The organism is Streptococcus gallolyticus subsp. gallolyticus DSM 16831 (assembly GCF_002000985.1).
GTDB lineage: Bacteria > Bacillota > Bacilli > Lactobacillales > Streptococcaceae > Streptococcus > Streptococcus gallolyticus.
On record NZ_CP018822.1, the window covers coordinates 2,326,181 to 2,383,573 of the forward strand.

Genomic DNA, 57,393 nt, shown 5'->3' on the forward strand with positions numbered 1-57,393 from the left:
ACCAAACTGAATATTGCGATTAAGTGGATGTTCAGCATCTTGTAAGCCATCATCGTTAATATAAGTCATGTTTGAATGAGCAAGGTCAGCTGAGCCACCAAGAAAATTAGGAAGAACCGCTGCTGCCGCATTAATTGCAGCTTGTGACGAGTGACGTGTTGCTTGTGAAAAGCCATCGTCAAAAGCAGGAAAATCTGCTTCTGTGAGCGTTGCTGGGTTCTCTCCTCTAATAATAGCTTCAACTTCTTTAGCTTCATTTGGATAGGCTGTTTTGTAGTCTGCGAGCATTTCTAACCATTTTTGATATGCTGCAACCCCACGCTTCTCTACATTTTCTTTAAAATCATCATAAACCTCTTCGGGAACGTCAAACGGTGGATACTCCCAGCCAAGATGACGTCGTGTGGCAGTTGTTTCTTCAGCACCGAGTGGAGCTCCGTGAACTGCATTGGTTCCACCTTTTGTTGGTGCACCGTAGCCAATCGTTGTTTTAATTTCAATCAAGCTTGGCTTGTTAGAAGCTTTTGCTTCTTCGATAGCAAGACTAATGGCATTGATATCTGTGCCGTCTTCAACAATAGCAGTATGCCAACCATAAGCATTGTAGCGTGCACGAACATTTTCAGTAAAAGCAGCATTTGTCTCACCATCTAGGCAAATATCATTTGAATCATAAAGAACAATCAACTTATTCAATTGCTGTTTAGCTGCGTAAGATGATGCTTCGCCAGACACTCCTTCCATAAAGTCACCGTCACCAGCGATAACATAAGTATAGTGATTGAAAATTGGAAAATCTGGTTTATTGTATTTTGCAGCTAAGAAACGTTCCGCCTGTGCTAGTCCGACAGCCATAGAAATCCCTTGACCTAGTGGCCCAGAGGTTGCATCCACACCATCAGTATGACCGTATTCGGGATGACCCGGCGTTTTTGACCCCCATTGACGAAAATGTTTCAAATCATCAATTGTAACGTCAAATCCTGACAAATGAAGAAGAGCATAAAGCAACATTGAACCATGCCCTGCTGATAAAATGAAGCGGTCGCGATTAATCCAGTTTGGAACAGCTGGATTGACATGTAAATGTTTAGTGTAAAGACTGTACGCCATTGGAGCAGCTCCCATAACGATTCCTGGATGACCTGATTTGGCTTTTTCAATGGCATCAATTCCTAAAAAACGAATAGCATTAACAGATAATTGTGACATAATATTTCTCCTTGTGAAATCATTCTGCTAACTTTTAGGATTATTCACCCTTAAAAATTTTCCAATCCTGCATAAACTGTGTTAACCCTGAATCCGTCAAAGGATGTTTGGTCATTTTATCAAAAACAGCATCTGGAATGGTAGCAATATGAGCACCTCGTTTCGCAACGTTCTCAACATGAACTGTATTACGAATGCTGGCTGCAATGATTTCCGTATCAAAGCCATAAAAATCAATGATTTCTCGCAAATCTGAAATCAATTGGTAAGCATCTGTGCCGATGTCTTCCAGACGTCCAACAAATGGACTGATAAAGGTTGCACCAGCTTTGATAGCCATAAGCCCTTGAGATACCGTAAAAATAAGAGTGACGTTGGTCTTAATGTTTTCTTTTGAAAGCACATTGACTGCTTTCAACCCTTCCATTGTCATCGGAATTTTGACCACAATATTGTCTGCCCATTTAGCAATATCACGCGCTTCAGTAATCATTTCTTCAGCTGTTACACCTGTGACTTCTGCCGATACGGGACCGTCAACAATCTGGCAAATTTCCTTGATAACCGTCTCAAAATCACGCCCTTCACGGGAAATAATCGTTGGATTGGTCGTGACACCATCCACGACACCTAGTTCATTAATCGTTTTAATCGCCGAAACATCGGCTGTATCTAAGAAAAATTTCATTATTTGTCTCCTTTTCATTTTTTTCTGATAAAATAAAGGGCTGATACCAACCCTTTATCCTACTAAAGTAAAGCTTTAAACTGGATATTTGAATCGTGCTCAAATGCATCATCAAAGCCACGTGGGTGGTGATATTCAATACGGTCTTTATCTTGTGGATAAACATATTTACCACCAACTTCCCAGATAAATGGGTGGAATTGATATTGTAGGCGTTCTTTGCGCATCTTCCAGAGAGCAAGGATTTCATCCGTTGAAGCCATAAAGTTTGACCAGATGTCATAATGCACTGGAATGATAACCTTGGCACGAAGATTTTCAGCCATCCGAAGAAGGTCAATTGAGGTCATCTTGTCTTGAATACCAATTGGGTTGTCCCCATAATTGTTAATCGCAACGTCAATGTCGAAATCCTTACCATGTTTTGCAAAATAATTTGAAAAATGTGAATCGGCACCATGATAAATCGTTCCACCTGGTGTTTCAAAAATGTAATTAACTGCCTTACGTGCCATTTCTTCATCTGTCACAGCAAGTCCTTTCAGACTATCATTATTTTCCTTAGCACCGTCAACAGGAAGCGTCACAAGACACGTACGGTCAAAAGATTCAACAGCGGTCACTTTAACATCTTTAAATTCAAAACTTTCTCCTGGTTTGATGATGATGATGCGTTCTTCTGGAACACCCCATTTTTTCCAAATTTCCCCACATTCATAAGGTCCCACAAATTTAACGTGGTCAAGTTTTGGATTGTTTACAATGGCAGCAGCGGTATTGATATCAATATGGTCACTATGGAAGTGAGAGACGAGGTAGTAATCCAATTCATTAATGGCAAATGGGTCAATAACCATTGGTTGCACGCGCAAGTTCGGTTGTAACTTACGAACCCCCGCCATATTTGCCATTTGATGTCCCCAAACCATATCTTTGACTTTCTTGGTTGATTTTCCTCGATTTGACCAGAGGTCCATAACAATATTTGCACCTCCTGGTGTCTTAATCCAAACACCACAATTACCTAACCACCACATAGCAAAATTATTTTCAGGAACGACTTCTTCTTCAATTTCTTCGTTGAGCCAAGTTCCCCATTCAGGAAAAGTATTTAAAATCCATGATTCACGTGTGATGTCTTTAACATTAGCCATTTTGCTTTCCTCCTATTTGTGTTGTTACGTTATTCATTTACAATAACAGTATAGTCTAGAAAGCGATTCCAAAAAAGACCAAGTATTACACGATGATGTGTTCATTTTTGGGCTGAAAGTTTTTAGCTATAGGGTTTTACTATTGATTTTCTAAAATATAATGATAAATATCCTTAGGAGAAAAAGTATCTAAGGCTTCATAAAAGTTTTCCTGACCTAACAGTTTTAACAACTGATTCATAGCCAGTAAATGGACACTACTTTTAGGTGCTGAAAGTAGCAAAATATATTTAACACTACTTTTATCTTTAAATATAAATGGATGTTTTAAGACAACCAAACTCATCCCCAAATTATTTCCACCAGTATCAGTAGCGTGTGGCATACAAAACAAGGAAGTTAATCTCATTATTACCCCTTTATGATAATCATCAATAAGTTTTTCCAAATATTGGTTTTGGATAATACCACTTTGGAGCAAAGGTTTAGCTGCTTTACGAATTCCTTCCTCATAATCTGAAATTTCCACATTGGTCTGAATAAATTTAATTTCTAAAAGGTCGGATAAATTGGGCTCTACAATTTTATTGCAGTCAATAATTCTTTTATCATTTGGTGTTAACAAATAAGTATAAAGCTCTTGTTCTAATTGCTTAGTATCCTTAATCTCAGTATTTTTATTGATGATAGTAACTAAGTCTGTGACCCTTGGTAAACGAACTTTATTAATTCCGAATTTACTATAGACTTTACGTAATAAATTATAGCGTTCCTCTGACGTCATGACTGGATTAACAACAAATACTTCCTTCGCTAAAGAAAATAGGTCTAAGTTTGATTCTGTTGAAAAAATCATATCAATTTTCGAAGGTTCAACAAGTAAACTGTTTTTATCATATGGGCCAAGGAAGCGAAAATCTGGGAATAAAAGTTTTAATTGTTGAAAGACAAGTGCAGAGCTTCCAATTCCATTTTGACAAACAACGGCTGCAACCAATTTACCATCATCTTTTATACCATAATCTTCAATAGCAACCGCGAAATGTAAAGTTAAATAGGCAATTTCTTCTTCTGGAATCGGAAAATCATAACAATCTTCTATCTCTTTTAAAGCTAATCCTACAATTTTAAAAAGGTTGGGATACTGTGATTTTATACGTGATGAAAATTGGTTCAAAATTGGTATTTTATAAATCATTCTATAATGAACCGCTCTAAAGTGACTGTATAAATTATTTTCAACTTCTTTCATGTTATAAAATTCAATCCCTGATAAAAGTTCAAAGCGTTTAATAACCTTATTAACAAGTTCCAATACGATCTTTCTATCAAAGGCATCTTCACCAATATGAACTGTGGTAAAAGTCAGTATCCATGAAGTTAGAAAGCCAATTGCCTCTTTGTTAGTATCTGGGAGAAATTGATTTAAGATATCCTTTGATAGTTTAAATTCCTTTGATATCTCCAAAGCTTTATATTTATAATTGTCATCATCAGACGAATTACTTTTTAAGCGATTAAGAAAGAGAGATAAAGTGTATACAATTTCTGTCAATTGCCTATCTGTAAATGTAAAATCATACTTTTTAGAAAAAGCAATAAAAGTTTCATAAATCTGTTTTAAAACATCTATAGATTCATTGAAAAAGAAATAGTCATAAAAGAATGTTCCAAAATCAGAAGCTAGATCTTCCAAAATATAATACATTGCTAGATAGCGAATTTGATTTTCATCTCCTGATAAATAATAGCCAACATTTCTATCATTTTTAATTTTAATATCGGATGGTTTTATTTTCTTTTGCAATCTCTTAATATCACTAATAACAGTTGATTTACTTACTTTTAGTGACACTAGAAAATCACTAATTGATAAATAATCGGATGGTTTATTAAAAATTAGAAAGAAGATATATTTGATTCGCTCGTCCGCATCTAACAAATAGTCAGTAAATAAAGTGTTGTTAATAAAACAATCAATAAAGAATTGCTTATTCTCTGAGGTTAAAATGATATTTTCTTTGAATATTGATAACGCAGCCTTATCGTTCTCTAGTAAAAAAGAGTTAATATGGTCCAATGCGTAAAGAATTTGTTTTTTAGAAAGAGCAGTCTTTGACATGAGTTTGGTTAGACTAATTTCTTCTTCATTAATTAAATAATTCATAATCTGAATTGATTTTTTATCTAGCATAACCGCCTCCGTCTGCATTTATTTCATAGCAGTTCTTTACTCTCATTAACTGCTTCTCTTAATGCTCTAGCATTTTGTTCAATTTCTTGTGCAGTTCCCTTAGATAATAAACTGCCAATTCCCATGCAGTCTACTCCTTGTTTTAACCACTCATTAACATTGTTTAGAGTCACCCCACCCGAGGATAAAATAGGAACATACGGCATTGGTGTCTTTATAGTTGAAATAATATTTGGTCCATACAAAGATGAGCTCGGAAAAGCTTTTACCATGGATGCTCCTGCTTCTAATGCCTCCACCACTTCAGTCATTGTCATACAGCCAGGCATATAAGCAATCTGATAGCGATTACAGATTTTGGCTACCTCTTCCTTAAAGGTAGGAGCAATGATAAATTCTGCACCATTAAAGATAGCCTCTCTAGCCGTTTCACTGTCTAATACCGTTCCAGCCCCTACCAGCAATCTATTGTTATACTTTTCCTTCAACTGCTGAATAATATCCCCAGCATTAAAATTAGTATAACTAATTTCCAAACAAGATACTCCTCCAGCTAAACAACTTTCTGCAATTTCCTTAGCACGTTCAAAAGTTGTCACACGGATGATTCCCATCAACTTTTCTTCATACAATCGATTAAGCACATCTATTTTTTTCATTTTATTTTTCCTTCAAAATTTTCATATTCTTGATAAGATTTTAATACCTTGTTGATTTCCTTTTTTTCATCTACTGTTAAAGTCAACTTAACTGGTGATAGAGAATCACCTACAGGAATACCAATTTGATTTAAAGTATATTTTAATACTGATGGTATAGTTGAATATTTCAATACCTTTCGATAGGCGTTTATACTTTCTTGTAATTTCTCGGCTTCTTTTAATTGATGGTTCAAAAAATGTTCATAAATCCCAACGTCTGTTTTTGTTAAGACATTTGATGTTGCTGCTACTGCACCATCTGCTCCTAATTGTAAAGCTGCTAAAATTCTTGAATCCGATCCAATTAAAACCGAAAAATCTTCCTGTCTCGTTAAATCAATATATTTAGCTAACTGTTCAAGATTGCCACTACTATCTTTTATACCAATAATATTTGGGTGTTTAGCCAAACGTCCTACCGTTTCAGGCTCTAAATTATTCCCTGTATTTTGAGGGATATTGTATAGAATAATGGGAAGTGAAACCGTATCTGATATTAATTTATAGTGGGCATACAATTCATCTTGCGAAAATGATAATAAATAAGGTGTGATGATTGAAATCGCTGATACGCCTACTTCTTCCATTCTTTGACTTAAAGTAATAACTTTCTTGGTTCCTATTGCCCCAGTTCCCACATAAATAGGAACTCTACCTGCGACAACTTCAACAACCATTTTGGCATAAGCCACTTTTTCATCATCACTTAGTCCAAAAAATTCTCCATTTGTTCCCAAAATAAATAGACCGCTAACTCCATTTTTAATCAGACGATTGACTAAACTCACTACTCCATCTCTTGACAATGAACCATCATCATTAAGTGGTGTCACCATTGCCGTAATAATACCTGTAATTCTCATATCATTTCCCTTCTAGTGACTTCCCAAGACTTCCCCCAGGGTGCCATAGATGGTATTGCTCCATATTCAAATGACTTTTTTCTTGAAGGACAATTGATACCGCTTGTAAAATTAATATTTCCGCAATGATTGAAGCACGAGGAGGTTTATTAAAACTATCCCCTTCCTCTTCAACACCTGCAAATAATGCAAAATCACTATTTTTAGCTAACCAAGAAGACTTATCACCTGTTACCGATACAATTTTAACGCCCAGCTTCTTTAACGCTTCAATAGTCCGCTGTAACTCCAATGTCTCTCCACTATTAGAAATAGCAATAACGACATCTCCCTTAACTACTTGACCTGCCGAACCATGGACAGATTCCGTAGCATCTAAAAAATATGCTGGCGTTCCTGTGGAAGATAACAAGGCTGAAATATATTGAGAGACATGACTAGGTTTACCAATGCCAGTAACGTGGACACGTCCTCCATTTTGTTTAGCGTCTAAAATCAATTCAGCTACTAAATTGATTTTTTCCTTATCAATACTTTTAATAAAATCATGTAATTCTGTGTCCAAAGTATTGATAAAATAATCTAATTGTAAGTTGTTCATAAAAACCTCCTAAATTTAGAGTGACCAACTTCTTGTAACATTACATGTTAAACAGATTCAATATCCAATCTAGTAAATTACCCACGACATTATAATCAATATTTGGGAAAGTTGACCCTTCGATTCCCAGACTTCCATAAAGCGGATATAGTAGAACTGGCAGAAAAGCTAACAATAATCCTTGAACAAATGAACCTGCAATCGCACCACGCCAACCTCCAGTTGAATTACCAAAGACAGCCGCTGTTCCTCCAGAGAAGAAACAAATATGAGCTGCTGGGATAATGACAACAGGGAAGTTAAAAGCGACCATAACAAGCACAGCCAACAATCCTGCTACATAAGATGAAATAAACCCAATAATAACTGCTGTTGGGGCAAATGGAAACACTGTTGGAACATCTAAGGCTGGACGTGAGTTTGGAATGAATTTTTCTGAGATAGAAACGAAAGCTGCTGTAATTTCAGCTAAGAACATACGTACACCTGTCATCAAGATAGACATCCCTGCTGTAAAGGTGAAAGCTTGAACAAAAGGAAAGACCAACCAATGAGTACTTCCTGCAAGTTCTTGGGTTGCTTTAGGTCCTGCCTTCAAAGCTGATACATAGAAAAGTACCAGCATTACCACAGCTACTCCCATTAAAAAGTCTCTAAAAATAGATAACCAACCTGGAAAGTTAAATCCTTCTGTTGTTTCATCCTCATGTTTATGGAACAATTTACCAATATAACCTGAAAGCGCGTAACCAATCATATTAAAATGACCGATAGCTGTAGTATCACTTCCTGTAATTTTCCTCATAAATGGTTGACATAATTGTGGTAGAGCTGCTGAACAAAAACCTAAAATAATACCTCCAGTAATAATTGCTGGTATATCACCAATTCCATGAGCTTTGAGAACAAGAGATAATACACAAGCAAAGAATAAACTGTGACCTGTTGTAAAGAAAATATTTTTAAAAGGTGTAATTCTTGCTATTACCAAGTTCATAACAAAACCTAAAATTAAAGTACAACTAGTCACAAATGCAAATTCACTTTGTGCTAATGCTGTTGCAGCCTCTGGTGAAGCAACAACTCCAACAATATTAAAGCCCTTTTGAAAAAGTGTATTAAAATTTTGTAAGGCACTAGTCATAATTGTTCCACCAGAACTAAAGACTAGAAAACCAATGACTGTTTTAAATGTACCTGTTAAAACTTCTGAACCTTTTTTCTTTTGAGCCAATAATCCAACCATAGCTACTAATCCCAATAAAATGGCTGGAGTACTTAAAAAACTAATCACAAAATCCATTTTTCCTTCTCCTAACTTTTAAAATGTTAGAACAATACATTTTCTAACTTTGTCTTTATTTCTTCCTTATCGACAACACTATTGATACCAACTATCTTTTGTGGGATATGTTTCTCAGCCAATTCTTCTGCAACATCAATTAGAGTAATGACAATATCACCTGTAAAACCTGGTAGACCGTCTAAAGACGAATGTTCTACCTCAAGTGGAAAGTTATTTTCTCTAACCACTTCTTCAACCTTAATTTTCAACATTAAACTTGAGCCTACCCCAGCTCGACATGCTACTAATGCTTTATGCATCATGACTTTCTCCTCCTTCAAATTCCTTTAATAAAGTAATGAAATCTTCTTTAGTACTAACTTTTTCTAATTGGTTAACAAAATCTTTATGACTTAGTAACGTTGCTAAATCTGATAACATTTCGATATGAGAATGCCCATCAGATGCACTTAAAGGAAACAGATATTTCACAGGGTCATTGGCTTTATTTCCTGAAAGTACTGGTCTTTTTAATTTTGTAAAACCTAATGCCGTTTTTAATGCTCCACTGTCACTTGGCGCATGTGGTAAAGCAACATTTTTAGTAATGACAATGTACGGTCCGATATCATGCGAAATTTCAATAATCTTTTCTACATAATCATTTGTAACAAAATGACAATGTACTAATGGATTAGTTGCTTGTCTAATAGCATCTTCAAAATTTTTAGCATTTACATCAATTAAAATCAAACGTTCATCAATTGTTTGTGATAACATGCTTTATCCCCCTTCCTCAAATGTTATATTAACAGAATGAAAACGCTTTATGAACCCCCGTTTTGGTTTAACTTTTGGATAAAAATAATACAAAAATTACACCCAACTAGGTAAACATCTTGAGAAAAATAAAAAAGCTGAGATAAAACCCAATTTTTTGCCTATGTAGTTATATATTTCAAGATGTAATGACTTGAACTTCAACAATCTATTTCCGACATCCAACGACAACAAAAAGCTCATTACATAAAAATGTAATAAGCTTCCATTTTCCTCAATTTAAGCTAGTGTCGATAAATTCTTGGCGAATGATTTTTTCGATTTGGTTTTTTAAGCCATAGCGTTCATTGCAATCTGGAACGTAAATTTTAAGCAGTTTGTCTAGCTGTTGGTCATAATGGCTTTCTTTTTGCCTTCCTTTTGTTCTTATGAAATGTAGCATTTTGATAATATCTTCATCCGTTAAAATGGGGTGAACAACCAACAATGGCAATGTTGTCTCAACGTTATCACTTGTTGAAATAACCATGTTTGATGTGATGATATCACTAACACTATAAAATTGTTCCAATGTGAAAATAGCATCTATTTCACAATTTTCCAGACATTTTTTACATTGGCTGACTAATAATTTCTGAATGCCCACTCCTTCATCACAAACTAATACAACATGATTTTTTTGACTATCGCTGACATCATGATTTTCTATCTCACCACCTAAATGAATGACAAAGTAAGCAATGTCATCGTCTGTCATTTGAATTAACCAAGCTTCTTCCAAAATATAAATACAAGATTTAGTCATATTAAAAAGTTGACCATATTTTATTTTAATATCTTCTGTTAAGGGATTTTCTGATAAAATACCGTAGGTTTTGCGATAAAGCAATGCTTTACAATGCGTCAACAGTTGATTTAACAAGTCATTAGGATGTCGAAAAGAAAGATGATACTTTGTTTGTAATGTGTTCAAAAAAAGTTGCAATGTCTCTCGCATATCATCATAGTCCGTACTTTCTAAATGAAGGTCCAATGTCTTTCGGAAAGAAAGTAACAACATGGCAATCAAACCAATCTCGATACTATCTAAAGATAGATTGAATTTTTCTCGTAAATTTTTAGCGATATTAATAGCCATTTGGTACTCTAAACGTTCCCAAGCTAGGCTAAAATCACGTCTTGCTCGTTCTTTTTCTTCAGCAGTAAAATCAATACTATGGTAACTCAACAAGAGATAGGGCAAAATTTTCACCATAAAATTTAAATCTTTGGGATTAAGTCTTTTGCCCAAGCGTTCTTCAATCGTTGACAATTCTGTATAAAGATAATCATTGATGTCATCAGAAAAATAGGGCATTACCTCTGGTAAATTGATAATACGTTTTCGAATAGTCGCAATAAATTTTTCATTATCCTTTGTGTAAACTCTGTAAAGCAGGCGATATAAAAACTGTATTTTAGACAAGGGGTGACATGCTAAATAGTAACCACGTGCTTTTGATACACAAAGCCTAATGTCATATTCTTCGTCTGATAATTTCTGGCGAATATCGTTCAAATCATTAAGAATAGTATTACGAGAGACATCTGTCAGTTTCATCAGTTTATCAATCGTTACTCTTTCCTTAGAAACTGCAATGTATAGTAAGCTTAATTCTAACCGTTCTTCCACACTCATCACATAAGAATAGCCGTCCAATTCTCCCATCATGATACGGCACGCTTGACGCTGTTCGTCATTGAGAAGGATTCCGATTCGTGGGTAAGGGATAATCTTCTCGATTTCCTCTGGCAAAGCATCATTGATTTTATCTAAATGATAATAAATTCTTCGACGCGACTGATTTAATACTTTAGAAATAGTCGTCACTGTCTCTGGCTCGGTCAAAGTCAGTAAGTAAGAAAGAAGATCATAACTTTTTTTATCTAACATAATAACTGTCTCCTCCACATCTATGTAAACCTATTGTATCACGAAGACTGTCAGCAATAGGATTTTTCAACATTACCTTTGAACGCTCTGTTTAATTCACATCAGCACATCACAATTCTTCCATAAATAATCAAACTAACAGATTGTTTACTTTTAAAATCAAGCTTTGTCTTTCTTGTAAAAGAAAAAGAAGGGACGCAAAAATTAGTCATTCAAACTAATCATTTCACGCCGTCACTTCTATTATGAATATTGGATAAAAACATTGGTTTAGTTTAGTGTGTCAGACTTTTCTGTCCGTAATAGGCATTTTTGCCATGTTTACGGAGATAATGTTTATCTTTGAGCGCTTGTGGCACTTCTTTGACATCTGGATTGATGCCTTCTGTGTAACGTGCCATACGAGCCGCCTCTTCAAGAACGACAGCGTTATAAACAGCTGCTTGTTCGTCCTTTCCCCAAGCAAATGGTCCATGATTACGAACAGTAACCCCTGCAACAGCCATTGGATCAAGGGAGCGTTTTTGGAATTCTTCAATAATCACTTTCCCAGTTTCTTTTTCATAAGCACCATTGATTTCTTCTGGAGTAAGGGCACGCGCACACGGAATAGCGCCATAAAATGTATCTGCATGTGTGGTCCCATAACAAGGAATATCTCGCCCTGCTTGCGCCCAAGCGACTCCTTCCGTTGAATGGGTATGAACAATCCCACCAACTTCTGCAAATGCTTTGTACAGCTCCACATGCGTTGGTAAATCAGATGACGGGTTCAAATCGCCCTCAACCACATTTCCCTCTAAGTCTGACACAACCATATTTTCTGGAGATAATTCTTCGTAGGGCACTCCTGAAGGTTTGATAACAATCAATCCTTTTTCACGGTCAATAGCTGACACATTTCCCCATGTAAATTTGACCAAACCATGCACTGGTAAATCCATATTAGCTTTATAAACACGTTGACGTAATTCAGGAACTAACATTAACGTAACCCCGCTTTCTCAATTTTTGGTAATAAAAAGTCTTTTGCGACTTGGATAGCTTGTTTTGTTTCCTCAACTGTCGCACAATTTTCCGACCACATTTCAATCAAAAATGGACCGTTATAGTTTGTTTTCTTGAGAATAGCAAACATAGCCTCCCAATCAACACAGCCGTCCCCAAATGGGACATCACGAAACTGCCCTTTGGAGTTTTCAGTGACAGCATAAGTATCTTTTAAATGCAAGGCAGCAATGGACTTATGACCATTGTAGAATTCACTCCAAAGGTCATTATGCCAAGCCGATACATTACCAGTATCTGGATAAACAAAAAGATAAGGCGAATCAATTTCCTTTTCCACAGCCAAGTATTTTTCAATAGAATTAATAAAAGGGTCATCCATAATTTCAATCGCCAGAATAACTTGAGCTTCTTCAGCCCAATCACAAGCTTTCCTGAGATTTTTAATAAAACGAGCGCGTGTTTCTGGGGATTTTTCTTCATAATAAACATCATACCCCGCCAATTGAATAGTACGGACACCAAGGTCTTGCGCTAATTCAATACATTTTTTCATCATTTCAAGCGATGTTGCTTCAGTTTTAGGGTCATTAGACCCAAGAGGATAACGGCGATGTCCCGAAAAGCAAATACTTGGAATCCGAATACCTGTTTCGTAAATAGCTTGAACAACGTCCAAACGCTCTTTTTTTGTCCAATCCAGACGTGCCAAACGGCTATCCGATTCATCTACCGACATTTCAACAAAATCAAAGCCGAGTTCTTTTGCAAACGCTAGACGTTCTCTCCATGTAAAATTCTTAGGAGTCGCCTTTTCATAAATACCAATTGGACGCGTCATAACCTACCCCCAAATACGTTTGATTTCATTTTTAAAATCACGCGCTGCCGCAGCTGGGTCTGCTGCTTCTGTAATACCGCGCCCTGCAATAAAAGTGAAGACATCTACACCAGCAAAGAGTTTGAGTGTGTCAACACTAAGACCGCCAGTCACAGATACACGAAAGCCCATATCAATAAGCTTTTTAACTTTATTCAAATCCTTTTCACCCCAAGTTTCACCAGCAAGGAGCGCATCACGCGATTGGTGATAAATAACTTGTGAAATCCCCGCATCAAGCCATTGTTGTGCTTGCTCGTAAGTCCAATCGCCATAAAGTTCAACTTGAATCTCACCACGTTCACCACGCACTTCTTCAATGGCCTTACGCGCAGCTTTCATGGTTGGAATGGTAGCACAGCAAATACAAGTCATCCAGTCTGCTCCGCGTACAGCATTATTTTTAGCGACTGTTCCACCAGCGTCTGCACATTTAGTATCCGCCACAATCCATTTATCTGGAAAAAGATTACGAAGCACTTCGACTAACTCGCTGCCGACTTGCAAAAGACATACTGTCCCAGCCTCAATAATGTCAACTTCATTGCCAACCGAAACGGCAGCTGCAATAGCTCCTTTCAAATCAGAATGGTCAAGAGCAACTTGTAAATTTGGTAATTGTTTTGTCATCATATTTCCTTTCTCTTCATTGCTAGTTTTAAAAATGTGATATTAACTCTCTAAATCCAAGCCTTCCAAATACGGACTGTCCTTTGATTCATCAATCATAGCCAAAACTTCTTCTTTGGTCTGACAAGATTGTAGGCGTTCTACCGAATTTTCTAACTCAAAAAGCGCAATAATCTGCGGAATAGCTACCGAAGTATGGATTTTTGAACTCGTAGCTGCCAAGGCAAGGAGTACAGAAACTTCTTTACCGTCTTGAAATTTAACAGGATGAGTCAATGTGATTAACGAAAAGGCATCACGTTGTACACCAGCTTCTGGACGCGCATGAGGCATCGCCATACCTGGCATCAAAATATAATACGGACCATACTGAGCTGTGGATGCGATAATAGCATCATAATATTCTGCCTTAACTGCGCCACTTTCAACCAGAGGTTCAACAGCTAACTTAACCGCCTCTTTCCAATCTGACGCTGTCACCCCTAGCCGAATAGAATCATTATCAATCAAAGCTTGTTTTAAATTCATAAACTGCTTCCTTTCATACTTATCAAAAATCGTGGGTGTTTTCCTTTGTCTGAAAACACCCATGTCAAGAACTTATATTCATAGATGACATTCTATCTAGAAAGTTGCTTTTCCGTTACTAGTCGTTAAAGTTTTTTTAAAAGACATCTAGTATTCCTGCAAAATCCTCCCTAGATTGGTGAAAATCATCTGTCACCTGAAAATGCCACCTTCATGAATACAGGTTCTAAATTATTTTAAAGCTGCTTCCAATTTTGTTTTTATTTCATTATCGTCCATCAAATTATCAAGACCAATCAATTTACCATCAGTACGACCGTCTAATTCATGAATCAAGTGATTTGAAGCGACTACAATGTCATAATTGGCTGCCAAGCCTTTAGCTTCTCCGACCGAACAAGAAGCTGATTCGATATTACTAACACCAAGTTGACGAAGTGCATTTTCAACTTTCATTTTGATAACCATAGATGAGCCCATACCATTACCGCACGCTGTAAGAACTTTAACCATTTTATTTTCCTCCGTTTGAATTCTTTTGTACTTTATAGAAAAGCATTATAAATAGCATTTACTTTTTAAACTGTTACTCTTCAGACTGAACTTGACCAGCATAGTAAGCTTCCTTGTCTTTTGCTCTTGCAAACTGAATTTGAGGGATTGCAAGCAAGAAGAGGCAGACAATAGCATAACCAATCGCGCCAGCATATTTGAAAAGATAAGCAAATGGAACCCATGGAATTTCAAAGTCAATATTGCCATGGTAACCACCATATGCACCGAGATTAAGAAGTGATACCGCAACGGCACCAAGTGCCACTTGAATAACCCCAGATAGGAAAGAAAGGACAACCGCAGCTTTCCAACCACCACGTTTATCAGCGTAAACAGCGATAGCCGCATTATCAAAAAATACTGGCACAAAACCTGTGATAATCAGAACTGGATTTTTGAAAATAATCAATAAGAGAATGGTAATCAACTGTCCAATAAGACCTGTCGCAAAACCAAACAGTACCGCTGAAGGTGAACCGAAGCCAAATGATGCTGCAACATCGACCGCTGGGAATGAACCAGGAAGAAGCTTACTTGAAATTCCTTGGAAGGCATTCGTCAATTCAGCAACGAACATACGTACACCCTGCATCAAGATGAAAAGATAAACTGAGAAAGTGAACGATGTCTCAATCACATACATAAAGAACGATTGACTTGCAGGATTATAAACCGTACCAGATGTGATAACGTCTGCATTTGACATGATATCTGGTCCCAAAATATAGAGAATGGCACCAAAGAATACCAACATTAATGTCGCAGAAGCGACAACAGTATCATGGAAAATATTCAAGAAAGTTGGTAATTTGAGATTATCAAGATTTTCTTCTTTTTTCCCAATTTTCGGAGCAATCTTATCAACAAACCAAATTGCAAATTGTTGTTGGTGTCCAATAGCGAATCCGCCACCACCAGTCAAACGTTGTGTTGGCTCAACAGTCATATTTGAACTAACAGCCCAATAAAGTCCACAAACAATACCTACTGCCAACGTTCCCCAAAATTGATTGCGGAAGCTTGGAATCAATAGAATAATCATCAAAGTAACCGTTGCTGCTTGCTGAACCATGATATGACCAGTGATAAACAACGTACGCACCTTTGTAATCTTACGAAACGCCACCAAGAAGATATTTAGGAAAAAACCAATCAACAAAGCTGTTGTAGCTGTCCCAACGAATTTAGGGAAATTATCCATAATATAATTATTAGCCGCCGTCAAACCAAAATAAGGGTCAATAACAGCCGCACCAATATTAAAACGATAATTCAACGCCGCAAGAATTGGACGGAATGTGCTAACAAGTCCCGCAGAAGCTACATTTAAAATCATGTAACCTACTGTTGCCTTGACAAAACCAGCAAACACATCATACCAAGGTTTCTTCAAAAGAATGTATCCGATTAAAACTAAGATACCTACAAAGAACGCTGGTTTCTGCAAAATATTTTGTGAAAACCAGTTAAGAATTGATAATAGGAAATCCATGAGATTACTCCTTTTCTATATTAGTTTTGTAATTTCTTTATGTTTATTATAGAAAATGTAAGCGCAAACAAAAAGAGCAAAAAAAACACAAGGAAGTGTGCAAAAATGTACTGAACTTTTTGAAACACTCCCTTGAATTCTATTACTACTAAAAATGACAAAAAGAAAAAAGCTGAGACTAACGCCCAGCTTCGTTTACTTAATGGATAGCTATCATTACAAAAATTTATTTCTTCAAATTATCACGCCATGTGGCTGGTTTAAATTCGTCAATGATTGGAAGCAAACGTTTATCCACATCAATTTGCAAGACAGAGTTAAAGTTGTTAGTCGCAATCATTTGACCAGCAAAGCCGACAATAACGACGATTTCTTTGTCATCAAAGAATGTTCTTAGTTTTTCAAAGAGTTCATCAGACACAGCAGTTGGGTCTTTAACGATAGAACGTCCTAATTCTGTCAAAACTTCTTCACGTTCATCATAATTCAAATTCGCTGGGTCAAGACCAAGCCCTTTCACATCACTAATGAAAAAGAGTGAGCAAAGTTGACATGAGTTCGTTGTTGAAATCGCGTGAGCATAGAGAATGGCATCTTTCTCACCAACAACTTCTACCAAACGTTGCCATGATATGTACCAACCCATGTAAGCATCGTATGTCGCAGCGTCATTTAAAAGCCCTTTTTTCATGTTTGTCACAGCGTTGCGACCTGCCAATTCATCGTAACGTTCTTTTTCTGCTCCTGTTGCTTCTTCAAGTTCTACCAATTTAATTCTTGCCATTTTTAATCTCCTTTTACTTTTATACTTATTTTTAAAGTGCCAGTTTCAAAATTTCTTGTATGCTATCAGCATCAAGCAATTCATAATGCCCAACGCTTCCATTTCTGGTTGCACGTTTTGCCATAATCTCAAAATCTTTATCGTCAATTCCCAATTCTGTCAAAGTCGTTTTTAGCTCTAACGATTTGAAGAATGCTTCTAATTTTTCCGCAAGGATAAGCGCTCTTTCTTTTTCATCATAATCATGCGCATCTACATCAAATACGCGACTAGCAAGCAAAGCGGGACGCCAAGGTTTTCTTTCTGCCACATAACGAATCCAAGCTAGTAACACAACCGCCATTCCCTCGCCGTGGACGATATGATATTGTGCTGACAACTCATGCTCAATCCGATGTGACCCCCAGTCAGCGCTACGACCAGCATCTAAAAAGTTGTTGTGAGCCACACTAGCCAACCATTGAATTTCAGCACGCGCATTAATATCACTCAAATCATCAAGCAGACGGTCAGCATTTAACAACAATGCTCGAATGCCTCCCTCAATAAGATAGTCAGTGACATCAGAATGCTGTGTATCAGAAAAATAACGTTCCAAAAGGTGGGCTAAAACATCCGCAATCCCAACTGCTGTTTGATAAAGCGGCAAACCAGCGGTGTATTTGGGATTCATAATTGCAAATTTTGGAATAATACGGTCATCTTCAAAACCAATCTTCCATTCCCCATTTGAAATAATAGAAGCATTTGACGTTTCAGAACCACTTGACGCCGTTGTGGCGATAACACCGATATTTAATACCTCTTTTGGCGAAATGCCTTTGTCAAAGAAATCCCAAACATCTCCGTCGTACGGTATCCCAAGTGCCACAGCTTTTGCGGTATCAATTGAACTTCCGCCACCAACTGCCAAAACAAAGTCAACTTTGTCTTTTTTGCCTTGCTCAACCAATTGTCGAACCAAATCAACCTCTGGATTGGGTACCACATTGCCATTTTCACTAAAAACAATACCTAATTCTTTAACAGCTTTTTCAATGACAGCATAAATTCCCAAATCTTTGATAAAATCGCCACTATAAACGAGCAAAAGTGAGCTTATGTGATTTTCTTTAAGCAAAGCGGTTAATTGTTGCTCACTATCTTCTCCAAATACGATTTTTGCTGGATTATAGTATTCAAATCCAATCATCCCTTACTCCTTTATTACTTAGTCCAAAGGCACTACTGCACCGTCATAAGTTTCCTCAATAAATGATTTAATCTCTGAACTTTGAAGCACTTCAACCAATGTTTTCAACGCCTCGTCGTCTTTCTTATCTGGTGATGTTGCAATAATATTAGCATACGTTTTTGCTGCTAGACCATCGTTAGCTTCCACCGCCAAAGCATCACTAACTTTCAAACCACCTTCAATCGCATAGTTTCCGTTGATAACGGCAATATCCACATCTGGAAGAGCAGATACTAACTGTTCTGGCGCCAATTCTTTAAATTGGATATTTTTTGGATTATCGGTAATATCTTCTACCGTTGCATTTACGCCAGCATCGTCATTTAAGGTAATAATTCCCTCTTGTGCAAGCAAGAGTAGTGCACGCGCTTCATTTGTTACATTATTCGGAACAGCAACCAAAGCTCCATCTGGAAGTGATGATAATTTCGTTACACGACCAGCATAGATTCCAAAGGGTTCATAGTGAATAGCTCCAATGGATACCAAATCAGAGTCATTTTCTTTATTAAATTGTTCTAAATAAGGAACGTGTTGGAAATAATTGGCATCCAAACTGCCCTCGATAACTCCCGTATTTGGCGTAATCGAATCCTCAAGTTTCACAATTTCTAAAGTAATCCCTTTTTTCGCCAAAATTGGTTTTGCTTCTTCGAGAATTTCAGCGTGCGGTGTAATATTTGCCCCCACCTTAATCACGGTATTGCTATCTGATGTACTGCTTGAAGTGGCAGCTTGACTAGCTCCACAACCAGTCAAAATGGTTGCCACAAAGCCTGTAACGATTAACGATAATACTTTCTTTTTCATAATCCGTCTCCTTTTCTTTTCACTAATCCATTTTCATAAAATGACAACTTTCTTTTCACATTTTCAAATTTCTTTTACGATTTTCGTTTTTTCTTAGCAATTAGGTTGCCAACTTCCTGAATAATCATCACCATGATGACAAGTAAAGCCACCGTTGACCAAAGGACATCCTTTTGATAACGATAGTAGCCATATTGCAGAGCAATTGCGCCTAAACCGCCTCCGCCAATGACACCTGCCATTGCAGAATACCCAAGCACAGTAGCAACATTTATCGCAGCCCCCTGCAAAAGTGACGGCGTTGCTTCTGGCAAAATAAAATGTAAGATAATGTAAAACGGTGACGCTCCCATTGCCGTTGCAGCTTCGATAATTCCTGGTTGAACCTCGCACAATGACGCCTCAACCATGCGTGCCACAATTGGAATCGTTCCAATGGTTAAGGGAACAATAGAAGCGATAGTTCCTATGGAAGACCCTGTCACTAATCTTGTAAAAGGGATAAGAAGAACCAATAAAATCAAGAACGGCAAAGACCGTAAAATATTAACAATAACTCCCAATACAAGATTGATAATGCGATTTTCTAAAAGTCTCCCTCGAGCCGTTGCGTATAAAATAATTCCAAGTGGCAACCCAATCAGATAAGCGATTAAAGCTGAAAAGAAGGTCATTTCAAGCGTTTCTAGTATCCCAACTTGAATCGCTTCTATGATATATTGACTCATTCTCTAACCACCTCCGATAAGCTAAGCCCATTTTTCTTTAGGAAATCAATAATAACCTCTTGATCACCCACTTCTGGCGGAAGCTCCAGCACCATTTGCCCATAGCCAATACCACCAACACTCTTTGTATTTGCGCTAAGGATATTGACTTTCTTACCTGTCGTTTCAACAAGATTTGCAATAAAAGGCTCACTAGCAGCTAAACCGTCAAAAACAATACGAACAAGCCGACCATTCGGATTTGAAGGGTCAAATGGATTCGTTGGAAAAACTAATTTTCTAGCCACTTTTGATTGCGGAGCACGGAAAACTTCTTTTACCTCTCCAATCTCAGCAAGCTTACCATTGTCAATGATTGCCACACGATCACAAATTTTCTCAACCACGGACATCTCATGGGTAATGATAACAATCGTTAATTTTCTTTTTTCATTAATCTCTTTTAAAAGCTCTAGAATTTCTCCTGTGATTTTAGGATCCAAAGCGCTAGTCGCCTCATCACACAAGAGCACTTTTGGGTCGGCAGCAAGTGCACGCGCAATCGCCACTCTCTGCTTTTGCCCACCAGATAAGCGTTCAGGGTAAGCATTTTTCTTATCCGATAAGCCGACAATCGCTAGCATTTCTTCAGCTATTTCTCTACGTTTTACCTTATCCACCCCAGCAATTCGCAAAGGCTGTTCGACATTTTGAATTACCGTTCTTTGTTGCAAAAGATTGAAACTTTGAAAAATCATCGAAATCGAATGTCTAACGTTTCGAAGTTCCCCTGTTTTCAAGCTTGCCAAATCATTCCCATAAAATTTGACCGTGCCAGCTGAAACTTCTTCCAAGCGATTTAAAGTTCTCACCAACGTTGACTTTCCAGCACCGCTCATCCCAATAATGCCAAAAATTTCTCCCTCACGGATTGACAAACTAACATCTTCTAGAGCGACAAATTCTTTGCCATCATTTTTGTATGTCTTTGATATGTTTTCCAACTCAAATACATTTTTTACCAACGAATCACCTCGTCATTCCTAATTACTTCTACTGCATATAACTCGCAACATTATCTTATAATGTCATCTTTTCACTTCATGACATTAACAATCATTTCAAAAATCTCCTAAAAACATTTATAACTCCTTTTGATCACTAAATGTCATTAATGGTCAGCAGCGCATCACCTCCATCCATAAAAAACGACCAACATAAGCCTCAAACCTGTTTTTTTCAAGTATCAGGCTTATAAATAGCACCATTAAAATAAGTTTTTTTACTTCTCATAAGTATATCCTTTTCTATTTTTTAGGTACGAAAAAAGGAGCTTCATTTGATGAAGCCCCAGGCAACTGACTACACATAATCTTTAAAGCGAAGACTATACTGTATCGGGACGTACAGACACGCAATCGAACGCCCCAGTCAGATAATATGCCTGGGAATTTTGCATTCGACAACACATGACAGTTTGTTTAACGATAGTGATGTTTAGCATGTCTGAATCCTCCTCTAAAAATTTTTCTGAAATAATTGAAATTATAATAACACCATTCACCTACTATGTCAATGGCTTTTTTAGAAAAATTTTAAATTTTCTGTTTATTATCATAAAACAGATACACTTCAAAGCCAAAATCTACAACTTTTTAACACCATTCTACCAATTAGCACTTCCCCTTGTTTACAAATTATCTAAAAATATTAATTTTTAATAGACAAAATTACCCTATTTTTTAAAATGGCTTGATTTGGTAACATTTCCTAAGGTATAATAAGCCATATTAGAAAGGTGGTTCGCATGATATCAACAAGAGGACGTTACGCCATTCGAGTAATGATTGACCTCGTCGAAAATAATAATGGGCACTATATTCCGCTAAAAGACATTGCCAAAAGACAAGAAATTTCCAAAAAATACCTCGAAATTATTGTTAAAGAAATGGTGGCAGGTGAGCTGCTTATTGGAGCTAGCGGGAGAGGTGGCGGTTACAAGCTTCGTCGAAAACCCGAAGAATATACTGTTGGAGAAATTCTTGACCTCATGGAAGGCACACTTTCATCCGTTGCTTGCTTGGCTGACAAATCCTTTGATTGTCCCAGAAAAGATAAATGCAAAACACTTCCCATGTGGACAGAATATGACAATCTGGTTCATGACTTCTTCTACGGCAAAACTATCCTCGACCTTGTTAATAATTAACCATAACCAAGTCTCCTGATTTATCCTTAGGAGACTTTTTTACATCAAAAAACCACCGAAACCGAAGTTCCGATGGTATTAAAAAATATAAATATGAAAAGAAAAGTTTAGGAGTAATGTTAGTATAGTGAGAACAACTTAAACTATCCTAAATTTTCTCGATAAGCGTCTTTTTCTTAAATATTTGCCCAAACAGACTCAAGAATATTTGTTTGGTCGCGGTCTGGTCCAACTGAGAATGTTGAAATGCGAACACCAACAAGTTCACCAACACGACGAACGTAGTTACGAGCATTTTCTGGAAGCTCGTCAAGGCTACGGCAACCTGTGATGTCTTCTGACCAACCTGGTAATTCTTCATAGATTGGTTTACAACGTTTCAATTGTTCAAGACTTGCTGGGTAATGGTCAATGCGGTCACCGTCAAGGTCGTATGCCACACAGATTTTGACCGTATCAAGACCTGAAAGAACGTCAATTGAGTTAAGTGACAAGTTTGTGATACCAGATACACGGCGGCTATGGCGCATTACAACTGAGTCAAACCAACCAACACGACGTGGACGTCCAGTTGTTGTCCCATATTCGTGACCCACTTCACGGATGCGGTCACCAACTTCGTCTAAAAGTTCAGTTGGGAATGGTCCGTCACCAACACGGCTTGTGTAGGCTTTACATACACCGACAACTTTGTTGATTTTACTTGGACCAACACCAGAACCGATTGTTACACCACCAGCGACTGGGTTAGATGATGTTACAAATGGGTATGTCCCTTGGTCAATATCAAGCATGACACCTTGTGCACCTTCGAAAAGGACACGTTTCCCAGCGTCAAGAGCATCGTTCAAGATAACTGATGTATCTGTAACGTAATCTTTGATTTGTTGACCATATTCATAGTATTCTTCGAAAATGTCTTCAAATTTGATTGGTTCGCATTCGTACATTTTTTCGAAGAGACGATTTTTTTCTTCCAAATTCACGCGCAAGCGTTCTGCAAAGATTTCTTTGTCCAAAAGGTCAGCAATTCGGATACCGACACGTGCTGCTTTATCCATATAAGCAGGTCCGATTCCTTTATTTGTTGTCCCAATTTTATTATCACCCTTAGAAGACTCTTGCAAACGATCAAGTTTAATGTGATATGGCAAAATAACGTGTGCACGGTCAGAAATACGAAGGCTATCTGTCGTAATTCCCTCATCATGCAAGTATTTCAATTCAGTTACCAATGATTTTGGATTGACAACCACACCATTTCCGATAACAGAGATTTTCTCTGGGAAGAAAATACCTGACGGAATCAAATGCAACTTAAATTTCTTACCGTCAATAACGATAGTGTGACCTGCATTGTCTCCACCTTGATAACGTGCAATCACTTCAGCATCTTGAGACAAGAAGTCTGTGATTTTACCTTTTCCTTCATCACCCCATTGGGTACCAACAACTACTACTGATGTCATATTCTGTTCGATATGGATACTAACATTTGTACAGCGAGCAAATAAAAACGATACTAGCTAAGATGAAGCGTCACGTATCTATCTCCAAGCTATAAAATTGTATCTTCATCCTTTCTTGTACAACATGGCAGGAATCTCACCTGCGAGTTTGTCTTACAATTTATTATATGAAATTTCTGACTTTTTTTCAATATTTGATGACAAAATATTATTTTTCCCGAACGTTTTTTTGATTTTTTGACAAAAACAGCTTTAAACACACACTTTTTCGACCTTCCGTTAAAAATTCATCCAGTAATCCTTTCCCACAAATGCAACAGTTACTTTATTTCCTGAAAAAATGCCTGAAAATTCTGGCAAAACGTGTCAAAAATCTTGCTTTTTTAGCAACTTTTCCCTAGAATAGTTTTACATTTATGAAAAACGACCGACTATTTTTTTATTTTGACAAGATATTTATCACTAAAGAACTGTTAGATTAATGAGGAGATTGCCATGAAATTGAATGGATTACTACAAAAATCACCCGCGACTCTCCCTATCCTTCAAGCAACTTTTGGCTTAGAAAGAGAGAGCCTTCGCATTAGTAAAACAAATCACAGAGTTGCCCAAACTAAGCACCCTAAATGTTTGGGAAGTCGTTCATTTCACCCTTACATTCAGACGGATTACAGCGAGCCACAGGTAGAGTTAATCACTCCGATTGCCAACTCTACCAGTGAAGCCCTACGTTTTCTTGGGGCTATCACAGATGTCATTGGGCGCTCAATCAACAAAGATGAGTACCTTTGGCCTTTGTCAATGCCACCGAAACTATCGGCAGATGAGATTGCTATTGCCAGTCTAGAAGATGACTGGGAACGCCAATACCGCGACCATTTAGCAAAAGTGTATGGCAAGATTCTCCAATCCATGTCTGGAATCCATTACAACATGGAGCTGGGTACTGACCTTGTGACTGCTCTTTTTGAAGAAAGTGACTATACCTCTCTAATCACCTTTAAAAACGACCTCTACCTCAAATTAGCTCAAAACTTCCTACGTTTTCGTTGGTTATTGACTTATTTGTATGGGGCTTCGCCAATAGCAGAGCAGGGATTTCTTGACAAACCACTTGATAAGCCTGTTCGCTCACTCCGCAATAGTCACCTTGGCTATGTTAATCATGACGACATTCAAGTATCCTACCAAAGCCTTGAACGTTATATTTCTGACATTGAACATTATGTCAATTCTGGTCAACTCATTGCTGAAAAAGAATTTTACTCAGCTGTCCGACTTCGTGGCAGCAAACACAATCGCGATTATTTAGAAAAAGGCATTACGTACCTTGAGTTTCGTTGTTTTGATATCAATCCTTTTGACAATCGCGGTATCACCCAAGAGACACTTGATACGGTGCACCTTTTCGCCTTGGCACTTCTTTGGTTAGATGATAGCTTTGCTATTGACCAAGATATTGCTGACGCAAAAGCGCTTAATGACCGCATCGCTCTTAGCCACCCACTTGAGAAATTGCCACAAGAAGCACCTGCTGACCTTATCCTTTCTGCCATGCAAGCAGTCGTTGAACACTTTGATTTGCCAGAGCATTATCACACCCTACTCGAAAATGTTAAAGCACAGATTGAACGCCCTGAATTGACCATTGGTGGACGTTTAGTGACAGAAATTGACCACCTCTCTTTGGAAACATTTGGGCAAGAAAAAGGGCAAGCCTATCACGACTATGCTTGGCACGCTCATTATGCCCTCAAAGGCTATGAGAATATGGAACTTTCCACTCAATTATTGCTTTTTGATGCCATTCAAAAAGGAGTAAACGTTAATATTCTTGATGAAAATGACCAGTTTCTCAAACTTTGGCATGGTGACCATGTTGAATACGTCAAAAATGCCAATATGACTGCCAAAGATAATTACATTACACCACTTGTCATGGAAAATAAAGTAGTCACGAAGAAATTACTAGCACAAGCAGGCTTCCCAGTCCCAGCTGGACAAGAATTCGCCGACAAAGATACCGCGCTCCGCTATTTTTCACAAGTTAAAGACAAGGCTATCGTTGTCAAACCAAAATCGACTAACTACGGACTAGGTATCTCAATTTTCAAAGAACCTGCTGACCTTGCTTCTTACCAAAGCGCTCTAGACATTGCCTTTGCTGAAGATGACACGATTTTAGTTGAAGAATTTATCTCTGGAACTGAATATCGCTTCTTCGTTCTTGATGGTAAATGCGAAGCGGTGCTTCTGCGAATTGCTGCTAACGTGGTTGGTGATGGTACACACACGATTGCGGAATTGGTTGACCTTAAAAATCAAAATCCACTCCGTGGCTACAATCACCGTTCACCACTTGAAATCATTGAACTAGGCGACATTGAACGCCTCATGTTAGAGCAACAAGGATACACACCAGATGACATTCTCCCTGAAGGTGTCAAGGTTGATTTACGCCGTAACTCTAACATTTCAACTGGCGGTGATTCAATTGACGTTACCGAAACCATGAACAAATCTTATCAACAACTAGCAGCTCAAATGGCTAGCGCTATCGGTGCTTGGGTTTGTGGGGTAGATTTGATTATTCCTGACGAAAATCTCAATGCTAGTAAAGAAGAGCCAAACTGCTCGTGTATCGAGCTGAATTTCAATCCAGCAATGTACATGCACACTTATTGCCACGCAGGAAAAGGGCAAGCATTGACACCAAAAATCCTAGCAAAACTCTTCCCAGAAATCTAAAAAAATTTCTGTCACACCTGTAAACAAAAAATCTGTCTCAAAGTACAGTCATTACTTGTCATCAAGCACTATTTTGCGATACTATACAGGAACATAACCACATATTTTCATAAATGCTTATAAACGTTGATATTATCACGTTTTCAATTTTCCCTATTTTCATAAATCCTTATACATTTTCTTTGTGGGGTAGTAAATGGGGTAGTAAATTTTACGAGTTCAGCAGGCAAGAAACTGGCACCCAAAAGGTGCTTTTTTAGTTTGGCTGTGGTATAATATAGTTGTTCTTGATAAACTAAATTCGTTCATGTATCGCACTTTCTGATTTTGGAGCTTTGCAACTAGCAAGGCTCTTTCTCTTGAAAAATTTATATTCTGTGTTAGAATATAAAAGTGGATAGTTAAAAGACTCAATCTTTTTACTTGTGATGTTAACCGCTCATTTTATGGGTGGTTTTCACTTCTCCACTTTTTGAGTTTTATTTGTCACTGGTACCGTCTAAAAAGGGCGATACCTTTCTTTTGCTCCTAAGTACGTTCTACAGGCACTAAATCAAACTTAAATACTGGTCTGGTATAATTACCCTCGGAAAGTCTTAATGGTTGCTGTAGGCTATTAAGAACGTTTTCTGTGAGGCTTAAAATTGATTGTGGCGCGTGAGTTGCTCCAAAGACAATAGCAATAGCTACTATTGTCAGCTTCTTATCTATTTCCATTATCTGCCTCCTGTGCTATAATGTAGACAGAGAGGTAGAAGGTCGAGCACCCATTGGAGCGCGGTCGTCTATCTCTTTGTTTTGTGTTACAATATAAGTAAAGGTAGAACCCTTCTAACGCCCCTTGAAACAGACTTGTCTGCGGTAGGCGGTGGGACGGTTCTACCTTTTTGTGTTATAATATATGTATTGGCACAAAGCCAAAATAAATATAGAAAATGTTATGATATTAGTAGCGTTTCATATTTACGAAGGCTTGCGTGACAGGGCTTTTTCTACATTGAATTTACCAAATATTCGCTTTCGGACTGTGGGTTATCCATGGTCTTTTTTGATACCTAAAAAGCGCCCCAATAGTGGAGCGCCTGCGGTCAAGGAATTGTAACTATATGAAAATGTTTATTTAGAGTTTAAAGGTTTTGGCTTTTCAACGATAAAAGAACAAACTGACCGCATGCAAGCAAGGGAGTATATAAAATATGACGTTTTTATATTGCAAAGGAAAGTCCTCCTGCTTGCTCTTCCATTCTACTACTTCCACTACAAATTGACAATATCTAAAAACTGAGCTAATCATATTGTTAGCCACCTAACAAATAGCATAGCAACAAAACTCAATGCAAGTGATGACACCCCTTAAAAATCTGAAAAATTGGTCTGCGGTGTAAGAAAACACCTTGTGGTGGCTCTCCTTGACGTCAGATAGGGCGGGGGTTAATTTAAACACTCGGATAATATAATTGTATACCCCCAATTACTTAAAACGTTATACAGGGCGTTTTAAGGGCTAATAATAACGTGCTAGAAAAATCAAAAAGGGAAAATCGCACACGGAAGAGGGCGGCGTTGTAGAATCCGAACAATAACACGCCCCGTAAAAAATCGTGTGGGTATTCCGAATAAAAAAGAAGCTATCAAAATAGCTCCCCTTAAACGTTAAGAAATTTTAATAATATTGACTGCTTGAAGTCCGCGTTTTCCTTGTTCAACGTCAAACTGAACTTTCTGACCGTCCTCTAAAGATTTAAAACCATTAGATTTAATTTCAGAAAAGTGTGCGAACACATCAGTCCCATTTTCTTGAGAGATAAAGCCAAAACCTTTATCCGTATTAAACCATTTTACTGTACCTTGTACCATTGAGTTACCTCTTTTTTATATAAATTTGTAAAAATATTCAAGAGGAAAAACAAAAGATACCACTTATTACTTAAACTCCAAATCTTATTTACACTCGTTACTCTAACAGTAAAGTCACTATAAGTCAAGACTAAACTCTCATTTACCAAATTATAGAGAACCATTGAGTGATATATTTTAAATCTGCTTAGCTAATTCTTGAAGTGCTTTTCGTTTTAATCGGAACAAAGTTCTGTCAGCTACTTCGAAGAAGTCTTGAATTTCATAAAAATTTTTGTCGCTACAAAAGAACATCTTTAAAACCGCTCTTTGTTCTGGGTCTTCCAATTTGTCATCTATCAAACTAACAAGAGCTTCGCGTTCAGCCATTAAATCATCAATACGTTTTAAAAGTTTTTCTTTACGCTCCATTTTAGTAGCATAAACCTCTCCAATATCTTTGGTTCGGCTTTCTGTTACTTTAGTATTTGTAAAAGAACTTTTCCTAAATAGCCCCTCTTCCAAGTATTGAATTTCATAATGAATAACTTGAATTTCCCTATCTAATTTTTTAATATTTTTTAACTTTTTATCCAATTCTTTATAATCCATAAAAAACCACATTTCTTGCAATTCACTAGTTATATTATATCACTAATTAGTAATATAATCATGGTTAGATTGTATAACAGAAGACGGTTTTATATGAGCTGTATTTGTCATAGTCATAATTAAGGACTGTAGGTTAAAAACTATCAGTCCTTTTTCGTTATCCTCTTAGTTGCTGAACAACTTTTTCAACAAAATCAACGTCATGAATGTCAATACCGCCAACAGTGTGTGTAGGATTTTCAAAGTAGGGTGACTCACTTTCTAAAATATCTTGTTTATAATTTTCCCAAAACTCTATTAGTTCTTTACGACTTTTCCTTTTTTCAAGAAACACTACACTCTTTTGAGGTTTACTTTTAATTTGTTGTGGTGCTTTAAGTTCTCGCCGTGATTTCATTCTGTTACGTTGTAACTCACGATAGTTGGTCTTATCTTCCCACTGTTTACGCTTCTGACCTCTTCCTATCCGTCTACAATCAGCACTACAATAACAAGCATTTCTTGTATGGCTTATAAAGGCTTGTCCACATATAACACATTTTATTTGGATTTCTGCCATGATACACCTCCTATAAAAGTTATAACGCGAGAAAAAAGGTACAGTGACGGCTTGAACCTCGGCCGTGAGAGCGGAGGGGGTCCCATGCCCCCACTTAAAATTTGATTTTTTCAAATAATGCAAATGTCATAAAAAGAATTTTAAAATAAATTTTTTAATGTTTCTTTATAAACTTTATCAAGTTTTTTTATTTTTTCTGTTTTCACTCCAAACTTTCGTTCAGCTTCTCTCTCAGCTCTAGCTGTCGCCTCGGCTATTGCCTTTGCAACTTCTTTTTCCTTTCTAACTTCATTATCTTTTTTTATTTGTTGCAACGCTTTGCCAAATAATTTCTGGTTGTTTCGCTGTTTCTTTAATGCTTCTTGGCTTATTTCTTCAAGGTAACTATTACTTTCTTTTACACGTTGCTGCCTCTCCTCATCAGCCCTAGCCTGTAGGGTATTGAGGTTTAGGTACCCGTCTGGGGTGGTTGGAATACCTAATTGGTTATAGTTAGGATGGTTAGTAGGTGTCTTAGTCATTGTTGTTACCTCCTTGTTTTAAAACTGCTTGAATAAAGTTTGTTGAACTAATTGTATTAAAGTAAAGACCGAATACATCTTTATGCTTTGTGATATCAGTATCAGTTCCAAGCGTCCAAGTCTTAGGGTGCTTCATGATATCATAGTGCAGAACCTCTAATAATGAGTTAGCTTCATTAATATCAGCACTTGACTGCTCCGCCTTATCTGTTAACGCTTTAACTAGTTCGTAAGCCTTTTTAAAATACTCTTTATTCTTACTGTCAAAGATATCTTCAATCTCTGCTTTAATATCCATTGCTTCTGCTTGAGATAATAAAGGTTCATTTAACTTATCTAACTTATTCTTTAGAAATTCTAGTGTTGTATTTGCTTTCCAAAGACTATTACTAGCTTTCTCATAAACTTTCATATCATCAGCTTCTTGTGCTTCTGCCTGCTGCTGCTGTGCTTTAGCAATGGCTCTATTAGTCTTGTCAATCTCTGCTTCAACTTGTTTGATAGCTTCAAGATTATTTGTTTTAAGTTCTGTTAATGTTTCTGTAATTTCTTTTAATGTTCGTGTCATTGTAATATCTCCTCTGTATTATTAGTCTTCTTTGTTTAATTCTGTATTGTAATACTCTAAACCTTGATACTCATTATCAACGTCTACAGACTTGAATAAGTCAATCGCTTCATCATCCAACATATCAAGTGTTTCAATTGCTGTTTCACTATCTGCATTCAATGGTTCATCACTTAACAAACGTTCTGCATAATCTAACAACTCACTTTCATATAATGCAACCTTGTTAAGCAACTCCTCAAACGTTGCTTGTTCCTTTAGTTGTTCTGTTCGTTTGTCAATATACTCATGAATAGTATCATCATACTCATAGCAGACAATCTCACGCGCTTCCTTGTCGCTGTCCTCTACTTCTTTCATCAGCTCATGATATTGTGCCATCTCATCGGCTTGGTTATCCAAGTCGCTATCTTCCTCGATTGGCTTTGGTTGATAATGTAATTCATTATCTTCTAACATCATCAAGAAGCTTTCCAAACAATTGAAAACACTAAAAGCGATTGCTTCAAATTCTTCTTGTTTCTCTTCAGGAAGATAGCTCTTATAGTCTTTGGTTTGTAATAAATCAGATAGCTCGCAACTTTCTTCTACCCATGCTTTGAGTTCTGCTAGGGTCATTGGTGCTGTTGTTTGGTTTGTGTTAGTCATTTTAGTTACCTCTTTCATCTTTTGATTGTTATGTACTTCCATTTTTTAGTTAGCCTTTCTTAGTATCTGTTGGGATTGCAAAACCACAATCAAACACCCATTTATATCCACGTCTTACCAATTCTTGATAGGTAAAATCATCATCACCGTTTTTGGCGCTTACGGCGAAAACAATTCTGTTAATATAATCATAGCCTTGTTGACCGTTTGGCAATTCTAGGCGATAGGTTTGATTGTCTGGTAGTGATTGATAATCAATTGTTGGCATTTTTTTGATGATTTCCTTTCTTGATTTTTACCCCAAAATACCCCCAATTTACTCCATTGAAAAATTTTTACTCCACAACCTAAACCATTGATACATAAGGATTTGACCGTATTTGTGGCGTAAAAGAGTAAAAATTTCCGTCCGCTATATTATATATAGCAATGGTATACTGCTATTTACTAAAATATTTTATTTTTATATAGAATTTTATTTATATTTACTCTATAAATATGCCTAACTCCTTGATATACAAGGGATTAAGGCATGGAGTAGTTTTTTTAAAATATCGTTTTCATGGAGTAAAAGAGGTATTTTTTGGAGTAAAAATAGTCTTTTATGGAGTAAAAATTTAATGTTTTTTGATAAATCCGCTTGTCTTGCGCTTACCAAAATACATAGCCCTCTGATATTCCCAACCGTCAAGGCTGTTCATATAAATTTTGATTTTCTTCTTGATTTTGGAAGCTGGCTCACTCTCATCTTCAAATATCTCATAAATAACGTCATTGACGTTCAAACGGTCACGCGCTACCGTTCCCACCCATTCACTCCCTGCCTGTCGGTCATCATTGGTCTTGTAGGCTGTGCCTGTTTCCTCTAAATCAGTATAATACTGTTTGCGGTAGTGTTTTTTGGTGGTGACGTCAAAAAAATCTTCTGGGATTTTGATAGACAAATACCACTCCAATTTTTCGATAATGTCATCTTGATATTTGTATTTCGCACGTTCTCTAGCTATGAGTTTGCCCTCTTCGCTAGTATCATCATAATAAAGTTTGCTGTTAGCCTCATAGGCTTTATAGTAGTTGCCCCAGATATTCAATAAGTCCTGTGGGCTTATCTGGTTAACTTGCTTGTCCGTCTTTGGCAATACCTCAACGCCTAAAAAGCGCCTGTCGCCTGTAAAGTCTCTTAAATGTCCTGTATCGTTTGTTGTCCGTGTGAAAACAAAATCAACGGGTATAATCTCTGTTGATTTTCCATATGGTCGTCTGATTCTGATTTCTCTCATGGTGATAATCTGTTTTAATTCGTTCGGTCTAATTTTATTGGTGGCGACTAACTCATCATCATTTACCGCCCATAATTCAACCATTTTCAAAAGGTCGTCCTTTTCGGTGTAAGAACTAATTTCCCCGTAAAAACCTTTAAAAATCTCACGTAAGAATGTTGTTTTGCCTGTTCCCTGCTTACCGACCAAGTCAAGACAATAGTCAAACTGTATGCCTGCATGATAAACCCTTGCAATAGCTCCACGGAACATTAAATCAAAAACAATCCTGTTATATTGGTTATCTTCGATATTGATATACTTTTGAATAATCGTAAACGGGTCTACTGGTTCGGCGGTTGCTTTGGCTTTCTCTAAAAATATCTTGATAGGGTTATAGCTCTTGTTTAAAGCAATGATTTTCACAACATTGGCGATGTCATTTTCTTTATACTCCAAGCCCCAGCATTCGGACAAATAAGCCCACAACTGCCTAATAGTATCATCAGATAATAGCCCATGTTTGATAGTGATATAGTCGGATAACTGTTGATTTCGGGTAACCTCTACATTTTTGGTAGCTTCATTGTATTTAAACAGCTTATTTAACTTAATATCCTCCCCACGGAACAATAATAAGAGGTTGTTTCGGTTTTTGATGATTTTCCCATTCTCATCTCGTTTTAGTCGTCTACTGTTGATACTCGTAACATTGGTTTTATGGTCTGGCACCTTTTCATCAAGCTGATTCATAAAGTCGCTCATTCAGTTCCTCCTTGAAAATCGTATTAATAGTGTTTAGAAAGCAGATATTAAACTTGTTGCTTTTGGTTAAGCTAGCATACAACTGTGTGATTTGCTCGTATGAATAGCCGTTTAGATAAAATAACTTAACAAAGGCTATGATTTCTTCTTTGCTAGATAGTCCGTAAGCTATCCAATGGTACACAACGCCATTAATAGCTAGTGGGCTTCCTGCTCTCTGCCTATTTAGGTATTCATGTTCTAACTCGTCCAATATACCCGCTAGCTTGTCTTGGACGCTTGCTACCTGATAATCTCTAGCAACCTGCCAACCGTCCGCTAAATAGCTTTCTAGGTCGTCTGTGGCGGTTACAGTTACCGTGATACCTTTATAGCTAAATGGCACTATATAAAAGTCTGGTGGTTGGTAGTAGGTCATCATAACATGGTTGTCTTTGGCTACGGTTCGTGTTGGATTATCCTTTAGAAAGCCAAACAAAGACAAAACTTGTTTATTAATTTGTAAGTTAATCAACTGGTACATACTAATACCCTCTTCTTCGTTTCTTTTTCAATTTTTTAATTTTCTTTCGCTCTTTTTGTTGTTCCAATGTAGGGCGCCGGTCTCTGTATTCTCTTTCTTCGTGATAATGTCCACTTTTTTGTGCAGGGTGTATATTATATCTTCCCATTATCCAACTCCTCTAAAAGCTCAATAAGCCGTGGTATTTTTTGTTCAATTACTCGTAAAACTGCTTGACTAGTGTTCAAATTATCATCAACCAAAGCCGCAGTTGCTAACGTCTGTAGGTCATTTAATTCTGATATAATGTCATCAATCATTTTTCTACTCCTAAAAATAATAAAACGTCATCAATTTTGTAGAATACGGTGCGCGTGCCTTCGATTGGTGGCATGTATCGTTTTAGCCCAGCATCTTCCCAACGCTTCACCGTGCCATACTTGATATTTAATTCTGTTTGTAACTCGTCCTGTGTAATTAGCCCTAACATTTTAGGCTTAGGTTTCTGATAATCATCTAAGAAGTCTTCAACAATTTTCAACATTCCTGTTTTCAAATCGTTCTCGCTCTCTCTGCTCAAACTAAACATAGTTACACCTCTTCCAATAATTGCTTAACAAGCTCCCTAGACTTTTCAGGGTCTGAATTGGCTAGCGCTGTAATGCGTTTCTGTTCCTCGTTGACTTGGTTTATGAGAGGGTTTAAGATTTTCATCAGTTCTTCTTTTGTTTCTGCGATAAATACGCCGTTAAGGTCTTTGTTTCTCAATCCGCCTACTGACAATTTATGTTCAGAAGCAAACCTACTGATAATCCCACGCGCCCCACGTACTGACAAATTCAGACCGTTTAGAAGCTCTTTAGTTGTCTTTGCGTTCTCTTCACCGATTGGCAACCGTCTTAATAGTTCTTTTTCTTTCTTTGATAATGTCATAGCAATATCTCCACTTTGTCACCTAGCTGAATAATTTGTTCTTGGATTTCAATGTCATTGGCTTTCAACGTCTTAACAACGTCTATAGTTTTTTCTAGCGTATCAGCAATGATAATAAGATTATTTGAGAGTTGCTCCATCGTTAAAGCTGTTACTTCCTCGAAAGAAAGACCAGCTAGGTTATAACGTGTTTTCTCTAGTTCTGTTTTAATGTCTTGAATATTGATAATGTTATCTGTCATGGCAATATTTCTCCTTTATCTAGCTTAGCAATCTGATTTTTAACCCATGCTGCTCTATCTTCTCGCTGTTCCAAGTGTTTGAATTCTGCCAATTCGGCAAAAGTGGCACGTTCATTGATAAGGTCAGCAATTTTATTTAATTCTTTATCTGTCATGGTCTGTCTCCTAATCTGAAAATGAATAGCAACCTACAAAAGTTACTCTATCGGCTGGTATATTATGCTTACATGAATAACATTCAGCACTTAACTCCCCTGTCAGCTTCTTAAAATAGTCCTCGTTGTGGTCTGTACTCTTTTCAATGTCATCTAATGTTACAGACACCTCAAATAATGCATAATCCTTTAAACCGTAAATATAGGCAAATGCTCTTGCTAACATAGGACTTTCAGCAAGATAAACAACATTATCAGCACCAACATGTAAGCCATTTTCTTTTATACTAGCTAGGTTGGTAAATTGTGAATAGTGATATAATTTCATGTCATGTCTCCTTAATTGTAATAACGTCCTCTAAGTTGAATATAAGCCCCATACCGTTCTTTTACATGGTTGTCAGGTATTTCTTCCTTAACTTCTTTTGGAGCTTCTAAAGGCTTGATTTTAGCTATTTCAACGCCAATTAGGATAAGAATAGCCATAATAAGCAACTGTGCCCATATTGGTAAATTGATTTCTTGGTATATCATGCCTTAACCTCTTCCTTCTTGCCTCTTACTGGTAAACCGTTAACTGCTCTATAGACAATATCGGTTGTAATTTCATAACCTAGGGCGTTCCAAGCCTGCTCAAAGGTTTCTGCGAAACCTGTATAAATGTTGTGGTACGTAACCATTACATCGGCAACAATCACCCAAGCCGTTGATTGGTCGTACATTGCTTTGAAAAATTCCTCTGCTCTTTTTTTGGTTTCGTCTCGTTTTTTAAAGACCGCTTTTTGTTCGTCTGTGTAATGGTCTAAACTAAATGGATTTGCTTTGTTTTCTACGCCTTTAAATTTCATAATTATTTTTCCTTGTCGCCTTTCAATGTTTTTTCTTGTATATACTTCCTTGTTGTTAGTTTTAAGAGTTCTCGCTCTCTGTCTGGGCAAAATGTTTAAAATCTGCTATAATAGACACATAAAACCTTTTTAATAATGGCTTGCCTGCTTTTTATTAATCGTGTTTTATTTCCAACTCAAAGGCTTGTTAGAGTGGTGTCTGCTAAGCCTTTTTTCTTTGCTCTCACGCGCCTTGTGAGAGCTTTTCTTTTTGTCTAAAGACCAGTGTTTTAATATCCTGATAGCTAAAATTCAGATTGATTAGAGCTATTGCCATGTCCTCTAATGCTTGGTACTGCGCTAACTCAATACTATTCAAGCAATCAATACCAGTTTCCCCACCTCGCTTAGCGGTTAGTTGTGTTTTGTTATAGCCCGTAACACCTTTTAGCAAAAGATTGTAAACAGTAGAATAAGCCATTTTAGGGGCGTTCTCCCAACGGTTGATAGCTTCGTTTAGTGCCAAGCGTTTAGGTCTTTCGGAAGCTCGCTCTATCCTAATCTTGGTTAACTCGTCCCTCATCTCAAAGAAAGCACCAACTAAATTCTTTTTAAACTCTCTTACTGGTTTGGTGTTATCCAAGTAAGTGATAAGCAATGTCGCTTGCTGTTCGTTTAAGTGATAGATTTTTCTAGGGCGACCGCCTAAAGAACCTTTGCTAGGTTTACGGATTTCAAATCCGAAAACCCCAAACACCTCTAAATCATCTTTGTGATTTCTAATTAAGCTTTGTACTGTATCCTGTTTCAATTCAGCACATTCAGCGATAATCTCGCTTGTCGTATACGGCTCTTTTGCACCGTCTAAATAAACTGGATTCATTTCTGACCTGCCTTTCTAGTCTTGATAAAATAGTTCATCAATGGTGATATCCGGTTTAATTTCAGCAACCATTGACTTAATCGCCAGACGCTCTTTGTCATTAAAGGGCGTTTTTTTGGTCTCTTTGTTATTGTAAGATTGCAAAGAGATATTCAGCTTGTCAGCCATTGCTTGTTGTGTTAGTCCAAGCATGACACGATAGCCTTTAAGTTTACTCATAGATTTTCTCCTTTCTGTTAAAACTCCTCCTCATAGATTGAAAATATGAAAAGTTTTAGTGAATTTTTTGTGCAACTCATGTTGCTGTTTTTGATTATAGTGCACTTTTTATTCAATGTCAATAGTTTTTTGAAAAAAATTGTATTTTTCGTTCACTTTTTTCAAAAAATGATTTATAATCAATCGTGAAAGGTCGTGAAATTATGAATAGATTGAAAGAACTCAGAAAAGAAAAAGGCTTGACCCAACAAGGTCTAGCCGATGAAATAGGTATCACAAAAAGAACTTATATCTATTGGGAACAAGGAGAACGCCAAATCAAACCAGACAAGGCAGAAAAGCTTGCTGACTTTTTCGGTGTATCAGTGGGCTATTTACTAGGCTTCACCACAACGCCCAAGCGATACGATGACGAACAAATTTTTGAGAATAAAGAAACAAAAGAATTTCTTGTTTTTTCACCTAAAGAAAACTATGAAAACGAAAAAACAAAAATTGAAAATAAAATATTATCTGTTTTACAATCTGAATTGGTTATTATTAGCGATAAAGATATACAAAACATTTTTAATTATATTGATAGTGTAAGATTGGATAACCCTAATACATATCAGGGCAAAAACTTTACTAACTTACTTCTGAAAAAAGATAGTGATGTTTCAACACTTATCAAACAGTTAAAAAATGACGGCTTTAGTTTAGTGTTTGATAAAATTGACTAACCCACGCGCCAACATTTGCCAACATTTTGGCTTACAGTAGCGCTCAATTTTGAGCTTTGCTAAACCAAGTGTAGTTACAAAGGGAACTTTTCCCCTCTAATTTAGGGGCGGAACATTATTCTGTTCCTTACTACGGATAATCTCCGTAGTATCCTTATTTCAATATCTCGCTATTTCTATACTATGATTTTCTATGATTTCTAACCTGTCCTAGATATTACATAATAGGTCAGGTACCGCCCATTCTGTCCTATATTTGCCAACAAAAAGGAGTACACTATGAAAAAGATATTTAACAAGCCATTATGGTTTTATTTTATTGCCTACTTGGCTCTTCTAGCATTTGCAAGACGGTTTTTACCACCACTTTATAAAGTCTTTTATGCCATTGATGATTTCTGTTTAGGGGTTATGTCGGTTTATATTGCTTATCAGATTTTCAAGCTCTTACGCAAGCTATATAACGATACAACTGATTACCTTGACGAGGATGAGAATAACAACAATAATTTTTAATACAATTTTCGGTCAGCTCTATATTAAATCTGTCCGACATTTTCTAATATGGAGTACCGTTTTGTTACGTCATACACTAGGATTTTCTCGTATTTTCTAGTATTTTACGGATTTTAAATCCAAGTATTTCTAACCTGCTATCCCAATTTTAACCGTATGGAATTCCATACCTTTATTACATTCTATCCAACATTTCCCAACAATTCATATAAACCTAAAACCTTTTTAATAATGGCTTGCCTGCTGTAGAAAGGTTTATCATGAATATCAAAGAAGTTATTAAAAAAGACGGTACTAAAGTATACCGCTCAAATGTTTATCTTGGAGTAGATAGCATTACAGGAAAGAAAGCACGGACAAGCGTAACCGCACGAACCAAGAAAGAGCTAAAACAAAAAGCAAAACAGGCAATTACTGCTTTCATCAATAACGGATACACAACTAAAACCAAGACCAACATAAGGACTTATAAAGAGCTTGCTTATCTCTGGTGGGATAGTTGCAAAAACACCGTAAAAATAAATACAAGAAAAGCTGTAGAAGGACAAATTAGGGTTCACCTATTACCTGCCTTTGGTGATTACAAATTGGAAAAGCTAACAACTCCCATTATTCAGCAACAAGTCAATAAATGGGCGAACGATTACAACAAAGGGAAAAAAGGCGCTTACAAGCATTACAACCAATTACACGCGCTTAATAAACGAATTTTGCAATATGCTGTCATCATGCAATTGATACCGTTCAACCCTGCGCGTGAGGTGATTGTTCCACGTAAAAAGCAAACAGAAGAGGTTAAAATCAAATTCTTAGACAAGCAAGAATTAAAACAGTTTTACGACTACTTGGATACGCTAGACAAATCAAAATATTATAATCTATTTGACGTTGTCTTATACAAAACTTTGCTTGCTACTGGTTGCCGTATCGGTGAGGTACTAGCTCTTGAATGGTCTGATATTGACTTGGATAATGGCTATATTAGTATTAATAAAACACTAAACCGAGATGATGAGGTAAACTGTCCTAAATCTAAAGCTGGTTACCGTGATATATCCATAGACAAAGCGACAATACTCATGTTGAAACATTACAAGAATCGCCAAACAATCCAAGCATGGCAACATAAACGAACTGAAACAGTTGTATTTTCTACGTTCGTAAATAAATATGCTTCACAGCCAGCATTAAGAAGACGATTAGAACGACACTTAAAAAATGCTGGTGTATCCTACGTGGCTTTCCATGGTCTGCGACACACTCACGCTACCATTATGCTAAATGCTGGTATACAACCAAAAGATTTACAATATAGGTTAGGTCATAGCAATATCAGCATGACACTTAACACGTATGTTCATGTCACAAAAGAAGGTGCTAAAAATTCAGCTAGTTTCTTTGAGTCTGCTATTAATAGTCTGGGGTAGTAAGAGGGGCAACAAATCGCACTAGGTAAACCGTAAACCCTTGATATAACAGCGTTTAATTGACCCAAGCACCATTTTGCGATAAAATAAATACAAAATTAGATAGAAATGGACTGACTAACATTATGCCACGTTATGGTAGACCTCCAAGAGGCGGAAACGGTATTTTCACCGCTATTATCGGAGTTATTATTCTTATTGCTTTGCTTGAGAGCCTTTTAGAAATCATTTTACCTATTGTTCTTATTGCAGGGGTTGGGTATGGTGTTTATTATTTGGCAACCAAGCAGACACGACTTGAAAAAGTCAATACCGAACAACGTTTACAAGATTTAAAAGATAGTATTAGACTGGCTGACCGCCAAGTTAAACTTTTGGATAATTACCTTGATGAAAAAGATTACACGCAATATGTTGTCGTTGCGCGCCAGCTATTGCCCAAAATCCGCAACATCAAAACTGAAGTCACTGACTTAAAATCTAAAATGGACCTCAAAATCTCTAAACGTATCCTTCAGAAAGCAGAGAGTGTCGAGGAAGATATCTTGTTGCAACTGGAAAAATTGGACGTTTCACCAACAACACCGCAAGCTTCAGGTGAAGAAAAAGAATTGCTTCAATACGCTCCCGAGTTGACCAAGCTTTACAACAACATTCAAAAAGACCACTTAACCATTCTGGAAAAGATTGAAAATGCGGATAACAAGGAAGAATTAACCGCCCTTCACGAAGCAGACATGGAACGTTTTCGAGATATTTTAGAGGGTTATCTCAAAATCAAAAAATCGCCAAAAGATTATTACAATGCCGAGGAACGTTTGGCACAGGCCAAAACAGCTATGGAAAAATTTGACTTGGCATTAGACGAAACCTTGAGAAAACTGAACGAAAGTGATTTAAAAGACTTTGATATTAGCCTTCGTATGATGGCTGACGATGACACAAACTTATAATGTTGCCTTGCACATAAAGGAGAATTCTAATGGCTGATACTTTCAACTTTGATATTGATAAAATTGCTGAAAATGCGATTACAAAAACAGATAAAACAACTGAAATTATTGTTTCAAGCGACACCAGCTCAACAGGACAAGTCTCATTCTACGACAAATTGTCACCTGAACAACAATCAGCAATTACAGCTAAAGCACCTGCTTTGGTTGATAATTTCGTTGCTGACCAAAATGCTCTTCTTGATTTTGGAACATCAGCTGTTGAGGAAGTCAACACGACTGTCAATCGCATTTTGTCAGAGCAAAAGAAACTTGAAATTCCTCAAGTAGATGAATTGCTCAAAAACACCAACCGCGAACTAAACGGCTTTATCGCCAAATACAAAGACGCTAAACCTGCTGAGCTTGAAAAGAAACCAAATTTCTTGCAAAAACTTTTCAAACAAGGTAAAGACACTTTGCAAGAATTCTATTTTGATTCGCAAAATATTGAACAAAAAATGGATGGCATGGCTGCCGCTGTTGTCAAACAAGAAGAAACCTTAGCACGTAACATTGTCTCTGCTGAAATGCTTATTGAGGACAATAACAAATCTATCGAAAATCTTGTCGGTGTCATTGCTTTCATCGAAGCCGCTCAAACCGAAGGTGCCAACCGTGCTAACCAATTGCAAAACGAAATTGCTACGCTTGATAGCGCAACGCCTGAATACCAAACAAAATCAGACGAATTGGCACGCATGACCGAAGTTATCAATACATTGGAACAACAACACACCGAATACCTCAGTCGCCTTTATGTCGCTTGGACAACAACGCCACAAATGCGCAACATGGTTAAAGTGTCATCAGATATGCGTCAAAAACTTGGTATGCTACGTCGCAACACCATTCCGACAATGAAATTGTCAATTGCCCAACTCGGTATTCTACAACAATCGGTCAAATCTGGCGTAACTGCTGATGCTATTGTCAATGCTAATAACGCTGCGCTTCAAATGCTTGCTGAAACAAGCAAAGAAGCCATTCCAATGCTCGAACGCACAGCACAAAGCCCAACCGTTTCAATCCAATCCGTGACCGCACTTGCTGAAAGCCTCGTCGAACAAAATAACGGCATTATTGCTGCAATCGACAACGGTCGAAAACAGCGTGCTCAACTCGAAGCAGCCGTTGTCAAATCTGCTGAGACAATCAACGATTCTGTTAAAATTCGTGACCAAAAAATCGTTGAAGCTCTCCTCAACGAAGGTAAAGAAAGCCAAGAAAAGGTCGAAAAGAAAGACGTCACACCAGAAAACGACTAAGAGAATCGCCTAGTGTAATGCGAGCAACTCGCTATCAACTAACTGCAACATCATAAAAATTACCAACTGCCTTGCTCCTCACTTTAAGGAATAGGGCAGTTTTACTTTTCCAAACAAACTACCAGACTTAAAACCCTGATTTTCTCACAGATGATTACGCTTTTACTAACCACAATACTAGCCAACTACATTCTAAAATTAAAAGGCAAGCTAGGAATTTCATAGAAATTCTATTTCTCATCCATTTTTCTTGTTATTAATCCAAAATAGACTTGAAGTCCAAGCCACGGCATAAAGAAACGAAGCTGACATACGTGTTCAACTTCGTTTTATTCTTATAGTTGTTCTTTGAAACTATTCTTTTTTCTAATTAGTAGATTATTAACTTTAGTCAAATAACATTTCCAAGCCACCAGACCAAACACAGTAAGTGGAATTCCAAGAATAACAAGGTCAATAGAAGCTCGTAAATCTGCCCCATTAATCTCTGCATAGAGTATTTCACAGACACTTGAAAGTAAAAATATCGTTATAATTTGTAAGTATCCATTTCTCTGAAAAATCAACGATGTATAAAATAAAGCATCTAATATGACTAATTCAATATAAGCAATAATTAAAAAAGAAATAAAGTTGAAAATTAAGCGATCTGAACCATTTAAAATTGCAAAATAAAGATTATATATTGCTCCAACACAAATGATTATAGCTATCTTCCTTAAAACTTTTGACATTAAGCCTCCAAATATTCTAAAAATTGTTTCTTATATTTACGAGTGACAACTAGCTCTTGACCATCACTCAATGCAATTAATATTTTCCCATTTAGAGCTGGAAGAATTTTTTCAACAGCTAAAATATTAACGACAAATGATTTACTAATCCTAACATAAAATCTACTAAATTCTTCTACCTCATAGAGTCTATTTTTTAGCAGAACTGTCATATCGGAAGAATAAGCGTAAACTTTATCTCCAATTCCTTCAAAATAAAGAATACTTTTATAATCACATTTAACTAAAATATCACCATAGCCATCTTCCTGCTTATAACCAATAATATGTCGATAACTAGGGTGAAAATTTGTTTCAAAAAAATCAATAACTTCCTTGTCAGAATAATTGCCAAAAATAAGTGAAATATCCTTAGGTGACTTTTCATCAATAACAACTGAAAGAGGTAAATCCTTCCAAGCTGCCAATCTTTTTTTAAGTTCTAAAATATCACCAAAATATTTTTTTATTTCCATAAACAATTCTTTCTAATTCATTTGTTCTCTCTTTTGTAAATAGACATATAGCAGAGTAAAAATAACAAAGTATGCTAGTAAATTTCCAACTGAATTAAAAGCTAATCTTTTATGCGCCAACAGACACCACCCAAGCTTAGCATAATTATAAGATGGTAAAAGTACTGCTAAATGTGACAAAAATTTTGGCATTGCTGCAACTGGCATCCATAGCCCTCCCAAAAAAGATAACATCAAATATAAAATTGTCCCTATGGGTTGTGATAAACTTCCTAGTCTACCAATTAATAGTGCTAACATTAAAAAAACGACACTAGCTAAATTTAAAACTAGTCCTATTTTTAACGACAATACCAATCCCAAGTTAATATCTTTATAGAAAAATGCTAAAACAAACATCAAAAAAGTAAAAAACAATGATATTGTTAAGTAAGAAAAAATATGACTTAATCCATAATAAAAGTAATTAACAGGGGAAACTCGTATATAAGTGTACCATTTTTTACTTCGTTCATCTGCAACCTTTGTCCCTAAAAGATTAATAGCATTTCCCATGATACCAAATGAAATCATTGAAATCAAGCAATATTCCGACCAAGGAACACCGTTAACATTAGCATTATTTGGAAATATCGCTGTGTAAACAATATAAAATAGTATCGGTAAAGCTATAATGAAAAAGACATATTTTATATCTCTAAAAACACGTTTTATATCAAGAAGAATCAAGAATATCATATTACGAACATCAATCATTTTCCAAAACCTCCATAAATAATTCACGCAATGTCTTTTGTTTTTTGTTCAACAATCTAACAGAAATATGATTATCAAAAACAACAGTATCTATATCGGAATCGGTAAAAAGGAGCTCGTCATTTTCATATTTAAAAATCAAATGATTCATTGCTTCTAATCGTTTTTCAGTTATACTTGATTTTTCTAGACTATATAAGGAATTATTCTGCAACTGCTTATTGATATCCACCATTTTATGATCCAACTTAATAAAGCCTTTGTCTAATACAACAATTCTGTTGCAAAACTCTGATACCTCTTCTAAATCATGGCTAATTAGAATAATTGTCAAATCAGATTCAAAAGAAAAATTGATTAAGGTATCCCAAAAAGCTCTCTTCGATACAATGTCCATTCCCACAGTTGGTTCATCCAAAATTAAAATTTTAGGATTACTTGCGATTGCTGTCGCGAATTGCGCCCTTCTTTGTTGCCCACCTGATAAAGTATTACAATATTTATGACGCTCATTAGATAAATTAACAGCTTCTAAAATTTCTTCTGAAGTTTTTGAACTGTTAGAAAAGCGCCTAATCATATCAATCCATTCGATAACTTTCATACGTTCAGGTACCGAAATTTCTTGAAGCATAACTCCAGCATCCTTTTTTACATTAAAATTTCGAATAACTTCACCTTCATCTTGAGTAATTAGTCCTAATAAAATTTTTGTTAAAGTTGATTTTCCTTCTCCATTTAGTCCCAAAAATCCAACAATATCTCCCTTATTAACGGTTAAATCAACTCCTTTTAGAACCTTTTTTTCTCCAAAAGACTTTTTTATCCGTGTTAATCTAAAAAGTTCTTCACTTACCACAATTCCCTCCAAGTAAACAAATTATTTTTTTAATAAAATCTTTTTGTGTCTGATTATACAGCGGTTCACTTGTTTTAGCGAACTCATCACTAAGGTATAACGCAACTAGGTCTTCTTTAAATTCAAGTATTTTGCTATTTGTACCAATTCTAATAGGGATATAATCATAACCTCTATAAATCTCTTCTAAGTATTTAACAACTTTACTCTCAAAATTTTTTATTAGCTGATTTTCTGATACAACAATATATAGTTCTACATACTTTTTATAATACTTACAAAAACAAAACGAGTAATATATTCCTAAGTTGCGGAACTTATGCATTTTTTGATTAATAGTATTTGTAAAATCCTGTAAGAAATAAATACTACTCAAATTAGGAAATTCAGTCATTGGTATCATCATGTAACGGTAAAAGAAATTAACGCCATTATAAGGAACCATTCCTTTGTCCACATGCGTTTCTCTTTTTGAATCTTTATTGATGAGAAAGTTCTTTCTAAAGTTTGAAGAGCTAGAAACTCCTTCACTACACAATAGGTAACTAAAATTATTAATTAACTGAAAAGCATCATAAAATTCTAGAAAAGTCAGTTCATAATTTTCTTTCTTACCCTTAATAGTTTCTAACAGTGCTCCAGAAGTCTGATTTGATAGAGCATCTTCTTGTTTTATTTCTGATAAGGCTAACTTAAAACCTGATTCCGTCAACCACTTTTGTGAATTTATAAAATCACTCAATTGATCTAAATTAAAAGTTTTATCAAAACATTGAAATTTAATATAATCACATGTTGTTACAGCCCTTAACTTTGAATCTAAAAACGGGTATAAATTAATTATCTCACGCATCACCATGTGTTCAATGCAATGGAATTGTTTTTGCCCAAAAGATGGTGTTGTTTGAAAAATAAAATATAAGGTATTGTAAGGAAATAATGTTCCCCGCTTCAAAGAATACATCTCTACCATGTTCCCCAACTCCCATCTTTAGTAATAAATAGACAATTCACTAAACTTTCATTAACTCCATCAATTCCTAATACTTTTTCAACTTTAAAATCATCTGTTCCACCAATAAAAGTACTAACTAGATTATATTTTGTTGCAACCAATGATATATTCTGAGCCATTGCCCCTGCTTCTAATAGTAAGTATCTATAGGCACGCGCATCATATTTAAAAGTCATACGATTAAAAATAGCAGTTGTAAAGAAAATAACAGACGGATTTTCTAAATTTTGTAACATCATGATATATGAACCAATATCAAATACTTCTTCATCGTCAGAAATGAGTTCAATAGCATTAAGAGATGGTCTATAATGGTATAATCCTCTTTTTATTTTTCCACAATCCTCTAAAATCAAACCGTATAATTCTAGTGGATACAATGCTCCTCCTGATGGTGTTACACGTGTTCCTTTACAATTCACCCCATATCCAGACCAAAACAAATCAGAAACAATCTTTTCTGTTAAAGCACTTGATTTTATAGGAATTTTAACTTGAGAACGCCTATAATATAAACTTCGCATTAAGGTATCATCTGTTCGTTTTTTTAAAGTAATTTTTGGAAAAAGCGGATATTGTTTTTCTACAAACGAACTCGCTTTTAAAAAGTTAGGATTATTTAATAAAACCCTTGATTGAAACATATTTCTCAGCAAATACTTTTTACTATGCTTTGTATTTTGGTGAAATAATTGTAATAACTTATTGTTCTGAGAAATTTTTTGAGCATAATGATTACTAATCATTGTAAATTTAAAATTTTCCATATTTACTCCTAAGGGAATGGATGTGGCACAAGCGGCTGAGGGTTATGGAGTTCTTCGGCTGTTCGTTTCCCTTGTAAAATTAAATTCTGATCAATTTCTTCTAAACGTTCTGATTTTAAAATATCAATAAAATTTGGCTCAATATCTAACATATTAGGAATCAAAGTTTTTCCAACAAGCCACTTAAATGAGCGCAATTCACAAGAAGTAACATCCACAAAATAAACTGCTTTGCCAATTCTTTTCACAGCATTAATAAAAAATTCAGCAATTTTTTTATCATCATCTGATTTGTGTTCATTAGGAATTTTAAAGGTACCACCATTATCTAAAAAAGCTAAATGTTTTGTCATGTTATCAGAAATATATAGTAATGAATGGTCTTGATATTCTTTGATTTTTGAATAATCTTCAAAATTTTCTCGCTTACTATCTAGAATTAATGCTGCGTATCCAATAATACTTTGAGATAATTCAATCAATGTCTTTTCACAAGCTTCTAACCATGTTTTTCTAACACTCGCTCCCACAACACAGCCTCCATTTGGGAAAGAAGCTATACCAAATATTGCAGGAACCTCCCAATCCATTTCCATTTGATAAAGTTTAAAATTAATATAAGGGGATTTAATGTATTTATTAAAAAAATTTTTTAAGGTTTCATTTTCTTCGATAAGTATTCTACGGCAGGGCAACTGCCTACGCCAAATGTACTGGAATGCATCACGTTCTAATATTTCTGCTATCCCTTTCCACAAACATTGATTTAGATTTTCTCCACAAGCAGCTCCAGTCGAAGTAGTAATCCATGCTTTATCATTGCTTCTATATGTCAAATAAACACTATCTACTGGCACACCAACTTCTGAATTATGAATACAATCAATCGCCTTCATCCACTGATAATGCTCTATACAACTATCGGCATTTGGATTAAAAACCGTTGGGGCAATTTGGGTAAGGACATCTGAGTAGTTAATCTTTTCTCTTGGGTGAAGACATGAATACCGTTCAATATACTCACCAATAGCCGAATTTTCTGCAGCTTGCGCTGTAACTCCTGCGCCACTTGCATTAAAACCTGCTGTAAAATAATTCCCCCCAAAAGCCATTTTCACATGTATCCGTGGCAACCCAGCAAAAGTTGGCAAATTATAAATATTCTTTATTAAACCGTATTTCTCATCAACAAATATAGAATTATCTGCTTTAGTTACTGTCATTTTAAGTTCACCTCAAAAATCTGCTCATTTTGTTCGCTAGCAGGGAAACAAAGCTCACATTCTGGATGCTTCAACAAATAATGCTCTTCCCACATTCCCTCTAAAAATTGATAAGAAAGAACCTTCTGAACATTTTCAATCTCAATTGCTACCTCTTGAGAATTCAAAATTTGTTTTACCACTTGCGCCTCTAAAAAAGAGAAACCAAGATTTAAGATTTCACTTGTGATAACTTCCTCGTTTCTATCCGAGATAGCTGTAAATTTAGATAAAATATGACCATAAAAGTTATTATCTAACTCATGCAATCTCATACATTTTAAACAAGATGTTTGATTGGGAATAGTATAAGGACCAACTATGACCTCAAATTTTGAAAACAACAAACTATTGTAAGGAATACCTTTCTCAAACATGATTTCATTTAATTCGAGATAATGTTTTGTATTGTCTTCCCTACCAATTATCAATCCAAAATCATATTTTTCTGAATCATCACTGCCTATTTCCAACTTTTTAAAACGTGATGGGAAATGATTTAAATAGATATCAACTAAATCAGATTCACCACAGATACCAATCGTATAGTCTGAGAAAGAACTCTGTTTTTTCCCTAACCCCATATCCTTCAACTGTTCTTCAAATGTTTCAGGCTCTGAAAATGCCTTAATAGAATTTAAAAAATTCAACAATTGAGACTTCAGGGGAGATTTTTGATTATCGATAGTAAAATTTCCTTCTTGAATTTCATTCCAATACTTAATAAATAAAGTATCTGAAATATTTTTAAACTCGTAGATATTAGATTTATCCTTAACGTAGATTTTATTATTTTTATCAACTATATAATTTATATCACTTCTCATTTTTTACCCACTTATAACCATAAAAAAAGTGCTATAGGTAAAAACAGCTTCAAACTATAGCACTTTCTGTTTACAACTACATCTGCATAGGTCTGATTAGACGCAACAGCAACAACATGGACAGCAGCATAGGGTAACGCTCCAGTTCATTTGATCACTAGCCAAAAAGTCATCTGTATCCAATTTTTGAACTTCTAAACCAACTTTTTGATAATCATTCAGTTCTAGTTGTTCCATAGATCTCTCCCCTTTCTAAAACAAGAACAAAATACCATAAATCAAACCGTACAAAATGCTAAAAGCGATTATTAACCTCTTATACTTTTCCATACAATATCCTCTTCTCATCTAGATTTGTCATCTCTGACAATTTTATTGTACAACTGATTTTTTCTATTTGGAATTTTTTCAATATAAGATGCTAAATTCTAACAATAAGATGCATTTTAATACTCTTTTATGATTACGCTTTTACCAACCACAATACTAGCCCATCAAATTTGCTTTGTGTTATAATGTTCTTATGGATAAACTTATAAAATCAATTTCAAAATCTGGTTCTTTCCGTGCTTATGTGCTTGATAGCACTGAGACGGTTAGAACTGCACAAGAAAAACATCAAACACTTTCTAGCTCTACTGTTGCCCTAGGTAGAACACTTATTGCCAATCAAATCCTAGCTGCCAATCAGAAAGGAGACAGCAAAGTAACCGTCAAAGTTATTGGTGATAGCTCACTTGGTCACATTATCTCTGTGGCTGATACTAAAGGACATGTCAAAGGCTACATTCAAAATACTGGCGTTGATGTTAAAAAAACCGCTACTGGCGAAGTCATGGTTGGACCATTCATGGGTGCTGGTCAATTCGTTGTCATCACAGACTACGGTACAGGTAACCCTTACACTTCTTCAACACCACTTGTCTCAGGTGAAATCGGTGAAGATTTGGCTTTTTACTTGACTGAATCTGAACAAACACCTTCTGCCGTTGGGCTTAACGTTCTTCTTGACGACAATGACAAGGTCGAAGTCGCTGGTGGCTTTATGTTGCAAGTCCTTCCAGGTGCTTCTGAAGAAGAAATCAACCGCTATGAAAAACGTATCCAAGAAATGCCTGCTATTTCAAAACTTTTGGAATCTGACGACCACGTTGAAGCTCTTTTAAAAGCAATCTATGGCGAGGATGAGTACAAAGTCCTTGCTGAAGAAGAAATCGGCTTCAATTGTGATTGTTCACGTGAACGTTTTGAAGCTGCTCTTGTCACTCTTGGCAAAGAAGAACTCAAAGCCATGAAAGACGAGGACCACGGTGCCGAAATTACTTGCCAATTCTGTGGTAAAACTTACAACTTCACCGAAAATGACTTGGAGGGATTAATCAATGACTAAACTCAGCTCATCATTTATGATTGGTGATGTTGAAATTCCTCACCGTACGGTGCTAGCACCCATGGCAGGAGTGACAAATTCTGCCTTTCGTACGATTGCAAAAGAATTTGGAGCTGGCTTAGTTGTCATGGAGATGATTTCTGAAAAAGGTCTCCTCTACAATAACGAAAAAACTCTTCACATGCTTCACATTGATGAAAATGAGCATCCAATGTCAATCCAATTATTTGGTGGTGACGCAGACGGACTTAAACGCGCAGCTGAATTCATCCAAGAAAATACCAAAGCTGACATCGTTGACATCAATATGGGCTGCCCTGTGAATAAGGTTGTCAAAAATGAAGCAGGCGCAAAATGGCTCAAAGACCCTGATAAGATTTATCACATTATCAATGAAGTCACTTCTGTTCTCGATATTCCATTGACTGTCAAAATGCGTACTGGCTGGTCAGATAGTGAGCTTGCTGTTGAAAATGCACTTGCTGCCGAATCAGCTGGTGTGTCTGCCCTTGCTATGCATGGACGTACCCGTGAGCAAATGTACACTGGAACATGTGACCACGAGACACTTGCTCGTGTTTCAAAAGCCATTACCAAAATTCCATTTATTGGAAACGGTGATGTCCGTAACGTTCACGATGCTAAATACATGATTGAAGAAATCGGTGTTGATGCCGTTATGGTTGGACGCGCAGCCATGAACAATCCATACATCTTCACCCAAATCAATCATTACTTTGAAACAGGCGAAGAACTGCCAGACCTTCCATTTGTCAAAAAATTGGACATCGCAGAAGACCACCTCAAACGTCTCATCAACCTCAAAGGTGAAAAAATCGCTGTCCGTGAATTCCGTGGCTTAGCCCCACACTACCTCCGTGGTACCGCTGGCGCTGCCAAAATCCGCGGAGCTGTCTCACGCGCAGAAACCATCGACGAAGTCAAAGAAATCTTTAACAGCTTACGATGATTGAGAAATTTCACCGATAACAAACCCAAAAACAGCTGCTAAGTTAAACTTAGCAGCTGTTTTTATTTTATTATTAAGCAATATCAAATTTGAGTTGCCCTTTAGAAACGCCGATTTTAAGGGTATTTCCACTTGCCAATTCGCCTGATAGAATAAGCTCTGATAATTCATCTTCAACTTTATCTTGCAGAGTACGGCGGAGCGGACGAGCTCCCATTTCTGGGTCGTATCCAATTTCGGCTAAATATTTCAATGCTGATGGTTGGAATTTTAGCGTAATATCTTTTTCAGCTAGTGTCGCAATCAATGGTTTAACCATGATTTTCACGACATCACGCATATTTTCTTGAGTTAAGTTGTGGAAAACAACCTTTTCATCAATACGGTTGATGAATTCAGGTCGGTAAGCTTTTTTGAGTTCTTCCATGATGCGTTTTTGCATTGCCTCATAATCATGAGCCATATCACGCGCACCAAAACCAACTGTCTTTTCATCACGCAAAGCGGTTGCTCCAAGATTTGACGTCATGATGATAATCGTGTTTGAAAAATCAACTTTACGACCACGACTATCCGTCAGCACACCGTCATCCAACACTTGGAGAAGCACATTGAAAATATCTGGGTGGGCTTTTTCAACTTCATCAAATAGAAGCACAGAATAAGGTTTGTTGCGAACTTTTTCAGTCAATTCGCCACCTTCTTCGTAACCGACATATCCTGGAGGAGCTCCGTTAAGACGGCTCGCCGCAAATTTTTCCATATACTCAGACATATCAAAACGGATAAGAGCAGATTCATCATCAAATAGCAATTCTGCTAGTGCCTTAGCCAACTCTGTTTTACCAACACCCGTTGGGCCCAAGAACATAAACGACCCAATCGGACGTTTGCCTGTACGAATGCCCGCTTGATTACGACGAATAGCACGACTAATCGCTGAAATAGCTGAATCTTGGCCAATCACACGCTTATGGAGTTCTTTTTCGAGGTTCAAGTATTTCTTACTATCTGCCTGTGTCATTTTCTCAACAGGAATACCTGACAAACGACTGAGCGTTGCCATAATATCATCTTCTGTCACAGCAGTTGGTTTACGATTTGGCTTCTTGCGTGACTCTTTCAGCAATTTCGTTGCCAATTTGAAATCACCTTCCAAAATAGCTTTATCAGCAGGTGTCAAAGTAGCTGGCGCTTCTTTTTTCACCAGACCTTGAACCGTTGCACTTGCTTCATCAAGCAAATCAATCGCTGAGTCAGGAAGATTTTTACTTGTCAAATAGCGATGCGCAGCTTTGACAGCCGTTAAAACAGCTTCGTCAGAAATCACCACATTATGAAAATCTTCATATGATTTCTTTAACCCAAGCAAGATTTGGTAAGCATCTTCAACACTTGGTTCTTCAATGGTAATCTTAGCAAAACGGCGAGAAAGCGCCGCATCTTTTTCAAGATGTTTTTGATATTCTTCTTGCGTTGTCGCACCAACCATATGAAGCGTACCACGCGCAAGCGCTGGTTTTAGAATATTAGCCGCATCCAAAGTGCTGTCAATTCCAGAGCCTGAACCCATAATCGTATGCACTTCGTCAATGAAAAGAATAATATGACCGTCTTCCTCAATATCTGAGATGATTTGGTTCATGCGTTCTTCAAAATCACCACGGAATCGCGTACCAGCCACAACGCTCATCATATCAAGCTCTAAAACACGCATGCCTTGGAGTTCATACGGAATCGCACCATTGACAATTCGCTGTGCCAAACCGTAAGCAAGAGCCGTTTTACCAACACCAGCTTCCCCTACTAAAACTGGATTGTTTTTCGTTTTGCGGCTGAGCACCTGCACCATACGAGAAATTTCTTTTTCACGACCGATAACAGGCTCTAATTTTCCTTGACGTGCCATCTCTGTCAAATCACGCGTGAAATCTGACAAATCCCCCGCTGTTGACTGTGGTTTCATCATTTCAGAAAAAGCACCGCCCATTGTCGATTTTTTCGGCTTACGAAGTTCATGAATAGCTTTGATATTTTCCTTTGTAAAACCAGCATTACGTGCCAAACTCTTACGCAAATCAATCAAACGAACAGCGTCACCGTCTTCTTTGTTTTTAAAACCAGCAACTTCTAACAAACGTGTGGCAAATAAATCAAGGTTTAACAACATCGCATAAAGCACGTGTTCTGTCCCGATTTCGTTACCACCAGTCACCTGACAAATAGACTCAGCAAATGCTAAAACATCACTAAGAGCTTTAGATTGCTCTACAAAATGAACTCTGTCAACATCCGTTAACGGTGATTTCCCAATGGCTAAAACAGCTGCCGCTTCATACTCTTCATAGACGATTTTAGTTTGGTATTCCGCAAATGTTAGCCCTGCGACTGAGTCATGGATAGCAACCATGGCTAAAAGGACGTGCCAACTTTCTAAATATGGGCTTTCAAAACGCGCTGCTTGGTATTGAGCAACACTGAAAACCTCTTGCATTTTTATCGAATACTCACTCATAAATGGAATCCTTTTCTATCTAATCTTTGTAAAATTTTCCGCAACATACGTGCCCTAATCTCTGGAGCATCTTTGCCAAGAACATCATCCGAAGCCGTTGCTAAAATCAAATTTCCTTCACGTTCAGTAATGATTTTTTCATCAAACAGCAACTGAATCAAATCCGTGAAAACCTGCTCACTAATACGTTCACCAATGTTTGCCATAAGATTACCAAACATTTGATGTTGATCTGAAAAACGCACTCTGGCAATGCGGATATAACCTCCGCCACCACGTTTACTTTCGACAGTATAACCACGACTTTCCGTGAAACGCGTTTTAATCACATAATTAATCTGGCTAGGAACAACTTGAAAGGTATCTGCCAAGTTTGACCGCTTAATTTCAGCAATACCTGATTGGGCAAGTAATTGCTTAATGTATTCTTCAATACTATCAGATGTATTTTTTGCCATTAGCTTCCTCCTTTTCAAGATTAATGACCATTTCCAAATGGACTATCTTTGACTATAACTGACTATCATTATAACAAAAATATCCTTTTTAGGGGAGAATAAGCCCTACTAATTTAGATAAATTTAATATCTCCATCTCGAGTTTCATAAAAATAAAGGCAATCTATCCAATACAGCATTTTGAGCGAATTCAGCAAGCAAAAATTGAGTACTCTAACACCCCAACTGTGTACGCTTTGGCAACCAAAAACCCCAATCGCCTGCGAAAGGAGGTGTGTTAGTATGTTGTGCCAAGCTCTTCTTTTGGTTATCGTTCGCAATATAGTTAACTATGTTGTGATTCACTTAGCACGGCTATTTGGAACGAAATGGATAGAGAAGCATTTTGATGATAACAAAAAATAGTTGTCCTTCTCTGAGACGTTGCAAGGTTGTTAGCAACGCATAAAAAAGCACCCTTAGTCTTGGCGGACAGGGTGCTTTTCTTGTATTCAGATATTACTCTGAAATTCTCCTTGTTGTTATCATTATTATAGCACGAGTTAATACTCCTTGTCAAAGAAAGGTAATCAAATAGCCAATCACACCAATCATAATGCCATTTTCAGTCCAAAATAAGGCAAAAGAATTTCAACGAAAGACAGATTTTAGTTGTGTTTGCTCAAGAGATAGGATACAATAAAATCTGTAACAAATGAAAGGTTTCAAGTAAATGAACTATATTATTACATTTTTGATTGCCATGGTTCCTCTTGTAGAACTTCGTGGCGCTGTTCCTTATGCAATCGCCACTGGTATTCCAATGTGGCAAGCACTTATTATCGGGGTTGTCGGCAATATGCTTCCCGTTCCAATTATCTTCTTCTTCGCACGTCGTGTGCTTGAATGGGGAGCAGATAAACCAGTTATCGGTGGTTTCTTTACTTGGTGTTTGAAAAAAGGTCACAACGGTGGAAAAAAACTAGCTGAGACGGCTGGTGACCGTGGACTATTTATCGCCTTATTGCTCTTTGTTGGTATCCCAATTCCTGGAACAGGTGCTTGGACTGGAACATTAGCCGCATCAATCCTTGATTGGAACTTCAAACAAAGCGTTATTGCAGTTATGCTCGGTGTTATCCTCGCAGGACTAATCATGGGAACACTAACAATTCTCGGCTTAGGAGCATTTAGCTAAAACAAAAACAAGAGCTTAGAAAACAAACTAAGCTCTTTTAATATTGTTTTTTTATCAACTGTTAGCAAGATTTCTCAAGCATACAAAACCACCTGAGACAAGTATTTTGGGTGGTTAAATTTTTTCTTCAATATCTATCAATAACTTTTGAGCCATATTTTTGAGTAATTCTTTATTCTCTAGTTCAAAAATGGTAATGGCATTGCGACAGTATTTTTTTGCCTCTTCATAGAGTTTTGTTTCATCTAAAACATAGGCTTTCATCAATAAAGAATCACCTAATAAATAAATTGATTTTTTCTCTAAAATCTCATCTATGGCTCTTGAAATATAGGTTAAAGAGTTAGTCATATCGCCTTTTACAAAATAAGCGCGAGAAATGCTATATAGAAAAGTCACACGGTCACGAAAATCATCACTAACTTGGTAATCATCAATAATCGACTCAAAATATTGTAAAGCTAGCTCATCTTCATGATTCTCACTATAAATACTAGCAATAGCTGACACAACTTTTAAATAAAGTTGGAAATAATGATTTTTAACTTGAGGTAACAATTTTTCTAATTTTTGAATGGTTTCTGGTAGATTAACCTGTTTAGTCATATAATCAGTAATCGCCAGCAACCAATCATAATACAAAAGTTCCTCTGTTGTCATACTAGTATTATCTAGTGCTTTCAAGACGTACACCAGATTTTCATAATCCCTCATATACAACAATTGTTTAACTTTATCAGAATAAACTCTATTGTGATGAATGGCGTTTGTTAATTCAAAAATTTCAGAGACTACTGACATGTCAATATCTAGTCTTTTAACCAATTTAAAAAACAAATCGACTGACGGTGTTGTTTCATTTTTTTCTATCTTGCTGATGACAGCTTGAGCACAAATACCTTCAGCCAACTCTTTTTGAGTTAGCCCTTTTTCTTTACGTTTAGTTTTAATCAACGTCGCAATATCAGTAATCATACGCCCTCCACTCCATTAATATTATAACAATTAATAAAGCTTTAGGAAATATCATAATGCCTTAATTTACGATTTGAGAAATAAAGTAAACTAACTAGTAATAAAGCCATTGCAAATAGGACAAGAAACAGACGCCACGACATGGTTTTAGCGACATACCCAAAAATGAGTGAACCAATTGCTAGAGTTGGAATTGTCACCGTATAGAAAGCACTAAAAACCTCCCCAAGATGCTCGTCAGGAATCTCTGTCTGTAAAATAGGCTTTTGAGCAACGTGTGTTATGCCAAGAAAAAGACATGAAATAAACCAAATCAGCAATAATACCAAACGACTATGCACCATTGCCGTAGAACCAATCCCGATTCCAAAAATAGCAGTCGCTAGCCAGAAGGCTTGTCCTAAGCTGAATTTTTGTAACACAAAATTAGCAACAACCGTAGTTCCCAATAAAGTGCCAACAGCACAGGCAGAAACTAACAGTCCATAAAAGGCTGAATTACCAACATCTTTAGCAATCAATAATTGGTAAACATTAAAACCACCGAAAAGAAAGTTGACAATAGCCCCTCCCAATGTAATAGAGAAAACCACTTTATTTTGCCAGATAAAACGTAAACCACTCCAAAAATCCGTCTGCTCACGTGTCTTTTCAATCTTTTCTTTAAATGATATTTGCCTAAAAAGTAAAATTGAACTCAAAAATGTCAAAACATCAATTAGTAGCAAGGGAATATAACTCAGCACAGAAAGCAAGAAACCACTAATCGCAGTAAAAACATACTCCGTCCCATTGTAAGCCACAGACATATACATCTCTGCCTTAGCTAAATCTTTGGTGGGAACAATTTTAGGAACTAAAGCATCTTGCACAGTATAGGTATTCAATCCAACCGTAGAAGCAATGAAAACACAGCTAAAAATAATCGCTAAACTAAGATTAGCATTGACACCTCTCAAAGCAATACCTAAAACAATTCCCAAAACAGCCAGTAATTGTGCCAACTCCAAAAATACCAATAAATGCTTTTTGGGTAAAGAATCAATCTTTTTCCCAAAAATAAAAGAAAAGGTATTAGGAATAAAAATTAAAAAGTTTAATACACCAACATACCAAGCACTATTAGTCATTTCTAACACATACCACGATAACACAATGGTATAAATCGAATCACCGCAATTGCTAATAAGTCGTCCCAAGAATAATTGACAAAAATCCTTATACTTTCTTAATATCATAAATCGTCCTTTCGTT

The 57,393-nt window shown here is 36.6% G+C and carries 67 protein-coding genes (1 of these 67 running past the window's edge); 11 read left to right on the forward strand and 56 right to left on the reverse strand.

Annotation, left to right across the window (positions count from 1 at the left end; genetic code table 11):
* The 22 genes from tkt to BTR42_RS11700 form a co-directional block, all read right to left on the reverse strand.
* Positions 1–1,212, reverse strand: the 5' portion of a protein-coding gene (gene tkt / locus BTR42_RS11595; protein ID WP_077497826.1) for a transketolase. It extends 759 nt beyond the left edge of the window; the window shows 1,212 of its 1,971 coding nt (coding positions 1–1,212); it begins with the start codon at positions 1,210–1,212; its stop codon lies beyond the left edge, outside the window.
* Between the two features lie 40 nt (positions 1,213–1,252).
* Complete coding sequence (fsa, locus tag BTR42_RS11600) at positions 1,253–1,900, reverse strand: fructose-6-phosphate aldolase (protein ID WP_077497828.1); 648 nt, start codon at positions 1,898–1,900, stop codon at positions 1,253–1,255.
* A 62-nt stretch (positions 1,901–1,962) separates the two neighbouring features.
* The gene (ulaG, locus tag BTR42_RS11605) at positions 1,963–3,054 is read right to left on the reverse strand and encodes an L-ascorbate 6-phosphate lactonase (RefSeq protein WP_009855108.1); all 1,092 of its coding nucleotides are present in this window, start codon (positions 3,052–3,054) and stop codon (positions 1,963–1,965) included.
* A gap of 139 nt (positions 3,055–3,193) precedes the next feature.
* Positions 3,194–5,248: a BglG family transcription antiterminator gene (locus BTR42_RS11610; protein WP_077497830.1), complete on the reverse strand. Its 2,055-nt coding sequence runs from the start codon at positions 5,246–5,248 to the stop codon at positions 3,194–3,196.
* A gap of 23 nt (positions 5,249–5,271) precedes the next feature.
* Positions 5,272–5,907, reverse strand: coding sequence for a bifunctional 2-keto-4-hydroxyglutarate aldolase/2-keto-3-deoxy-6-phosphogluconate aldolase (locus BTR42_RS11615; protein ID WP_012962587.1), 636 nt, complete (start codon positions 5,905–5,907; stop codon positions 5,272–5,274).
* Complete coding sequence (dapA, locus tag BTR42_RS11620) at positions 5,904–6,812, reverse strand: 4-hydroxy-tetrahydrodipicolinate synthase (protein ID WP_077497832.1); 909 nt, start codon at positions 6,810–6,812, stop codon at positions 5,904–5,906. Before dapA ends, BTR42_RS11615 begins: the two co-directional genes overlap by 4 nt.
* A 1-nt stretch (position 6,813) precedes the next feature.
* Complete coding sequence (locus tag BTR42_RS11625; RefSeq protein WP_077497834.1) at positions 6,814–7,413, reverse strand: SIS domain-containing protein; 600 nt, start codon at positions 7,411–7,413, stop codon at positions 6,814–6,816.
* A gap of 40 nt (positions 7,414–7,453) precedes the next feature.
* Entirely contained in the window at positions 7,454–8,716 is a 1,263-nt protein-coding gene (locus BTR42_RS11630) for a PTS ascorbate transporter subunit IIC (protein WP_013643534.1), read from the reverse strand.
* 26 nt (positions 8,717–8,742) lie between these two features.
* Positions 8,743–9,021: a PTS sugar transporter subunit IIB gene (locus BTR42_RS11635; RefSeq protein ID WP_013643535.1), complete on the reverse strand. Its 279-nt coding sequence runs from the start codon at positions 9,019–9,021 to the stop codon at positions 8,743–8,745.
* Positions 9,011–9,478: a PTS sugar transporter subunit IIA gene (locus BTR42_RS11640; protein ID WP_012962592.1), complete on the reverse strand. Its 468-nt coding sequence runs from the start codon at positions 9,476–9,478 to the stop codon at positions 9,011–9,013. Before BTR42_RS11640 ends, BTR42_RS11635 begins: the two co-directional genes overlap by 11 nt.
* Before the next feature lie 274 nt (positions 9,479–9,752).
* Positions 9,753–11,411 (reverse strand): BglG family transcription antiterminator, encoded by a 1,659-nt coding sequence (locus BTR42_RS11645; protein ID WP_077497836.1) that lies wholly within the window; start codon positions 11,409–11,411, stop codon positions 9,753–9,755.
* 275 nt (positions 11,412–11,686) lie between these two features.
* Positions 11,687–12,397 (reverse strand): L-ribulose-5-phosphate 4-epimerase, encoded by a 711-nt coding sequence (locus BTR42_RS11650; protein WP_039694739.1) that lies wholly within the window; start codon positions 12,395–12,397, stop codon positions 11,687–11,689.
* Positions 12,397–13,260: an L-ribulose-5-phosphate 3-epimerase gene (locus BTR42_RS11655; RefSeq protein WP_061458141.1), complete on the reverse strand. Its 864-nt coding sequence runs from the start codon at positions 13,258–13,260 to the stop codon at positions 12,397–12,399. The genes BTR42_RS11650 and BTR42_RS11655 overlap by 1 nt, the downstream gene beginning before the upstream one ends.
* 3 nt (positions 13,261–13,263) lie before the next feature.
* Positions 13,264–13,929 (reverse strand): 3-keto-L-gulonate-6-phosphate decarboxylase UlaD, encoded by a 666-nt coding sequence (locus tag BTR42_RS11660; protein ID WP_039694745.1) that lies wholly within the window; start codon positions 13,927–13,929, stop codon positions 13,264–13,266.
* Between the two features lie 42 nt (positions 13,930–13,971).
* Entirely contained in the window at positions 13,972–14,457 is a 486-nt protein-coding gene (locus BTR42_RS11665) for a PTS sugar transporter subunit IIA (protein WP_013852310.1), read from the reverse strand.
* A 231-nt stretch (positions 14,458–14,688) separates the two neighbouring features.
* Positions 14,689–14,970, reverse strand: coding sequence for a PTS sugar transporter subunit IIB (locus BTR42_RS11670; protein WP_009855114.1), 282 nt, complete (start codon positions 14,968–14,970; stop codon positions 14,689–14,691).
* Positions 14,971–15,043: 73 nt separating this feature from the next.
* Positions 15,044–16,504: a PTS ascorbate transporter subunit IIC gene (locus BTR42_RS11675; RefSeq protein WP_061458143.1), complete on the reverse strand. Its 1,461-nt coding sequence runs from the start codon at positions 16,502–16,504 to the stop codon at positions 15,044–15,046.
* A 226-nt stretch (positions 16,505–16,730) separates the two neighbouring features.
* Complete coding sequence (locus tag BTR42_RS11680; RefSeq protein WP_077497838.1) at positions 16,731–17,288, reverse strand: carboxymuconolactone decarboxylase family protein; 558 nt, start codon at positions 17,286–17,288, stop codon at positions 16,731–16,733.
* Between the two features lie 31 nt (positions 17,289–17,319).
* On the reverse strand, positions 17,320–18,480 hold the full coding sequence (locus BTR42_RS11685; RefSeq protein WP_077497840.1) for an iron-containing alcohol dehydrogenase: 1,161 nt from the start codon (positions 18,478–18,480) through the stop codon (positions 17,320–17,322).
* Between the two features lie 18 nt (positions 18,481–18,498).
* The gene (locus BTR42_RS11690; protein WP_074658649.1) at positions 18,499–19,332 is read right to left on the reverse strand and encodes a MetQ/NlpA family ABC transporter substrate-binding protein; all 834 of its coding nucleotides are present in this window, start codon (positions 19,330–19,332) and stop codon (positions 18,499–18,501) included.
* A gap of 74 nt (positions 19,333–19,406) precedes the next feature.
* Complete coding sequence (locus BTR42_RS11695; protein ID WP_009855119.1) at positions 19,407–20,060, reverse strand: methionine ABC transporter permease; 654 nt, start codon at positions 20,058–20,060, stop codon at positions 19,407–19,409.
* Positions 20,057–21,064, reverse strand: coding sequence for a methionine ABC transporter ATP-binding protein (locus BTR42_RS11700; RefSeq protein ID WP_009855120.1), 1,008 nt, complete (start codon positions 21,062–21,064; stop codon positions 20,057–20,059). The genes BTR42_RS11695 and BTR42_RS11700 overlap by 4 nt, the downstream gene beginning before the upstream one ends.
* 782 nt (positions 21,065–21,846) lie before the next feature.
* Here BTR42_RS11700 and BTR42_RS11705 point away from each other — a divergent pair.
* Positions 21,847–22,248 (forward strand): RrF2 family transcriptional regulator, encoded by a 402-nt coding sequence (locus BTR42_RS11705; RefSeq protein ID WP_009855121.1) that lies wholly within the window; start codon positions 21,847–21,849, stop codon positions 22,246–22,248.
* Positions 22,249–22,424: 176 nt separating this feature from the next.
* Here the strand turns inward: BTR42_RS11705 and BTR42_RS11710 are convergent, their stop codons facing one another.
* Complete coding sequence (locus tag BTR42_RS11710) at positions 22,425–23,717, reverse strand: adenylosuccinate synthase (protein ID WP_077497842.1); 1,293 nt, start codon at positions 23,715–23,717, stop codon at positions 22,425–22,427.
* 495 nt (positions 23,718–24,212) lie between these two features.
* Between BTR42_RS11710 and gshAB the strand changes: the two genes are divergently transcribed.
* Complete coding sequence (gene gshAB, locus BTR42_RS11715) at positions 24,213–26,465, forward strand: bifunctional glutamate--cysteine ligase GshA/glutathione synthetase GshB (RefSeq protein ID WP_009855123.1); 2,253 nt, start codon at positions 24,213–24,215, stop codon at positions 26,463–26,465.
* 528 nt (positions 26,466–26,993) lie between these two features.
* Here gshAB and BTR42_RS11720 read toward each other — a convergent pair.
* The 20 genes from BTR42_RS11720 to BTR42_RS11810 all read right to left on the reverse strand — a co-directional run bounded on the left by BTR42_RS11720 (position 26,994) and on the right by BTR42_RS11810 (position 36,994).
* Positions 26,994–27,182 carry a hypothetical protein gene (locus tag BTR42_RS11720; RefSeq protein WP_077497844.1) on the reverse strand — a complete coding sequence of 63 codons (189 nt, stop codon included), beginning with the start codon at positions 27,180–27,182 and terminating at the stop codon, positions 26,994–26,996.
* Between the two features lie 936 nt (positions 27,183–28,118).
* Positions 28,119–28,322, reverse strand: a complete 204-nt coding sequence (locus BTR42_RS11725) for a cold-shock protein (protein ID WP_039694771.1) — start codon at positions 28,320–28,322, stop codon at positions 28,119–28,121.
* A gap of 177 nt (positions 28,323–28,499) precedes the next feature.
* A complete protein-coding gene (locus BTR42_RS11730) occupies positions 28,500–28,913 on the reverse strand; it encodes a DUF1492 domain-containing protein (protein ID WP_157769871.1) in 414 nt (137 codons plus the stop codon).
* A 157-nt stretch (positions 28,914–29,070) separates the two neighbouring features.
* Positions 29,071–29,472 (reverse strand): hypothetical protein, encoded by a 402-nt coding sequence (locus BTR42_RS11735; RefSeq protein WP_077497848.1) that lies wholly within the window; start codon positions 29,470–29,472, stop codon positions 29,071–29,073.
* Between the two features lie 140 nt (positions 29,473–29,612).
* Entirely contained in the window at positions 29,613–29,993 is a 381-nt protein-coding gene (locus BTR42_RS11740) for a hypothetical protein (RefSeq protein WP_077497850.1), read from the reverse strand.
* Complete coding sequence (locus BTR42_RS11745) at positions 29,986–30,561, reverse strand: hypothetical protein (RefSeq protein ID WP_077497852.1); 576 nt, start codon at positions 30,559–30,561, stop codon at positions 29,986–29,988. Before BTR42_RS11745 ends, BTR42_RS11740 begins: the two co-directional genes overlap by 8 nt.
* A 21-nt stretch (positions 30,562–30,582) precedes the next feature.
* Complete coding sequence (locus BTR42_RS11750; RefSeq protein ID WP_231873058.1) at positions 30,583–31,209, reverse strand: hypothetical protein; 627 nt, start codon at positions 31,207–31,209, stop codon at positions 30,583–30,585.
* 49 nt (positions 31,210–31,258) lie between these two features.
* On the reverse strand, positions 31,259–31,477 hold the full coding sequence (locus tag BTR42_RS11755) for a hypothetical protein (protein ID WP_077497854.1): 219 nt from the start codon (positions 31,475–31,477) through the stop codon (positions 31,259–31,261).
* A 349-nt stretch (positions 31,478–31,826) separates the two neighbouring features.
* Complete coding sequence (locus BTR42_RS11760) at positions 31,827–33,233, reverse strand: VapE domain-containing protein (protein WP_077497856.1); 1,407 nt, start codon at positions 33,231–33,233, stop codon at positions 31,827–31,829.
* Positions 33,208–33,756, reverse strand: coding sequence for a hypothetical protein (locus BTR42_RS11765; protein ID WP_077497858.1), 549 nt, complete (start codon positions 33,754–33,756; stop codon positions 33,208–33,210). Before BTR42_RS11765 ends, BTR42_RS11760 begins: the two co-directional genes overlap by 26 nt.
* A 134-nt stretch (positions 33,757–33,890) precedes the next feature.
* On the reverse strand, positions 33,891–34,055 hold the full coding sequence (locus tag BTR42_RS11770) for a flagellar biosynthesis protein FlgC (protein ID WP_077497860.1): 165 nt from the start codon (positions 34,053–34,055) through the stop codon (positions 33,891–33,893).
* Positions 34,052–34,324 carry a hypothetical protein gene (locus BTR42_RS11775; protein ID WP_077497862.1) on the reverse strand — a complete coding sequence of 91 codons (273 nt, stop codon included), beginning with the start codon at positions 34,322–34,324 and terminating at the stop codon, positions 34,052–34,054. The genes BTR42_RS11770 and BTR42_RS11775 overlap by 4 nt, the downstream gene beginning before the upstream one ends.
* A 2-nt stretch (positions 34,325–34,326) precedes the next feature.
* Entirely contained in the window at positions 34,327–34,668 is a 342-nt protein-coding gene (locus tag BTR42_RS11780; protein WP_077497864.1) for a hypothetical protein, read from the reverse strand.
* Positions 34,665–34,910, reverse strand: coding sequence for a hypothetical protein (locus BTR42_RS11785; RefSeq protein ID WP_077497866.1), 246 nt, complete (start codon positions 34,908–34,910; stop codon positions 34,665–34,667). Before BTR42_RS11785 ends, BTR42_RS11780 begins: the two co-directional genes overlap by 4 nt.
* The gene (locus BTR42_RS12715) at positions 34,907–35,065 is read right to left on the reverse strand and encodes a hypothetical protein (protein ID WP_167367617.1); all 159 of its coding nucleotides are present in this window, start codon (positions 35,063–35,065) and stop codon (positions 34,907–34,909) included. Before BTR42_RS12715 ends, BTR42_RS11785 begins: the two co-directional genes overlap by 4 nt.
* A gap of 10 nt (positions 35,066–35,075) precedes the next feature.
* Positions 35,076–35,393 (reverse strand): hypothetical protein, encoded by a 318-nt coding sequence (locus BTR42_RS11790; protein WP_077497868.1) that lies wholly within the window; start codon positions 35,391–35,393, stop codon positions 35,076–35,078.
* An 11-nt stretch (positions 35,394–35,404) separates the two neighbouring features.
* Positions 35,405–35,599 carry a hypothetical protein gene (locus BTR42_RS11795; protein ID WP_077497870.1) on the reverse strand — a complete coding sequence of 65 codons (195 nt, stop codon included), beginning with the start codon at positions 35,597–35,599 and terminating at the stop codon, positions 35,405–35,407.
* Entirely contained in the window at positions 35,596–35,913 is a 318-nt protein-coding gene (locus BTR42_RS11800; protein WP_077497872.1) for a hypothetical protein, read from the reverse strand. Before BTR42_RS11800 ends, BTR42_RS11795 begins: the two co-directional genes overlap by 4 nt.
* 223 nt (positions 35,914–36,136) lie before the next feature.
* On the reverse strand, positions 36,137–36,775 hold the full coding sequence (locus BTR42_RS11805; RefSeq protein WP_077497874.1) for a Rha family transcriptional regulator: 639 nt from the start codon (positions 36,773–36,775) through the stop codon (positions 36,137–36,139).
* A 15-nt stretch (positions 36,776–36,790) separates the two neighbouring features.
* Positions 36,791–36,994: a helix-turn-helix transcriptional regulator gene (locus BTR42_RS11810; RefSeq protein WP_003066809.1), complete on the reverse strand. Its 204-nt coding sequence runs from the start codon at positions 36,992–36,994 to the stop codon at positions 36,791–36,793.
* A gap of 185 nt (positions 36,995–37,179) precedes the next feature.
* Here BTR42_RS11810 and BTR42_RS11815 point away from each other — a divergent pair, with 185 nt between their 5' ends.
* From BTR42_RS11815 to BTR42_RS11835, 5 genes are all read left to right on the forward strand, one after another.
* Positions 37,180–37,716, forward strand: coding sequence for a helix-turn-helix domain-containing protein (locus BTR42_RS11815; RefSeq protein WP_412080112.1), 537 nt, complete (start codon positions 37,180–37,182; stop codon positions 37,714–37,716).
* A 279-nt stretch (positions 37,717–37,995) separates the two neighbouring features.
* The gene (locus BTR42_RS11820) at positions 37,996–38,232 is read left to right on the forward strand and encodes a hypothetical protein (RefSeq protein WP_077497878.1); all 237 of its coding nucleotides are present in this window, start codon (positions 37,996–37,998) and stop codon (positions 38,230–38,232) included.
* Positions 38,233–38,492: 260 nt separating this feature from the next.
* A complete protein-coding gene (locus BTR42_RS11825; RefSeq protein WP_077497880.1) occupies positions 38,493–39,659 on the forward strand; it encodes a tyrosine-type recombinase/integrase in 1,167 nt (388 codons plus the stop codon).
* Positions 39,660–39,784: 125 nt separating this feature from the next.
* Complete coding sequence (locus tag BTR42_RS11830; RefSeq protein ID WP_009855124.1) at positions 39,785–40,612, forward strand: hypothetical protein; 828 nt, start codon at positions 39,785–39,787, stop codon at positions 40,610–40,612.
* Between the two features lie 29 nt (positions 40,613–40,641).
* Positions 40,642–41,919, forward strand: coding sequence for a toxic anion resistance protein (locus BTR42_RS11835; RefSeq protein ID WP_061458149.1), 1,278 nt, complete (start codon positions 40,642–40,644; stop codon positions 41,917–41,919).
* A 335-nt stretch (positions 41,920–42,254) separates the two neighbouring features.
* Here the strand turns inward: BTR42_RS11835 and BTR42_RS11840 are convergent, their stop codons facing one another.
* From BTR42_RS11840 to BTR42_RS12720, 9 genes are all read right to left on the reverse strand, one after another.
* Entirely contained in the window at positions 42,255–42,653 is a 399-nt protein-coding gene (locus BTR42_RS11840) for a hypothetical protein (RefSeq protein ID WP_009855126.1), read from the reverse strand.
* Entirely contained in the window at positions 42,653–43,168 is a 516-nt protein-coding gene (locus BTR42_RS11845; RefSeq protein WP_009855127.1) for a LytTR family DNA-binding domain-containing protein, read from the reverse strand. Before BTR42_RS11845 ends, BTR42_RS11840 begins: the two co-directional genes overlap by 1 nt.
* Before the next feature lie 12 nt (positions 43,169–43,180).
* A complete protein-coding gene (locus BTR42_RS11850) occupies positions 43,181–43,924 on the reverse strand; it encodes an ABC transporter permease (RefSeq protein WP_077497882.1) in 744 nt (247 codons plus the stop codon).
* Complete coding sequence (locus BTR42_RS11855) at positions 43,917–44,783, reverse strand: ABC transporter ATP-binding protein (protein WP_077497884.1); 867 nt, start codon at positions 44,781–44,783, stop codon at positions 43,917–43,919. Before BTR42_RS11855 ends, BTR42_RS11850 begins: the two co-directional genes overlap by 8 nt.
* The gene (locus BTR42_RS11860) at positions 44,773–45,756 is read right to left on the reverse strand and encodes a hypothetical protein (RefSeq protein ID WP_077497886.1); all 984 of its coding nucleotides are present in this window, start codon (positions 45,754–45,756) and stop codon (positions 44,773–44,775) included. Before BTR42_RS11860 ends, BTR42_RS11855 begins: the two co-directional genes overlap by 11 nt.
* Positions 45,750–46,565 (reverse strand): SagB/ThcOx family dehydrogenase, encoded by an 816-nt coding sequence (locus BTR42_RS11865; protein WP_077497888.1) that lies wholly within the window; start codon positions 46,563–46,565, stop codon positions 45,750–45,752. Before BTR42_RS11865 ends, BTR42_RS11860 begins: the two co-directional genes overlap by 7 nt.
* 8 nt (positions 46,566–46,573) lie before the next feature.
* Positions 46,574–47,788, reverse strand: coding sequence for a YcaO-like family protein (locus BTR42_RS11870; protein WP_077497890.1), 1,215 nt, complete (start codon positions 47,786–47,788; stop codon positions 46,574–46,576).
* Positions 47,785–48,654 carry a hypothetical protein gene (locus BTR42_RS11875; RefSeq protein ID WP_009855133.1) on the reverse strand — a complete coding sequence of 290 codons (870 nt, stop codon included), beginning with the start codon at positions 48,652–48,654 and terminating at the stop codon, positions 47,785–47,787. Before BTR42_RS11875 ends, BTR42_RS11870 begins: the two co-directional genes overlap by 4 nt.
* 96 nt (positions 48,655–48,750) lie before the next feature.
* Complete coding sequence (locus tag BTR42_RS12720; protein ID WP_012962614.1) at positions 48,751–48,891, reverse strand: hypothetical protein; 141 nt, start codon at positions 48,889–48,891, stop codon at positions 48,751–48,753.
* 286 nt (positions 48,892–49,177) lie between these two features.
* Between BTR42_RS12720 and hslO the strand changes: the two genes are divergently transcribed.
* A complete protein-coding gene (gene hslO, locus BTR42_RS11880) occupies positions 49,178–50,044 on the forward strand; it encodes an Hsp33 family molecular chaperone HslO (RefSeq protein ID WP_009855134.1) in 867 nt (288 codons plus the stop codon).
* A complete protein-coding gene (gene dusB, locus BTR42_RS11885; RefSeq protein WP_009855135.1) occupies positions 50,037–51,014 on the forward strand; it encodes a tRNA dihydrouridine synthase DusB in 978 nt (325 codons plus the stop codon). The genes hslO and dusB overlap by 8 nt, the downstream gene beginning before the upstream one ends.
* A 73-nt stretch (positions 51,015–51,087) precedes the next feature.
* Here the strand turns inward: dusB and BTR42_RS11890 are convergent, their stop codons facing one another.
* A complete protein-coding gene (locus tag BTR42_RS11890) occupies positions 51,088–53,529 on the reverse strand; it encodes an ATP-dependent Clp protease ATP-binding subunit (RefSeq protein WP_077497892.1) in 2,442 nt (813 codons plus the stop codon).
* The gene (locus BTR42_RS11895; RefSeq protein ID WP_003066826.1) at positions 53,526–53,987 is read right to left on the reverse strand and encodes a CtsR family transcriptional regulator; all 462 of its coding nucleotides are present in this window, start codon (positions 53,985–53,987) and stop codon (positions 53,526–53,528) included. The genes BTR42_RS11890 and BTR42_RS11895 overlap by 4 nt, the downstream gene beginning before the upstream one ends.
* Before the next feature lie 282 nt (positions 53,988–54,269).
* Between BTR42_RS11895 and BTR42_RS12940 the strand changes: the two genes are divergently transcribed.
* Positions 54,270–54,392 (forward strand): hypothetical protein, encoded by a 123-nt coding sequence (locus BTR42_RS12940; protein WP_257787376.1) that lies wholly within the window; start codon positions 54,270–54,272, stop codon positions 54,390–54,392.
* 307 nt (positions 54,393–54,699) lie between these two features.
* Positions 54,700–55,164 (forward strand): COG2426 family protein, encoded by a 465-nt coding sequence (locus BTR42_RS11900; protein ID WP_009855139.1) that lies wholly within the window; start codon positions 54,700–54,702, stop codon positions 55,162–55,164.
* A gap of 114 nt (positions 55,165–55,278) precedes the next feature.
* Here the strand turns inward: BTR42_RS11900 and BTR42_RS11905 are convergent, their stop codons facing one another.
* Complete coding sequence (locus BTR42_RS11905) at positions 55,279–56,139, reverse strand: helix-turn-helix domain-containing protein (protein WP_009855140.1); 861 nt, start codon at positions 56,137–56,139, stop codon at positions 55,279–55,281.
* 41 nt (positions 56,140–56,180) lie between these two features.
* On the reverse strand, positions 56,181–57,377 hold the full coding sequence (locus tag BTR42_RS11910; RefSeq protein ID WP_061458152.1) for an MFS transporter: 1,197 nt from the start codon (positions 57,375–57,377) through the stop codon (positions 56,181–56,183).
* Positions 57,378–57,393 lie beyond the last annotated feature (16 nt).

Coding starts and splice junctions, on each gene's coding strand:
- BTR42_RS11890 (WP_077497892.1), bottom strand. CDS start 53,529: ATGAGTGAGTATTCGATAAAAATGCAAGAGGTTTTCAGTGTTGCTCAA.
- BTR42_RS11695 (WP_009855119.1), bottom strand. CDS start 20,060: ATGAGTCAATATATCATAGAAGCGATTCAAGTTGGGATACTAGAAACG.
- BTR42_RS11705 (WP_009855121.1), top strand. CDS start 21,847: ATGATATCAACAAGAGGACGTTACGCCATTCGAGTAATGATTGACCTC.
- BTR42_RS11910 (WP_061458152.1), bottom strand. CDS start 57,377: ATGATATTAAGAAAGTATAAGGATTTTTGTCAATTATTCTTGGGACGA.
- BTR42_RS11660 (WP_039694745.1), bottom strand. CDS start 13,929: ATGACAAAACAATTACCAAATTTACAAGTTGCTCTTGACCATTCTGAT.
- BTR42_RS11750 (WP_231873058.1), bottom strand. CDS start 31,209: ATGACTAACACAAACCAAACAACAGCACCAATGACCCTAGCAGAACTC.
- BTR42_RS11775 (WP_077497862.1), bottom strand. CDS start 34,324: ATGTTTAGTTTGAGCAGAGAGAGCGAGAACGATTTGAAAACAGGAATG.
- BTR42_RS11765 (WP_077497858.1), bottom strand. CDS start 33,756: ATGTACCAGTTGATTAACTTACAAATTAATAAACAAGTTTTGTCTTTG.
- BTR42_RS11830 (WP_009855124.1), top strand. CDS start 39,785: ATGCCACGTTATGGTAGACCTCCAAGAGGCGGAAACGGTATTTTCACC.
- BTR42_RS11785 (WP_077497866.1), bottom strand. CDS start 34,910: ATGACAGATAACATTATCAATATTCAAGACATTAAAACAGAACTAGAG.
- BTR42_RS11625 (WP_077497834.1), bottom strand. CDS start 7,413: ATGAACAACTTACAATTAGATTATTTTATCAATACTTTGGACACAGAA.
- BTR42_RS11680 (WP_077497838.1), bottom strand. CDS start 17,288: ATGGCAAGAATTAAATTGGTAGAACTTGAAGAAGCAACAGGAGCAGAA.
- BTR42_RS11635 (WP_013643535.1), bottom strand. CDS start 9,021: ATGATGCATAAAGCATTAGTAGCATGTCGAGCTGGGGTAGGCTCAAGT.
- BTR42_RS11905 (WP_009855140.1), bottom strand. CDS start 56,139: ATGATTACTGATATTGCGACGTTGATTAAAACTAAACGTAAAGAAAAA.
- BTR42_RS11610 (WP_077497830.1), bottom strand. CDS start 5,248: ATGCTAGATAAAAAATCAATTCAGATTATGAATTATTTAATTAATGAA.
- BTR42_RS11800 (WP_077497872.1), bottom strand. CDS start 35,913: ATGAAATTTAAAGGCGTAGAAAACAAAGCAAATCCATTTAGTTTAGAC.
- BTR42_RS11735 (WP_077497848.1), bottom strand. CDS start 29,472: ATGGCAGAAATCCAAATAAAATGTGTTATATGTGGACAAGCCTTTATA.
- BTR42_RS11615 (WP_012962587.1), bottom strand. CDS start 5,907: ATGAAAAAAATAGATGTGCTTAATCGATTGTATGAAGAAAAGTTGATG.
- gshAB (WP_009855123.1), top strand. CDS start 24,213: ATGAAATTGAATGGATTACTACAAAAATCACCCGCGACTCTCCCTATC.
- BTR42_RS11745 (WP_077497852.1), bottom strand. CDS start 30,561: ATGACACGAACATTAAAAGAAATTACAGAAACATTAACAGAACTTAAA.
- BTR42_RS11780 (WP_077497864.1), bottom strand. CDS start 34,668: ATGACATTATCAAAGAAAGAAAAAGAACTATTAAGACGGTTGCCAATC.
- hslO (WP_009855134.1), top strand. CDS start 49,178: ATGGATAAACTTATAAAATCAATTTCAAAATCTGGTTCTTTCCGTGCT.
- BTR42_RS11720 (WP_077497844.1), bottom strand. CDS start 27,182: ATGGAAATAGATAAGAAGCTGACAATAGTAGCTATTGCTATTGTCTTT.
- BTR42_RS11645 (WP_077497836.1), bottom strand. CDS start 11,411: ATGTTAGATAAAAAAAGTTATGATCTTCTTTCTTACTTACTGACTTTG.
- BTR42_RS11740 (WP_077497850.1), bottom strand. CDS start 29,993: ATGACTAAGACACCTACTAACCATCCTAACTATAACCAATTAGGTATT.
- BTR42_RS11810 (WP_003066809.1), bottom strand. CDS start 36,994: ATGAGTAAACTTAAAGGCTATCGTGTCATGCTTGGACTAACACAACAA.
- BTR42_RS12720 (WP_012962614.1), bottom strand. CDS start 48,891: ATGGAACAACTAGAACTGAATGATTATCAAAAAGTTGGTTTAGAAGTT.
- BTR42_RS11690 (WP_074658649.1), bottom strand. CDS start 19,332: ATGAAAAAGAAAGTATTATCGTTAATCGTTACAGGCTTTGTGGCAACC.
- BTR42_RS11845 (WP_009855127.1), bottom strand. CDS start 43,168: ATGGAAATAAAAAAATATTTTGGTGATATTTTAGAACTTAAAAAAAGA.
- BTR42_RS11790 (WP_077497868.1), bottom strand. CDS start 35,393: ATGAAATTATATCACTATTCACAATTTACCAACCTAGCTAGTATAAAA.
- BTR42_RS11795 (WP_077497870.1), bottom strand. CDS start 35,599: ATGATATACCAAGAAATCAATTTACCAATATGGGCACAGTTGCTTATT.
- BTR42_RS11670 (WP_009855114.1), bottom strand. CDS start 14,970: ATGGTTAAAGTTCTTACAGCGTGCGGTAATGGTATGGGCTCATCTATG.
- BTR42_RS11685 (WP_077497840.1), bottom strand. CDS start 18,480: ATGATTGGATTTGAATACTATAATCCAGCAAAAATCGTATTTGGAGAA.
- BTR42_RS12940 (WP_257787376.1), top strand. CDS start 54,270: ATGTTGTGCCAAGCTCTTCTTTTGGTTATCGTTCGCAATATAGTTAAC.
- dapA (WP_077497832.1), bottom strand. CDS start 6,812: ATGAGAATTACAGGTATTATTACGGCAATGGTGACACCACTTAATGAT.
- BTR42_RS11755 (WP_077497854.1), bottom strand. CDS start 31,477: ATGCCAACAATTGATTATCAATCACTACCAGACAATCAAACCTATCGC.
- BTR42_RS11840 (WP_009855126.1), bottom strand. CDS start 42,653: ATGTCAAAAGTTTTAAGGAAGATAGCTATAATCATTTGTGTTGGAGCA.
- BTR42_RS11640 (WP_012962592.1), bottom strand. CDS start 9,478: ATGTTATCACAAACAATTGATGAACGTTTGATTTTAATTGATGTAAAT.
- BTR42_RS11710 (WP_077497842.1), bottom strand. CDS start 23,717: ATGACATCAGTAGTAGTTGTTGGTACCCAATGGGGTGATGAAGGAAAA.
- fsa (WP_077497828.1), bottom strand. CDS start 1,900: ATGAAATTTTTCTTAGATACAGCCGATGTTTCGGCGATTAAAACGATT.
- BTR42_RS11820 (WP_077497878.1), top strand. CDS start 37,996: ATGAAAAAGATATTTAACAAGCCATTATGGTTTTATTTTATTGCCTAC.
- BTR42_RS11770 (WP_077497860.1), bottom strand. CDS start 34,055: ATGATTGATGACATTATATCAGAATTAAATGACCTACAGACGTTAGCA.
- BTR42_RS11805 (WP_077497874.1), bottom strand. CDS start 36,775: ATGAATCCAGTTTATTTAGACGGTGCAAAAGAGCCGTATACGACAAGC.
- BTR42_RS11630 (WP_013643534.1), bottom strand. CDS start 8,716: ATGGATTTTGTGATTAGTTTTTTAAGTACTCCAGCCATTTTATTGGGA.
- BTR42_RS11865 (WP_077497888.1), bottom strand. CDS start 46,565: ATGGAAAATTTTAAATTTACAATGATTAGTAATCATTATGCTCAAAAA.
- BTR42_RS11760 (WP_077497856.1), bottom strand. CDS start 33,233: ATGAGCGACTTTATGAATCAGCTTGATGAAAAGGTGCCAGACCATAAA.
- BTR42_RS11825 (WP_077497880.1), top strand. CDS start 38,493: ATGAATATCAAAGAAGTTATTAAAAAAGACGGTACTAAAGTATACCGC.
- BTR42_RS11895 (WP_003066826.1), bottom strand. CDS start 53,987: ATGGCAAAAAATACATCTGATAGTATTGAAGAATACATTAAGCAATTA.
- BTR42_RS11665 (WP_013852310.1), bottom strand. CDS start 14,457: ATGAATTTAAAACAAGCTTTGATTGATAATGATTCTATTCGGCTAGGG.
- BTR42_RS11875 (WP_009855133.1), bottom strand. CDS start 48,654: ATGAGAAGTGATATAAATTATATAGTTGATAAAAATAATAAAATCTAC.
- BTR42_RS11655 (WP_061458141.1), bottom strand. CDS start 13,260: ATGACGCGTCCAATTGGTATTTATGAAAAGGCGACTCCTAAGAATTTT.
- ulaG (WP_009855108.1), bottom strand. CDS start 3,054: ATGGCTAATGTTAAAGACATCACACGTGAATCATGGATTTTAAATACT.
- BTR42_RS11850 (WP_077497882.1), bottom strand. CDS start 43,924: ATGATTGATGTTCGTAATATGATATTCTTGATTCTTCTTGATATAAAA.
- BTR42_RS11870 (WP_077497890.1), bottom strand. CDS start 47,788: ATGACAGTAACTAAAGCAGATAATTCTATATTTGTTGATGAGAAATAC.
- BTR42_RS11730 (WP_157769871.1), bottom strand. CDS start 28,913: ATGGATTATAAAGAATTGGATAAAAAGTTAAAAAATATTAAAAAATTA.
- BTR42_RS11860 (WP_077497886.1), bottom strand. CDS start 45,756: ATGGTAGAGATGTATTCTTTGAAGCGGGGAACATTATTTCCTTACAAT.
- BTR42_RS11835 (WP_061458149.1), top strand. CDS start 40,642: ATGGCTGATACTTTCAACTTTGATATTGATAAAATTGCTGAAAATGCG.
- BTR42_RS11675 (WP_061458143.1), bottom strand. CDS start 16,504: ATGGATTTCCTATTATCAATTCTTAACTGGTTTTCACAAAATATTTTG.
- BTR42_RS11725 (WP_039694771.1), bottom strand. CDS start 28,322: ATGGTACAAGGTACAGTAAAATGGTTTAATACGGATAAAGGTTTTGGC.
- BTR42_RS11900 (WP_009855139.1), top strand. CDS start 54,700: ATGAACTATATTATTACATTTTTGATTGCCATGGTTCCTCTTGTAGAA.
- BTR42_RS11650 (WP_039694739.1), bottom strand. CDS start 12,397: ATGTTAGTTCCTGAATTACGTCAACGTGTTTATAAAGCTAATATGGAT.
- dusB (WP_009855135.1), top strand. CDS start 50,037: ATGACTAAACTCAGCTCATCATTTATGATTGGTGATGTTGAAATTCCT.
- BTR42_RS12715 (WP_167367617.1), bottom strand. CDS start 35,065: ATGACAGATAAAGAATTAAATAAAATTGCTGACCTTATCAATGAACGT.